We start from the raw sequence: 56295 nt of genomic DNA, 5'->3' as shown, positions 1-56295 counted from the left end.
GATCATGCTGAACGAAGAGTGCCGCGCCGTGAAAAGGCAGCGGACCAAGCGATTCGCTGCGCGCCTGCCAGAGCGTCCTGATTGCAGCGCGCAACGGCGCAGAATCGATGGAATCGGAAAGCGTCATGTGGAATCGGAATTCGTCGAGCACGTAGGGATAGCCCCATTCGTGCAGCAATGCGCGTTGCCGCGGGTTCAGAGTCGGCGCGAGCCGCCGCCCGGTGTCTTCGGACGATGGCCGGGCGCGCAGCGAGGCGAGGGCATGCAAGGCGTTTGCTGCGATGTCGCCGATGACTTCGTCGTGGTCCGGTTGCGCGGCTCGAAGTGCGACGAAACGGTCTAATTCCGCAGCCTGCATCGGGACATTGAATGGCGAAATTTTTTTCGCCCACGCTTTTGCAGCCGAGACGACATGTTCCCGCGTGCAACCCGCGGCGATATGAAACGGCGGTACCAGCGTGCCGTGCCACCCGTATCGGCGCGGTGCGACGGTCAGCGACGCGATTGGCTGTGCAAGCGCGGGAACAGGAGGTGGTTCCACGGACTCGCCAGATTCTGCGTCCCGGCCAAGCCATTCGCTGCCTGCCTGCCACCATGCGGACGACAAGGGCGGCGCATAGTAAAGCGCGATGCGCGCGTCGTGCGTCCACGCGCTCATACACCATCCTCCACCAGCAGTTGCACGCGGTCCGCCGCGAAATGGGTGATGCCGTATTTGATGGGCACGCCAGCTTCATCCACATCGACGCTTTCGACCCACATGACAGGCTGCTGACGATTGATCTGCAAACGCCGCGCGACCTCGGAGCTTGGCAAAACGCAGCCAATACGGCTCCATTTGCGCGTGTAATCGGTTACGCCGAATTCGGCTAGCGCCGCGCTAACGCCAGGCTTGCCCGCGAGCACCGCGGGAAAATCGGCGAAACGCATTGCGGGGTACCAGCTTCGCGCGTAGGTCAGCGGTACGTCATCGGAGTCATGGCGCGTCTCGATCTCGTAGACGAGTGTGCCCGCACGAATGCCGAGCGCCCTGGCGGCGACCGGATCGGCTTTGACCTTCCCGCTCGACAACACCACGCCCGCCGATGGCTGATTGTGGCGGCGCAGGTTTTCTGTAAAACGCGTGCGCCGTCCAATCTGGTAATCGATCGCGCCAGGCTGCACGAACGTGCCACGTCCTTGCTCTACGCTAACCAGCCCCGTCGCTGCAAGGCGCAGCATCGCGCGGCGCACGGTATGGCGGTTGACGTCGAAGCGCCGCGCGAGTTCTGCCTCGCTCGGCAACCGGCCTTCCTCGCCAAAGCTCTTCGCTGTAATTTCTGCCGAAAGGATCTGTTCGATTTGGCGCCATACGGCTACGCCCGCGCCGCGCTCCACTGCAAGCGCGGCCGCGCCCGTTTCGTTGGATGTCATGGTGGTGTCATTCCTGTCGGATTGAATATCGTCACTTGCATTGTAGTGTGCGGCCGATGATGGAAATGTGAAAGCGGGACACGAGGATACTGCTTGTGTCTACATGAACAGACGTCTAGACGACCAGACGACTAATTCAATGCGGCATGCAAATTACGGCACCATCAAAACACGAGGTTGACGATGAACATTTCTGCGCGGCCGTCCGAGTTGGCGCGGCAAGCCACCCGGCGCGAATGGCTCGCGATCCTGGCGCGTACGCCGCTCGCCCGAATGAACGAAGCAATGAACTCGGCGCTCGGCGCAGACGGTCCACCGCATTTCGACTGGCTGCGTGCGCCGGATATCGGCCTCGCGATGGTGCGCGGACGCGTCGGTGGCTCGGGCGACGCATTCAATCTCGGCGAAGCGACCGTCACGCGCGCAACGCTGCGCGTCCGGTCCGATGACGGGCGCGCAACGGTCGGCATGGCGGTTCATATGGGACGCGACAAGGAGCGGGCAACGCTTGCGGCGTTAGCTGATGCGCTGCTGCAAATGCCGGCGTTCGAAGCGCGCATGCAGCAGCACGTGATTGCACCGCTGGCTGCACGCATTGCCGAAACCCGACAGCAAAAACAGGCACGTGCGGCGGCTACGAAAGTTGAATTCTTCACGATGGTGAGAGGTGAATGATGCAAAGCAATAATCCATGGCCGGGCGCGCGGGACGCGAGCGCGGGCATCGACCTGTCGACGCTTACGCCCGGTTTCGCCGACACCGTCCATGATTCGCAGGGTGTATTTCGCTCGCTGCTGGATGCATTGTCCCGGCCCGGCAAGATTGTCTCCATTGACGCAGTGATGCCGACCCTTACGAACCAGAAGCAAGAGAAACATGTGCCGCTCGCGGCCTACGCCGCACTGCTCGCGCTCGCCGACTATTCGACGCCGGTGCTACTGCAGCATGAACATCGTTCATTGAGCGACGCGCTGCGCTTCCATACCGGCGCCCCGGTGACGCGTGAGTGTTCGGAAGCCGTATTCGCCTATCTCGACGACGCCTTTTCGATGCCATCAATCGATGACTTTTCGCTTGGCGAACCCGAGACGCCGGAAACGGCCGCGATGTTGTTCATCCGGGTGAACTCGCTGACAAGCGGCGCGCCGACGACGTGGCGCGGCCCCGGAATCCGTGAGTCGCAAACGGTTTGCGTGGAAGGCGTTCCGGCCTCGTTCTGGGACAAGCGGGCGCAACTTGCGAGCGACTTTCCTTGCGGTGTCGATTGCTACTTCGTGCATGGTGGCTCGGTGATCGGCCTGCCCCGCACAACACGCGTGGAGGTGGCCTGATGTACGTCGCAGTCAAAGGTGGCGAACGTGCGATCGAACGCTCATGGGATCTGCTCGCGGACAAACGCCGTGGCGATCAGGCGTTGCCAGAACTCAGCGTCAGCCAGATTCGCGAGCAACTCCGGCTTGCCGTCGCGCGTGTGATGACGGAGGGATCGGTCTACGACGAAGAACTCGCCGCCCTCGCGATCAAACAGGCGGCGGGCGATCTGGTCGAGGCGATTTTTTTGCTGCGCGCTTACCGGACGACGTTGCCGCGATTCGGCTATACGCTACCGATCGATACAGAAGAGATGTGCGTCGAGCGGCGGATCTCGGCGGCATTCAAGGACATCCCCGGTGGTCAGATCCTGGGTGGAACCTACGATTACACACAGCGACTTCTGAATTTCAAATTGCTTGCCGAAGGTGCCGCGTCCGATAACGAAAAGAACATCGATGAGCCGTCATGGAAGCAAGACCCTATGCCGCGCGTGCTGGCCATGCTCGACAAGGAAGGCCTGATTGAGCAGGAAAGGGCGCATGCTGATGCGCCCGAACCAGGCGATATCACTCGCGAACCGCTGACGTTTCCCGCCGATCGTACCGTTCGCCTGCAGAACCTCGCACGCGCCGACGAAGGTTTCCTGCTTGCGTTGGGCTATGCAACGCAGCGCGGCTATTCGCACACGCATCCGTTCGCGGGCGAGATTCGCAACGGCGAAGTCGCGGTCGAAATGGACATAGAAGAATTGGGATTCTCGATTGAGATCGGCGACATGGAAGTCACCGAATGTCAGATGATCAATCAGTTCGCCGGCAGCGGCGACGTGCCTCCGACTTTTACACAAGGTTACGGACTCGCGTTCGGACACTCGGAGCGCAAGGCGATGGCGATGGCACTCGTCGACCGCTCGCTGCGCGCGCCCGATATTGGAGAGACGGTTGCGTCGCCGACCCAGGACGCCGAGTTCGTCCTGTCCCACAGCGACAACGTGGAAGCATCGGGCTTCGTGCAACATCTGAAATTGCCGCACTACGTAGACTTTCAGTCGGAGCTCGAGTTGCTGCGGCGGCTGCGCGCGGGGCGGGAAAAAGAGCAGTTGGAGAACGCAGCATGAACGCGCGTACGCAGGAAAGCGCGATTGCGCAAGGCTACAACTTCGCTTACCTCGATGAGCAAACCAAGCGCATGATCCGTCGTGCGTTGCTGAAAGCCGTTGCAATTCCAGGTCATCAGGTACCGTTCGCATCGCGAGAAATGCCGTTGCCTTACGGTTGGGGAACGGGAGGGTTGCAGGTGACCTCGGCGATCATTGGGCGTAGCGATACGCTGAAGGTCATCGACCAGGGCTCCGACGAGACGACCAACGCCGTCAACATCCGGCGTTTTTTCGCGCGCACGGCCGCCATTGCAACCACCATGCGAACCGTGGACGCATCGATCATTCAGACGCGTCACCGGATTCCGGAAACGCCGCTGACGGATGCGCAGATCATCGTGTATCAGGTTCCGATGCCTGAGCCGCTATACCGGCTCGAACCGCGCGTGACCGAATGCCGCAAGCTTCACTCGCTGGCCGACTACGGGCTGATCAATGTGAAGTACTACGAGGACATCGTGCAGCATGGCAGCATCGCAACAACCTACGACTACCCTGTCTTGGTGAACGACCGCTATCTCTCGTCGCCTTCGCCAATCCCCAAGTTCGACAATCCAAAGATGCACATGAACCCCGCGTTGCAGCTATTCGGCGCGGGTCGCGAGCGGCGCATCTACGCCATTCCGCCTTACACAAAGGTCAAGAGCCTTGATTTCGAGGATCATCCGTTCAGCATCCAGCGATGGGAACACAAGTGTGCGCTGTGTGGATCGCGTGAAAGTTTCCTGGACGAGATGATCGTGGATGACGAAGGCAAACGCATGTTCGTCTGTTCGGATACTGACTACTGTCTGGAATACCGCGGCGCTAATGGTCGGGAGGACGTATGAATACTTCAACGTCAATGGTCCCGCTGCTCAGCGCGCGAGGACTCACCAAACGTTACAACGGAAGAGGCGGATGCACCGATGTGGACATTGACATCTACCCGGGCGAAGTGTTGTGCATTGTCGGAGAATCGGGATCGGGGAAATCGACCTTGCTGAACGCGCTCGCGTTGCGCACGCCCGCAGACGACGGCACGTTGACGTACCGTACGGCTGAACATGAAGTGCTGGACCTGTTCAGGCTGCCCATGCCGCGGCGGCGCATGCTTGCTCGTACCGACTGGGGCTTTGTGCATCAGAATGCCCGCGATGGTTTGCGTCATGGTGTGTCGGCGGGAGCGAACATTGGCGAACCTTTGATGGCGAACGGCGCGCGACATTACGGCAAGCTTCGCGATATAGCGTCCGACTGGATGAGCCAGGTCGAACTGGACGCCTCGCGTATCGACGAGTTGCCGTCCGCGTTCTCGGGCGGCATGCAGCAGCGGCTGCAAATTGCGCGCAATCTGGTAACGAAGCCACGCCTCGTGTTCATGGATGAACCAACGGCCGGGCTCGATGTATCCGTGCAGGCGCGCTTGCTGGATCTACTTCGCACATTGACGGGAAAACTGCACCTCGCAGCGCTGATCGTGACGCACGATCTTGGCGTGGCTCGTCTGCTTGCCCATCGCCTGATGGTGATGAAGGATGGGCGCGTGGTGGAGAGCGGACTGACGGACCAGGTGCTGGACGATCCGCAACATTTTTATACGCAGACGCTGGTTGCGTCCGTGCTGCCAGTCTGAGAGCCTGAAATGAATGCCAATATATTCAATGAACTTGCCGACGCCGCTGCCTTTGCCGAACGAAAAACGTTGATGCTGCGCGCACGCGGCGTAGAAAAGACCTTCACGTTGCACCAGCAGGGCGGGGTGAGCATTGCGGCGCTGAGCGGCGTATCGCTCGATGTGGAGCGCGGCGAATGCGTGGTGTTGTCGGGACCCTCGGGGGTCGGCAAGAGCACCTTGCTGCGTTGCATGTATGGCAACTATTTGCTGACACGCGGCGCGGTTACGGTTCGCGATGAGAGCAGCGCTTGCGGGTTTCTATCTCTTTCGGACGCGCACCCGCACGACGTGATCCGCCTGCGCCGCACGACCATGGGTTACGTCAGCCAGTTCCTGCGCGCCATTCCGCGAGTTTCATCAATCGATCTCGTCAGCGAACCGCTCGTGTCGCGTGGCATGAATGAAGATGAAGCGCGCGAACGCGCCGGTGTCTTGCTTGAGCGCCTGAATGTGGTGCGTCGATTGTGGACGCTCGCACCGGCCACGTTTTCGGGTGGTGAGCAACAACGTATCAACATCGCCCGTGGGCTGATCGCCGGGCAGCCTCTTTTGCTACTCGACGAACCAACGGCATCGCTCGATGCTGAGAACCGGCAAGTGGTTGCCGATCTCATCGTCGAAGCGCGCCAGCGTGGCGCGGCGATCGTCGGTATTTTCCACGACGACGATACGCGTGAACGCGTCGCTACTCGTTTGGTTCAACTCAATGCTCCCGCCTCGCAGGCGGCCACGACTACGAAGAACTTACAAAAATGCTGATCAAGAATGCGCGAATCGTCACTCGGGACGAAGAGTTCGTAGGGGTTGTACGCGTCGTCAATGGACGCATTTCAGACGTCGCGCCGGGTACGACTTCAGCCAGCGACGCAGAAGACTGGGGCGGCGATTACCTGCTGCCTGGTCTCGTGGAACTGCACACGGATAACATCGAAAAACATATCGCGCCGCGCCCCGGCGTGCTGTGGAATTCCGATGCTGCGATTGTGGTGCATGACGCGCAAGTGGCGAGCGCGGGGATTACGACTGTTTTCGATGCGTTGGGTATCGGCTCGCGCGGCGGCGTGGGTGTGCGCGGCAAGGAGCTCCAGACCAACAACGCGCACGCCATCGAACGCCTCGCGGGGCAGGGCGTGCTGCGCGTGGATCACTTCCTGCATCTGCGCTGCGAGATCGCGGCCGCCGACGTGCTCGAAGTTTTCGATGGCCTGGTTTCACACCGTCTGCTGCGGCTCGTTTCGGTGATGGACCATACGCCGGGCCAACGTCAATGGCACGACCCGGTGCAATGGCGCAAGTACCAGGAACGTCACGGCAAATGGACCGATGAGCAGGCGGACACCGTGCTGAACGAACTGACCGACGACCAGCAGCGTTACGCGCGGCTTCATCGAGCGGAGATTGTCGCCCGCTGCAAATCGCGTGGCCTGCCGCTCGCAAGTCACGACGATACATCTGTCGAACATGTTCTCGAAGCAGCGGAAAACGGCATTGTGCTCGCTGAATTCCCGACCACGCTCGTCGCGGCGAAGGCAGCGCGCGAGCGCGGAATTTCGACCATTATGGGTGCACCGAACATCGTGCGCGGCGGATCGCACTCGGGCAACGTCTCCGCGTTGGAGATGGCGAAGTCGGGGCTGCTCGACATTTTGTCTTCGGACTACGTACCGTCGAGTTTGCTGACGGCCACCTTCGATCTGGTCGACAAAGCAGGCTGGTCCCTGCCGCAAGCAATGCGCACGGTTTCATCGACGCCGGCCAATGCGGCGGGCATGACGGATCGTGGCGCCATCGCGGTCGGGTTGAGAGCCGACTTTGCACGAGTCGCAATGTCAGATCGGCTGCCTATTCCGCGCGCGACCTTCGTGGAGGGAAACCGCGTCGCGTAGTCAAGCAGGAACAAACCGTGGAAGGTGGTTCTTGACTTCCGTTCCCAAACCTTCTCCTCGGTGCAGACATCACAGACAGCGGTAGCGCGAAGAATTGTTGTCACCGGCCAATGCCCGCAGGGGCAGGCTGGAAGCTCCGAGTTGACGACCTTACTTCATTCGGCAGCGAAGTAAGGTCGTCAACTCGCACGTGCCAAGTAAATTGGTCAATTCGCGTTCGGCCTCGACCATGAAATCCTCGAGCGGGTGACGCCGCACTATTGACGGTCTGCGACGCTTCCACCTGTCTCAGCCAGAATCCCGTGGACTGACGAGTGGTTACGATCAAAAAGCTGGGCGATCTTCTGCAGAGAATGCCCTTGCGCCAACGCTCCCACATCAGTGCTTTCTGCTTCTCGCTGTAAATCCGGCGTCGCTGTTTCATCTGCGACACTCCCACTGCTTGCGCAGCTTCTAGATGCTATGGAAGGGCCGCGGAATTAAGCTCCTGGAGTAGAACGAGGATTCCGACACCCGTTTTTCGAAAGGAGTACGCAAATGGATGCGCCTGACACAGCCCTTCAGGGGCGGGATACGACGATCACCGCTTGCCTGTGTGTCGCCTTCGAATTAGGTGAGAAGAGGTTCCAGCGCTCTGCACATGTGGTATAGGGTGACCGGCCTGATGCCGACACGGATAGAAGTTAGAGGGGGCAAACGCCCGCAGATCAAACACTCCGACCTCGATCCTGTTGAAGTGCCGACTTATACAAAGGAGTCACAAATGAAATGTGGCATCCTCGCAGCACCCTTAAATGGAGACAACTGATCCACGGAAAACAGACCACCCACGGGCTTGACTTCCAATGTCCATAGAAGTGTGTTGCATCCACCGGTTGAATCCGCCGCTGAAAGCGGCCGTAGCGGGAGGCCGCCCCCTGAAGATTTAGCTTTTATGTCAATGATGCGCCGGCAGGGTGTGGCGGATGGCTGTCACCGGACCCATGGCGGCCATCCGGGTCGCCCCACCGGCAAAGATACGTTCTGAAGCGAACGTCTGCTCGCTCACATTGATTGGCACTCCTGGTCTCAAACGGTCTACGCCACGAACGTTGTTCAGGAGGTTATCGCTTTTTCATGCCGCCGCTGCGGGAGTTGCTCCGCTCTCACCGGCCTCTGATAAAGATACCCTTGTGCGAATGGCACTCCCGCTGCGAGCAACGCGGCGTGCTGGGATTCCGTCTCGACGCCCTCCGCAATGACCTGTAACCCGTAGTGCTTCGCAACAGAAACCATAGCCGCAATAAGATCGGCGCCGCCGGTGTCGACCTGGTTTACGAACTGCCGGTCAATCTTCACATAGTCGAACTCGAAGCGGCCGAGCAGATCCAGGTTGCTGTGCTGGGTGCCAAAATCGTCGATCGCAAACCTGACTCCTCTGGCCTTCAGTGCGTTGAAGATCGCTGCCATGCGCGTGCTACCCGCAAGCAGAAACCGTTCGGTCAGCTCGAGAACGAGACTGACGCCCGCTGGCAGCACGACGATCAAATCTTCGACCTGTGCGACGAAGCCCCTGCGTTCCAGGTCGCCCGGCGCGACATTGACCGCAATTCGTAGCGGGACTGCGGGTCGTCGCTGGCTCATCTCGGCAACTGCCATCCTCATCACGAACTGCGTCACCGGCCCCAGCATTTCGCTAGACTCCACTTCCTCCATAAATGAGGCCGGACTTATTGCGCCCCATTTGGGGTGTTGCCACCTCAGCAACGCCTCGACGCCAACCAGTTCGCGACTGGCAGTGTCGACAATCGGCTGGTAGACGACATGGAACTCGTTGCGACTAAGTGCCCGACGCACTGCGTTCAGCAACAGTCGCCGCGGTGCAAAAGTGAGCAGGTAGGCCGCTGCGATCAGGCAGTCAAGCAACAGTCCGGCCGCCAGGCCCGCGATTCTGTACTTCCAGTACATGCCCGAAATGACCCCCCCGGAGGACGACACCAGGATGGCAAACGGCCATTTATGCGACGCGACGCGGGTCGCATAAATGGCCTTGGGTCCGGGCGCTGGCACGAACGCCCCATGGGCATCAATTCGCCCCGTATCCATGACCGATATGGACGCAGTCTGCGCGCCATACCGGACACCGTGCGCGAGCGCATCCATGAGGTAATCCCCTTCAACGATCGACAACACCCCCGTGTGGGGGGCGGTCCGGTTGAATATCACGAGCACCGGCACACCCGGCTGGTACGGTGTCTCGGCGAGAAGACCGATGCTGTCGCCACGGCCCGCCGAGAGCGGATATTCCGACAGGGGAAGATCGATGGGTCCGAGCGCGGAAGAGCAGTAAAGCCGGTCGCCGGACACCAGCGCGACGGCGCGGACATACCGCAGATAGGTTTCCAGCTCGGCCAGCGACGCCCCGACCTGGCTGCAAGGTCTGCCAGCGAGCGCCGCAAGGTCATCCCGGCGTCGTGAACTGACGTCGTCCAGAATCCGGTCAACCGATTCAACCAGATCGTCACCGATCAGTTGCTCATGATCGGCTACCCTGATCTTCGCCTGATATTCGCTGAACAGGATCGCAACGAGCATGACCGCCGCGCCGCAGACGATGCACAGGAACAGCGGCAGGCGCGCTGAGCTTCGACGAAGCTGGTCAGGCATATGCCTCACCCGGCTTGTCGCCCAGCGCTATCTCGCCTGACTCCGCCAGCCGTCGCGCTACCTGCATGATTGCGCGCTGTTGCATTTCGACCTCGGAGAGGCGCACGGGTCCGCGCGTTTCCAGGTCTTCGGCAAACAGGGCCGCCGCGCGTTGTGACATGTTCAGCATGAATTTCTCAACCAGCTCCTGGGGGCCAATCTTCAGTGCGACGATGAGCGCCTGCAGGTCGATGTCGCTCAGCAGCCGCCGGACTGAGCTGTCATGTAGCGTGAGCAGCTTTTCGAAGTTGAACATCTCATCGACGATCTGTTGCGCCAGCTGGTCGTCGTAATCGCGGACGCTTCCAATCACCGAGTCTTCCTGCTGGCTCGACAGATCATTGATGATTTCGGCAGCGACCCGAGGCCCACCCAACCCGCGACGTTGGGCGGTGACGCCGCCCGCAAGGAGTTCGTTCAGTGATTCGTCGAGTTCCCGCAATGCGGCAGGATGGATGCCGTCCAGCGTGGCTATCCGCAGGAGCGCATCGTTGCGGGTGCGTTCAGCGAAGCAGGCCAGAACCCGGGAGGCGTGCTGGGGCTCGAGATGCACGAGCACTGTCGCAATAATCTGCGGGTGCTCGTTCCTGATCAGTTCCGCGACGGCGGGCGGGTCCATCCACTTCAGCCCTTCAATACCGCTAATATCGCCGCCCACTAAGATGCGGTCGAGAACCGCACCGGCCCTGTCTTCCCCCAGTGAGCGGTTGAGCACCGAACGGATGTACTGGTCCGCGTCCAGCGAGAGCGTGGTGTGAGTTTGCGCCTGTGCGATGAAGTCGCAGACCGCATCATCGACGTCACTGTGGGCGACGTTCTTCAGCGCTGCCATCGCCGAGCTGATCTTCCGTACCTCACGCGGGTCGAAATGGCGGAAGGCCTCGGCTGCCTCATCGGGACCGAGCGCCATCAGCAGCATGGCAGCCTTGACGACGCCGTTCCCGCTCATCGAGCGTGCCCCGTCCGCCGAAAGCGCAAGACAAAACTCCGGGCATGCAGCCGGGTCACGCCGATACCAAATCGGTCGTCTGCAAAGACGGGCTGGCTACCAGAACTGCATGTATCAGTCACTCAGTGACTCGCCCTGGCAGGTAACGCCCGCACAGACGTACGCGTAGGCATCGCGCCCGAGCCGCCCCACTTCACGCCAGATGGCTGGCGGGCACCGCTGCCCGGTCGTGTAGAGTTCGATGATGTCCTCACACATTGTGATCAACTGGCCGAGTGCGGCATGGCCGTCATTGGCCCCTGTGCCTTCATTTGTACCGACGGCGGTCCTCGCGGCCTGCGTTTGCTGAACCAGCGCCCGCCATTGCGAACTGGGCACCTCAAGCCCATAACCCCCGAGCTGCGCAGCGGCACTTGAGAGAATGTAGAGGTCCGCCAGCAGCCGCGCGTGGTCGGGCTGCATTGCGACGCGGGCGTCATCCTTGTCCGGCTGCGCGCGTTTCATTCCCGGGCCTCCATCAGCCTCGCCGCGAGCTACAAGGGGCGCGGTGCCCGCATTGGATGAAGCGGCTACGCACGGGGTTGCGGAAGGGAAGGCAGACAGGACATCTGTCGTCCGCATGCGGATCGTCATCTTTGGGTTACGCTCGGCCTCTGCTGCGTACGCGTCATCGCGATCGGCGCTCGCATCAGTGTTCAAACACTGATGCAGGCGGTTCAATTGAGATGAACACAGCCTTCCTCCATGACATGTCCAAGCAGGTCATGTAACGCGTGCAGTCGCAGCCGGTCCCGAGCTGTTATGTCGGTACGTCCCAGCAGACGCTCGACTTCCGATCTCCAGTATTCGCGGCGGATCAGTACCGGGCGGTGGACAAGCGTGTTGACCGCTCTTTCGAGTTCCCCGATGTCGCTCCGGCCGTAGTCCATTGGCTTTTTCTGCATGGCATGTGCCCCTGGTTTGCCTATCACGCGGGTGGTGACCTGACGCGGTCAGCCGCCTCCCACGTCCTCGCTATCGCGCCGTGCGTTGGGGAACGAAGCTACGACAAGGACGCCTGGGACCGACTTACCAGCCGTCCACAACAGCCCGCAAACGTTAGCGCTTTTGCGCGCTTAGCGCGATTAACGGAAGGCCGTCTACAACCTTGATAGGTGTTAACGCTTAATCCGTCCCAAACCGTGACGAGGAATTTCTTTAATCGTATACGGAAAAGCTGATGTGAACCTTAACAGCGCCGCCCTCGCGACGCACCCTCACGGGGCGGCCGTTGCGGAAGGTCAAACGGTTCGAGCGCTGTAACTTGTCCTTTTTTGTGTGGTTCACGTGCTTGGGATTGGGATTGGATGACTGCGTGCGCCGGCAAACTTGAGAGAGTATGAGGTAGCACAGATGTGACACATGAGAGGTCTCTATGTCTACCACCACCCTCCGCCTTCCGCCGGAACTCCGCGATCGGATCTGGACACTTGCAGAAGAATCGGGAAGTACAGGCCACAGCTTCATGCTGGAGGCGATTGCCGAGAGGGTCACCAGCGAAGAACTGCGTCGCGAATTCCTGACTGAAGGTAACGAGCGCCAGGCAACCATGCTGGAGAACGGCCTCGGGATTGAGTGGGCCGACATGCGCGACTATCTGGGCCAGCGGGCCGAAGGGCGAGATCCGGGAGCACCGAAGGCCAAGCGATGGCGCGAATAACTCTGGCGCCTGAATTACGCGATGATTTTGGCCGGATCTTTGACTTCCTGTTTGAACATAACCCGGCGAGCGCCGCAAAACACATTGACGATATCGTTCGCGCGTTAGACCTCCTTCAGACGAGCCCTCAAATTGGACGGCCTGTTAGTGGTCCCGGCGCAATGCGCGAGCTGGTCATTTCCAATGGAGCGCATGGCTATCTCGCGCTGTATTGTTTTGCGGCTGAGCTGGACGTTGTGCTGGTGGCCGCCATTTGCAGCCAGAAGGAGTTGCGGTATCGGCGTCGCAGCAATTGACCGACCGTTAGATGTGGCTGTCTGTTTGGGGTGGCCACCGGTTCGTTCAATTTGACATAATCGAATCAAAGTTTACTTCGCAACCCTATGCGTATTAAGACGAATAGGTTATCAAATTGTGCAGCAAGCTGCTGCACAAATTCCGCATTCGACCGCGCCTCCAAGTTGCGCGGTGACGATCTGCGCATGGCGGGGAAGGCTGATCGACAACGCAGCCCGTATCAGCTGCCTGTCGACGATGTTGCGGTCGATCTTCCAGTACAGCGCGATTAGTTTGTGAGTATCGGCACTGCCGGTTAGATACAATGGCCGGGCACAATGGGGCGGTCAAAGGTGAGAAGTGCGTGAAGGCTCCTCACGGGCCTGATGCCGTGCAGAGGCTGTCAAGGAGTCTCATCGTCGTTGCTCTCCAGCCAAGTCGGAATATCACGCTTGCCGTTGAGCACGCGCCAAACTTCCACATGAGCCTCGCGCTCAATATAGAAGATCAGGTGCGGATAGCGATCAAGCCGCCACGACCGCAGGCCTAGGATATCCAGCTCGTACGCGTAACGGGGAGACCCGATGTTCGGGCGCTTGGAGAGGCGCTCGTATGCCTTCTCGATCTCCGTGATGAATCCGAGCGCGGCCTGCTCCGACCCTTCGTCTACGACGTAGTGCGTCACCTCGTCCTCTACGTCCTGCCTGGCCAGCCTTGTCGGTATGACGGGCTTAGCCGTCATTTGCGAGAAGTACGCACGCGAGCGCGCAGCGATTCGAAGTAGTCGGCGTCAACAGTGGCGGCGAGGCCGGACGTCGCGCCCTGCACGATTATTGCGCGCAGACGCTTGCGACCCTGATCTTTTCGGATCAGTTCGCGAACGTACTCGCTACTCGTGCCGTAGCCGCCCTCGCCAACCTGTTCGTCGACGTAGTCCTTCAGCGAATCCGGTAGGGAAATGTTCATGGTGGTCATGAAACCACTCTAGCACGCTTTGGCAAATTTTGCCAAAGTGGTGCGGCGTTATGAGGCGGCCGGCGTGTCGGGACTGCTACGCTCGCTTTCCGGCGCATAGACTATGGATGGTGGTCGGAGTCAGGTGGACAAAGGGCCGGATATGCCGCCGTGCGTGCGGCGTTCGACCGCACGCTCCGGCACTTCATGACCTCTTTATTTGACATGAAAGAAATGAACAACAGTTATAAGCCGTACTTATTATTTTGCGCGAGTTTGCAAAATAAGGGAGGGCGTTTCCTAGCGTTGGCCCGCAGGGCACCCGGAGGGCTCGCACCCACGTTCCGGAAACGGCGTCCGGGCATCGGGCGCGGTCCCCGATACCTAGCGATTGAGAAAGTGTCTGGCATTTCGGCTAGCGCAATTGGCGGCACTTTCCAAGCTCGACGAGAGGGGCAGCATCTGACGGTCGTCGCATGCTGCCGATCATAATGTTTCCAGGTTCCCGCTCCGTCGTCTTCAAATCAAGGCGGTCGTTCGCGTTGAGCATCGAACCGGGACAAATCGAGACACAGAGCGAGGTCTGATATGCAATTGCTCACGGTAACAGTCGTCAACCCGGAGCGACAAACTTCATCCTGGGCCAAACTCGCTTCATCTAGTCTGTCGAGGATCCTCACGAGGCGACGGTCAGTAACGTCCAAGGTATCAAGTTTGGTTTGGCCTTTTGCAAGGCATCACGCAAGCGCCTCGTGCGCCGGTCCGGCACCGATTCCACCTATCGGGCTGGCGTGCGAGAAGGGCATGACCATCGCTGCCGGCCACAGCTCCGCGATTTTTCTGGGCGATGGTTTTTCCCCGGTCAATGTTCTCAACGCCATCAAGGCGGTGTCGGAGGTGTGCCGAATTTTTGCGCGACGGCGCATCCCACCCAGATCCTGATTGCGGAAACGCATCAGTGGCGCGATATCCTGGGAGTGGTGGAGGGTTCCCGCCGGTTGGCATGGAAAATGAGGAAAACGTTCAATGGCGCAAAGATCTGTTGCGCGCCATCGGTTACGATGGCTTAACAGGGCTGTATCCGCTCTGCACGCGTAAACGTCTTTTTGCATTCAGGTCACTTCTGATCGCCGCCGGAACGGCCGGCGTCGAGTGCTTCGAGCAATGGCCGCAGGGTATCCAGTTCTGCTCCGAAGCCGCTCCAGTCTCCTGCCTTCAGTCGCTCAATGGCGCGGTCATAATGTGCTAGCGCCTCGCGTGCGCGCGCGTTCGCTGTGCCCCTCGCTGGCGTTGCCGTTTGCGAGGTCTTCTTGAAAAGCGCCGCCAGAGCTTCACCCAGGCTGTCTTCCATCACCACACGGTCACCGTAGGCGGCGATCACCCGCTTCAATTCAGGTAACTGCCCGGACGCCGCGCGCAAATAGAGTGGAGAAACGTGGAGGATCGAGTTCTCGATTGGCACGACCACAAGATGACCGCGAATCACGCGTGAGCCCATCTGGTTCCACAGTGAGATCTGCTGCGAGATCTCGGTGTTTTGCTGAATACGCGCTTCGATCTGAAACGGCCCATAGACCAGCTTGTCCTTGGGGAACGTATAGACGATGAGTCTGCCATATCCGGACGGATCGCAGCGCGCCGCCAGCCATGCAATCATGTTCTCCCGCTGGCTCGGCACCATCGGCAGCATGAGGATAAACTCGGCGCGTGCGTCGCCGGGGAGTCGCATGATCGTGTAGTAAGGCGGCATGGTGCTGGCGGCGCTTCCGCCATCCATTCCGACCAGCTCCCGGGGAAACTGCCACAGATCCTCGCGATTGTAGAAGACCTCCGGCGCATCCATATGATAAGCGCGGTAGACCTGTGCCTGGATCAGGAACAGGTCTTCGGGGTAGCGGATATGCTGCCGAAGCTCCAGTGGCATCGCGTCCAAGGGCTTGAACAAGCCGGGGAAGATGCGCTCGTACGTGCGCAGGAGCGGATCGGCGGGATCGCTGACGTAGAAATCGACCGTGCCGTTGTACGCGTCGACCACGACCTTGACCGCGTTGCGGATGTAATTGGCGCCGTCGCCGAAACCTGGCCGGGAGTAAGGAAACCACTGGCTGACGGTGTAGGTGTCCTGTAGCCAGAAGAGGCGCCCATTGCTTGCGACAACATAGGGGTCGTGATCAAGACTCAGGAACGGCGCGATCGTACGCACGCGGTCCTGAATGTTGCGGTGAAGCAGGATCCGGCTCTGGTGTGTGATATAGCCGCTCAACAGGATGTTGGGGTCGTCGAGCTGCCAGGCGAAGAGACCACGGCGTGCCACGCTGCCGATGGTGACGCCGTCGCGCCCGTTATACGTGGTGTATGCATTGTCCGCCCCTTTTGGATAGTCGAATTCAGCTACATTGCCCGTCACGATGACGTAATACTGCCGGCCTGCACTGAAATAGAGACGTGGTTCGCGAAGGGTCGGGCCGCCCTGGGAGACGGGCGGAATATCCCGCAGATAAAAGGAGGGCAAGCCCTCAGTGGATTTCTCGGTGACCGGAGACATCACAACGCCGATGCCGTGAGTGAAGATAAGATGCTGGTTCACCCAGGTTTGGGCGTTCGGCGGAAGCATCGCCGGTTCCAGTTCGCGCGCCGACAGCATCACCTGCCTGTAACCGGTGTCAAGCTGGTAGCGGTCGATGTCCACCGAGAGAAATTTGTAGTAAGTCCTGATCTCCTGCAATTGTGCGTAGGTGTCCATCAGCGGCTGCACATCCCATAGCCGGATGTTGTCGATGGTCGCGCGATTGGTCTGCAGCGAGTCGAGAGTCAGTTCCTGCCCGGCCTCGAACGGTTGGACCGCAATCTGCGCGAGGCCGTAAGCCTGTCGCGTTAGCGCGATATTGTGCTCGATATAGGGAGTTTCCAGCCGCAGCTCGCTCGGTTTGACATAGAAGCGCTGAAACAGCGCCGGATAGATCACGGCGGACGCAAACGAACTGCCGAATACGAGCAGCGCAACAATGGCCGGCAGCCGGTAGCTCCGCCGGCGCATGTTGATCCAAAGGGCGACGGATGAGGTCGCGGCGAGGCCGACAAGCATCCACAGGACCGGCAACTCGACATGGACATCGGTATAACTGGCGCCGACTACGACACCGTTGTCGCCATAGAGCAGGAGAAAGCGGTCGAGCCACCATGACCAGGCCTTCACCGCAAAGAACAAGCCGAGCAGTGCCGAACCATGAGTGATGGCGGCGGGCGAGAGCGTCCGTGGCGGCCGCTCCAGTGCGATGTCGCCGCGCAATCCGTAGACAGCACCTGCTGCGATCGCGCTGCCGAAGGTTAGCCGCAGCAGCAAGTTCTTGAGCGCAACGTACGCGGGGAGCGAGAAGAGATAAAAGCTGATGTCCCGCTCAAAAATCGGATCGCGCTCGCCAACAGGCACCTGGTAAATAAAGCGAAGCGCGATGTCCCAGCACGAGATTTCGCTGGCGGCGATAACCAGCCCAGATACGACGGCGACGCAGGCAATACTGGAGCGCCAGGGAATACGCGGCGCAATCAGTTCGACCACATCGCCAGTGAGTTCCGTCGCACCCGACGGGCCGGCTGCTTCCGCTCGCGAGGTATCGAGGCCCCTCGCGTAACGATGCGCCAAAATCCCAGACAGCCATACCGCGCATGCCGAGACTGCGAACACGGCGGCAAAAATCAGCGCTCTCGCGGAAAGAATGGTCCAGAAGACGCCAACATACCCGATTGAAGAGAACCACAGCCAGTCGACCAGGCAGCCGGTGATGCGTCCGACGACAATCAGGCCGGCGATGAGGGCCATCGTCGTGATTGCATACCGTCTCAGTCGCCCGCCGGACTTCACTCCTGACCGCATGGTCTCCTCCTGCCCAGGGCGTCGCCTATGCCTGCTGCGATCGAATCAATCGCGCCCGGCCGATCTGCCGGGCGCCCGCCTGAACGGCGTCAACGCAGCCCGGAAAATCCGCGCATAGCCATCCATAACCAGCGCAACGCAAGCTCGAGTGAAGCGGGTTCAGACCGGTTAAATGATTGTAGTTCGGCATGCCTATTGACACCGGCACGGCGCGCAAACGGCGCCTTCGTCCCCCGGCGGGAGGCAAGGACGCCGCATGTCACGTCACAGCCGCAGACAGATAATGCCATTTTGGTATAACGTAGATGCCAAATGGCAGGAGGGTGCAATCATGAATCTTACCGGAAGGGTGTCAGCCGACTCACTGCTCGGCGGTCGCACTGTGTTCCCACGCGCGCCCCGGTCGGGTCTTGAGTGGGTGGACGTGGTCCGTCATGGGATTTCGTCCCAGGCGCTCGACGCGATGCTCAGATCGATCGGATTATCGCAAGCGGAATTGGCGCAGGCACTCGATATTCCTGAGCGGACTCTGGCACGTCGCAAGCGCGAAGGTGTCCTGAGTCGTGAAGAGTCAACAAAGCTGCTGCGGCTTGCGCGCGTGGTCGCGCGCGCCGCAGAGGTTTTCGAGGCTCTTGACCCGGCACTCGCCTGGCTTAAGACTCCGATCGCTGCGCTGGAGGGCGCGACGCCCCTCAGCCTCGTCGATACTGACATCGGCGCCGATAGTGTGATGGACACGCTCGGGCGCATCGAGCATGGCGTGTTTGCGTGATGCTCACCGTATGGCGGGTGGTCACCCAGCGGTATGCGGATACCGCTTTCTCGGGTGAGGGCGCACGACTCTACGGTGGCCGGTGGAATCCCAAAGGCGTCGCGATGGTGTACACGGCGCAAACGCAATCGCTGGCGCTTCTGGAGATGCTGGTCCAGGATTCGCCGTTGCGTGCGCATTATGTGATGATTCCAGCCAGATTCCCCGAAACAATCGTGGAACGGATCGATCCAGCCAGTTTGCCCGCCGACTGGCGGGACATCTCCGCGCGCGCTGAACTGCAGCAGGTCGGGACGACGTGGTCGCAAACGCGCGCTAGTGCCGTGCTGGCTGTTCCCAGTGCAGTCGTTCCTGCTGAAACCAACTATCTGCTCAACCCCGATCACACGGATTTTGTCCATGTTGAAATCGGAGCCCGTGAGGAGTGGCTGACTGATCCGTGGTTACTGCGGCGTGCCGCGGCGCCGCTATAACAAGCGGCGCGCCATTCGATAACCGTGGCCGGGTATCAGTTGGTTCGACAGGTGCCAGCATCACTGGAAACAAAGCTGCCGTAGATCGAGCGTCAGAGCCATTAGGCCGGGGCTCCGGCACATGGCCTCCGTGGCGATAGGTGAGTGTCTTCGGGAGGTCGCTTGTTGGATCTGGGCACAGGCGGCGAAAAGGCGGGCGGCATGAGCTAGTGGTGCAATACGGCCTGGCACCATTAAGCGCCGTGAGAGGGCGTGCCCGTGATCGCCGACACCGGGTTGAGCGACGGGACGCAACGCTCAGCGTCGCGCGGCTACGTGATGGCGCTATGGGGAAAGGCAGAGGGGGAGTCCGTTATCTTAACCGCAGCTCGGGCGCGTCACCGGGCGACAGGTGCCCTAACGTTGGGTGACCTGTCGAAGGAAGGAGTTCCGAGACTCGATGCATTGAATGCAGTTTTGGTAATAGCAGTTATCAAAACTGGACGGACGCGAATCGCTTGCTCGGTCTTCGATTTCCGTCGCGGGCGCCCTTGAGGATAGCTTGACGTGAGTTCGCCGGGTACGAGCGGCGTCGGCTGAAGGCGAGGCGAGCGCGACGGGCGGGCGCACAAACCCGCAGGGGATGGCGGTCGGCGGTTCGCCTCATCGGCGGCAAAGCGGGAAGCGAAGGGGCAAGGATATTCGCCGCTTCGCCGCACGACGTCGAATGCGTGCTGACCGATTCCGGCGCGGACCGTGTAATGGCTTCGCTGCGACATGGAAGGCGATAACCCATGCGCAGCTCGCGATCGAGACGGCCGGACGGCATCGCGGGCCCGTCAGGAAAACGGGCCACCGTACAAAAGGTGACCTTTGACGGCAGTGCCACGGTGGGCGACGTTGGCTGCATCAAGGACAGCTCGGTGGCGCCGCTCTGAAGCCAGTTGCGCACCGGTGAGGGGATCGGGTAGGGTGGCGGCATTCAAAACCAACCTTGAAGGACATCGCCATGAACAAGCAGGACCTCGTCGACGCCGTCGCCGCAAAAGCCGGCACCAGCAAGACCTTGGCCGCCGAAACGCTCGACGCGCTGCTCGGCACCATCACAGCGGCCCTCACGAAGGGCGACACCGTGCAGCTAATCGGCTTCGGGTCGTTTTCGACAGGCGCGCGCGCCGCGCGTGTTGGCCGCAACCCGGCGACCGGCGCCGAGATCCAGATCCCGGCCGCGAAGACGGTCAAGTTCACCGCGGGTAAGGCGTTCAAGGATGCGGTGAACGGCGCTTGAGCGTGGCTGCAAGTTTGTTTCGGCGCGTTCAACAGCGCTCGATCTCTGCGATTTCTCAACCGCGTGTCCCCGATTAGTAACCGCGGTCGGGGCAGGAGTCCCCGAGACATGCACATGGCTCGGATTGTCAGCGGCGCCGGCGATGCGGTACGGTGCCGGGTTGGTCCCGCATTTCAGGCGCTATAAATGAACAAACAGGATCTCATCGATGCGGTGGCCGCCGGCAGCGGCGACAGCAGAGCCGCCACAGCGGAGCTCGTCATCGCCGTACTGGACGTCATCGCGGGTGCGATCAGCCGTGGCGAGACGATGCAGCTTGTCGGCTTCGGGTCGTTCTCGGTGGGGCAGCGTGCCGACCGCATCTGCTGTAACCCGGCGACCGGCGCTGAGGTCCAAATCCCGGCGGCAAAAACGGTGGGTTTCACCGCCGGTAACACCTTCAGGGATGCGGCGAAAGGGGCATGATGAGAGACGGGATTGAGTCGTTCACGTACGCGGATCTCCAGCAGGACATTGCTGACGTCGTTGCGGCGACGCGCGCTGCCGCGGCGCGCAGTGTCAACTCGATCATGACCGCCAGCTACTGGGCGATCGGGCGCCGCATTGTCGAGTTCGAGCAGGGCGGAGCAGAGCGCGCCACCTACGGCGCGGCGTTAATCCGACGGCTGGGTACGGATCTTTCGAAGAGGCTCGGTCGTGGTTTCGGCAGCCGGAACCTTGCCCAGATGCGGGCTTTTTACTTGGCATGGCCCGTTGACCGGATTGTGCAGACACTGTCTGCACAATCCGCCGACGCTTCAATGGTGCAGACGCTGTCTGCATTCTGCAGGGCAATCGGTTTCCAGTCTGGCCGCGAGCAATGGACTCGAGTTCGGCGCAATCACACGGGCGTTTCCGCTACCGTGGTCTGCTTACGTTCGTCTCCTCTCTGTGAAAACCCCCGACGCTCGTACGTTCTATGAAACCGAGGCGCTGCGCGAAGGCTGGTCCGTGTGGCAGCTAGACCGTCAGATCGGCAGCCAGCTCTTTGAGCGGCTTGCGCTGTCGCGAAACAAGGCGGCCTTGCTCAGGAAGGCTGCTGATGCCCAGCAGGGCGGGGTACTGACGCCCGAGGAGGCGATCCGCGACCCGTTTGTCCTCGAGTTTCTTGGTCTCAAGGACGAGTACTCCGAGTCGGACCTCGAGGCGGCGTTGATCCAGCGCCTGACGGACTTCCTGCTTGAACTCGGCGACGACTTCGCGTTTGTCGGCCGGCAGCGGCGTCTAAGAATCGACGACACCTGGTTCCGCGTCGACCTGGTGTTCTTCCACCGGCGCCTGCGATGTCTGGTCATCATCGACCTGAAAGTGGGCAAATTCAGCTATGCAGATGCCGGCCAAATGCACCTCTATCTGAACTACGCGCGCGAGCATTGGGTCAAGCCTGACGAAAATCCGCCGGTCGGGCTGATCTTGTGCGCCGAGAAAGGTGCAGCCGAGGCACGCTATGCACTTGACAATCTGCCGAACAAGATTCTTGCGGCCGAGTACCAGACGGTGCTGCCCGATGAAACTCTGATTGTCGCCGAACTCGAGCGTACCCGCGCCGAACTCGAACAGCGACGGTCGGCCTCCGGCCCCGGAGCTGCATCAACCGAAGACTGATGAAGGGGGCCATCCACGGCACGTTCGCCAGTCGGCTCGATGCTGTGTATCGAGATAGAACCTGGTCCGCGCTGGATCTCGCGGTGTATCCGCCAAGCTGTTTGCAGACCCGACCACCGGGTGCAGGCTGCGGCCGCCATGATTGAGCACTTGTCTTTATAGTTTCGTTTCGCGACGTCTTTTTTTGCAAGAACGTGACACTCACGCAACTAAAGTCGTTTCTTAACTTCAACTAAAGTTGGTTCCACCTGCGCTCAGACGGTCGGAACCGTTAATTCAATGATGTGCGGCAATCGTCACGCGACTTTGCTCGACGAAGCTAATGTGTTTCCACGCCTCCTGAGTACCGCCGGAGCTGACGGGCCGGTCAATTCGTTCCATGTGTCAGGCCTCCCAATAGGTGCCTTTTGCCTACGCTGCTTGCATGGCGAGGATGTTCATCAGCGTAGGGCTGAGGCAGTCTTAGGGCAGCTGGCGCGTGCTCGGGACCCCATTGAGTCCGGCGACGCGACCGGTTGTGTACGACGCTGCTAACTCGTTGAGCGAACCGTAACCGGTTGATTTGCATGTCGGGCGGTGTCCATTCCAACTCGAACCGAAGTAGCCCCACCTCGTACCATGCCAGTCGGGTTGTACCGAATTTGACAGCCGCTACGCCGTCGGCGCGACAGACGCGCCGGCGATCCCATGCCGCGCCAGCGCGTCGGCCACGAACCCGGACGCCTTCATCTCTTCCACGAAGCTGCGCAACAAGGCCGCCGCTTCGCCGCGGCTCTTCGGCGTGCCCATTGCCTGTCGGATCACCATGAAGCGCTCGTCGAGGAGCCGCAGGCCGGTCGTTGCGCGCGCATCGGCTTCGAGCTGCTGCTTGACGCCGGCCGCCACTTCGAGACCCTGTTCGTGGAACGTCTGAACGACCGTCGGCGACGAGGGCGCGCGAACGATCTGCGCGGCGTTCAGCTCGCGCGTGAGAAAGAGGTCATACGCGCTGCCTTTACCGACGGCGACGCGGTTATGCGCCTGATCGACATCCTGGTTGGTCCTGACCGGCGAGTCGTCGCGTACGAGATAGAAGCCTTCGATCAGCACATACGGCGCGGTAAAGGCAATCGTCTCGCCGCGCAAGGGATCGACCGCGAAGAAGCCGAAGTCCGCGCGTTCCTCGGTGAGCCAGCGAAGGAAGCCGATCAAGAATACTACGACTTGCGGTCTCGACATGGCGAAAAATTGGCATTCACACAGGTTGGTCGGTACAGCGCGACTACATTGGCCGGCGGCGTCTGATGAACCTGATGTAGACGCCGCGCTTGGTTCAACGCACACTTAAAAGTCGCACTCCCGCTGCAATAGCACGCTGCTTCAGCCGGAATATGCGACGCCCCCTCTACTATATTGTGGTGAATTCGTAGCAGAGTCCGCCTTGAGCTGCGCGGCGTGCGACCTCGCTCCCCCGTCAGGTGGCGTACAGTGCCGCGCCCCACAATCCGGCCGCCCTGGGAGGCCTTGCGGAACGGCCAACTGCAGTAAAGACACGGATTCGCGCGTTCATAGCGCACGGTGCTCCGAAGCGGGAGGTGATGTATGGCGCTAGATCACGACAGAACAACCGGTGTGCCTGTGGGCAATGGTCAGTACATCAGCCCGGCCGAATTTCTGCTGATGGCAGGCTTTCTCGCATACCGGGCTCCCCTGGCGGCGGCCGATGCCCGAGCTGCCGCCCGACGTGTCGTGGATGCCATTCTCGGCGTTGCGGCAGCTCACGGCTTCGCTTATTCGGACACCCTCGCGTCGATGATGACGAGCGCCGAAACGTCTACGCGCGCGTGGAGGCTCGCGGAGCTGGCTACCGCGGCCGTCGGCGATACGGTTGCTTACCTGCAAGTGATTCGCAGTGCTGGCGTGACGCTGGAGGCGGACCTTTGAACGCAGCCGTCCGCGCATCAAGAAGGCAGTTTTCTCGCGTCTGGAGTTCGGCATCTGGCTTTGCGGTCCCCGTGTGAATAGGGACGGCCTGGTCGGTTCTACCAGTGACGATCTGGGCGTGAATGTATGCATCGCGAGTCCGGTCGGATGCCGGGAGAAGTTTAGCTATGGCGCAAGGGCTCAGAAACTCGATTCTGGAATCGGCCGCGGCCGCGCGGAATTCGGGTTGACGCGCCTCGACTGTCCACGATGCGATGCCCACGGAGGGCAGTCTCGCCCATTGCCTCCGAACGCGCTTTCATTTCGAACAGTTCTCCAACCCGCTATCCAGTCGGCGGCTTTGAAGTACACAGCGGCCGCCTGGACGTCCGTGGAGTCGCGAGGACGAATGCCTTTTCCTGGCCGAGAGCAGGAGGTCAGTGAACGTTCTACAAAGCTGACGTTGGAGTGGCCGATGGCACTTGCCGATGCCCAATGAATTGGCGGCTTGGCTTTCCCGGCGCCTTCGGCGATTTTGCCTTCGACGCCGCCAGCAACAACAATGATGCATGGAGGACAAATGTCGAGACGCGTGTTGTTTGCGGTTGTGCTGCTGACACTCAGCGTCATCGGGCATCGTGCGACCGCGCAGCCCACGATTGAACTCAGGATAGGCGGCAAGACCCAGTCGTTTAGCCAAGCGACGTTGCTGGCGCGTCGGGATGCCGCCGACGTTCACGTTCCGCGAGATGTCGCCTATGGTACGTCGACGACCTACCGCGCAGTGCCGCTGGCCGACCTGCTCAACGGTGCGGCGTTACCTGCGGATAGCGTCCTCGAAGCACGTGCGACCGACGGCTTCGCCGCCCAATTGCCGATGGACCTCGTGCGCAACCGTGATCCTGTGACGGCCGTCGCATGGCTCGCGGTCGAGGACCCTGCGCAGCCGTGGCCGAAGCTGCCGGGCAAGCCGGTCAGCGCAGGTCCGTTCTACCTGGTCTGGGTCGGCAGGGAAGCGGCATCAGTCCGCAGCGAGCAGTGGCCTTATCAGATCGCACAACTTGCCACGCAACCATCTCCATCCGCGCGTTGGCCCGTGCTTGGCGTCGATCCGGCGCTACCGGCAACCGCTCCGGTCCGTGCTGGCCAAAGTCTGTATATCACTCAGTGTCTCGCGTGTCATCGGCTCAACCACGCGGGCAGCGGAGACGCCGGCCCCGACCTCAACGTGCCGATGAATCCAGTCGAGTACTTCCAGCCGGCCGAATTGCGCCGCTACATTCGCGATCCGGCATCGGTTCGAGACTGGCGCGGCCGCACCATGCCCGCTTTCCCGAGGGGCCAACTGAGCGATCGCGAGATCGATCTGATCGTCGCTTACCCTTGCGTACATGGCCCAACGGAAGGTTGGACGGTAAGGCATGCGAAGTGAGATTCGATTCTTCGTCCACCTTCACGGGTGGGAGCGTTCCCCGTGAACTGCGCAATTTTCAGAAAAACCAGCGAATCGGCGCCGGGAGTCTCATCGTGGACTATGATTCGCGCGACAACATTTTCTATCCGACCTCAGGCAGGTTCGCCGAATTCGAGACCCAATTCGCGCGGCCAGGGTTCGGCGGCACCGAGAATTACGACGTATACGCTGCGCGCGGCTTCACGTGGATTCCACTCACGCATACGCTGATCCTTGGCCTGCGGCTGGACACAAAGTTTTCAACCGGTGACATCCCGTTCTATGCGCAACCGTATGTTGATCTGCGTGGCGTCCAGAAGGGTCAATATCAGGACCGAAACGCGGTTGCGGCTGAAGCGGAGCTGCGCTGGGACGTGACGCCCAGGTGGTCGCTGCTCGGCTTTACCGGCGTGGGTAAAGCCTTCGGACGGTGGCAGAGCTTTTCTCAAGCGCAGAACGTCCAAAGTGTCGGGGCGGGTTTCCGTTACTTGATCGCACGCAAGCTCGGCGTGTCGATAGGAATCGACGTCGCCCACAGCAAGGACCAGAACGCGTTCTATATCCAGCTTGGCAGCGCGTGGCGTTAAACTGAAACCGAAGCTTGGTTGCCGCGGCGCATACCCATTTCCCCGGATGCGAGCAGTGATGATACAAAGCGCCATCGCCCGTCCGATCAATTTGTCGAGCTCGCAGCCTAACTGTGACGGCGGCTGAATTGCGGAAATGCCACCAGTGATTTCAAGCTGGCGTCCCAGGACTGGTTTTGTACCGCCTTCAAGGCTGCGTCCCCCTTCACATTCACATGCGCTCTTCCGCGATCTGATTCCGCCCGTCGGCGCACAGGTGCGGGAGGCGTCCTAAAGAGCGCTTGACGAACTCAGGCGCATAGCGCTGCACCCAGCGCAGGATCGTCGTTCGGACCGGCGACATGCCGCCATCAGCTGGACGAGATTCCGCAGACTGAGCTTGTAGCAGGTACCGGCCACTGCAGAGATCGATCACTTCGCGGTCAAGGTGACGGCCTGCGAACAGTTCGTCCGGGCTCTTCAGCTTGCTCATCGTCGGCTCTCAATTCGTTCCGCCCGGCACTTTAACCCTTACGCCAGCGCTACTTTCATCAGACCCCACGGCCTGATGGAGGCGGCCATGTCCGTTATCAGAATGACCGGGAAAAGGGCCGCACAGGTCAGATGCGGCGCCGTCCACGGCGCCACCCCAGCGGGCTGTGAGAGACCGTACAGTGCTACGGATGTGCACCGAAACATCATCAGCGGCGGGGCCGGGCTTGCGTTGAGTGTACATTTCAAAAAACCACGCCCCTTCGGTTCTCTCGCGACGGGTTTTGCAAAGGATCTCCATGACCGCATTTTTGCAGTGTGAATCCAACCGTGCCATGATCTTCGCGGGACTGCCGGCTCGCGCTGCATTGCATGCGGGCGTGCGGCGCGCCATTGGGCGCGCCTGCTTATTGCTGGGCGTGACGAGCTTCCTCGTTCTGTCGACGGCGGCTATCAATCCGGCGGCAGCGGTGCCACTCCTCGCCGGGTTGCAGAACAGCATCGACAATGTAACGGGCGGTTCGGCGCCGCCAGCAGCATCGGCGGGGCAGGCTGCATCGGCACCCACGCCCGCCAGTCAGGCCGAAATGGCGCGCTCGCTCGACAACCTGATCGGCACGCTGGAGAGCGATACCCAGCGCACAGCGCTGGTGGCCCATCTGAAGGGGCTTCGTGAAGGTGCCCAAAGTGCCGCTCCCGCGTCGCCGGCATCGTCCGGACAGGGCAACAGCGATCTGCTCGGAGTGATTGCGTCAGGCATTGCGTCCGTCGAGACGGATCTGAGCGAAGGCCGCACACCCCTGCATTACTGGGCGGCCCGTGCGAGCGCGGCGGCCAACGACCTGTGGATCATTCTCAGAGGCGGGCGCGGGGAATCGTTCGGCCGGGTCCTGCTTGGCATGAGCGTGACGCTTGCGGGCTGGGGCGCGTGCGCCGGCTTGCTCATTTACCTGCGGAGGCGCATCGGTGTGCGTTATGGCTGGAAGCTCGCGCTCGAACCGAGTCCAACATCGTTCGGACTTTTAAGTTTTGCATTTTGGCGGACGGCGCCATGGATCGTCGCATTCGTGGCGGTGGCGTTGTTCATGCGGGGAATGCCTGACGCGCTCGGCAGCACGCTGGGGCTTGTGATCGTCTATGCCATAGTCGCGGGCTCGATCTTCTCGGCGATCTGCCTGATCGTGTTCTCGGCGTTCAACACGGCACACCGGCGTGTCGCAGTTCATCAGTTGCTCGCGCGAAGCCGCTGGCCGTTGTTCGCGATCGGTGCATGTGGAGCGCTCGGCGACGCAACGGCCAATCCGGACGTCACGGGCCTGCTCGGCGTGAATCTCGCCGGGCTCATCTCGGCATGCGCAAACGTGGCAGCGGCCGTCCTGATCGGTTATTTCGCACTTGCTTACCGGCGACCTGTCACGCATCTGATTCGCCTTCGCCCATATGTGCGAAGGCGTGACCACAAACTCGCCACAGAAGCGCTCGATATCCTCGCGTCGCTGTGGCACATCCCGATCCTTTTAATCGCGATCGCGTCGGTCGTTGCGATCATCGATGCGCGCGGTTCGGAAGGGAACGTATTACAGCCGTCGCTCCTCAGTGCGGTGTTGCTCGTATTCACGCTGTTCGCGTCGGCGCTGCTGATGCACCTGACGCGCCGAAGGGACACCCGCGCACACCGCCGCGCGCCGCACCTGATGCGACTCTTGCGCTTTGCGAGTACGCTGCTCGTCCTTCTGATGTGGCTCGCGTTCATCCAATTCGAGCTGGACCTGTGGAGCGGTCCGATTGCGCGGATGATCAGGCACGGTGCGATGACGCCCAGTTTCAAGCACGCGCTGGTTACAGTCATCGCTACGGTCTTCGGCGGCTGGTTCGTCTGGATACTTTGCGATACGGCGATTCTCAACGCGCTGGGCCCGAGCAGTTCGCGGAACAAGGCACTCGACCCCGGCGTGCGCGCACGCACGATGTTGCCGCTCGTGCGCAACGCCGTTTTCACGACGATTGCTACTCTCGCTGCCATCGTCGCCGCCGCCACTCTGGGCGTCAATCTGACACCTCTCCTTGCAGGTGCGGGCGTGATCGGTCTTGCGGTCGGCTTCGGTGCAAAGGCGCTCGTCACCGATCTGATCACGGGACTCTTCATCATTGTCGAGAAGACGATCTCTGCCGGCGACTGGATTGAGATTGACGGTAGCCATGCCGGCATCGTCATGGACCTGACGATCCGCACGGTCCGGTTACGGGACGGACAAGGCGCGGTTCACACCATTCCCTTTTCGCAGATCAAGATAGTGAAGAACCTGTCGCGTGATTTCGCCAACGCGCTATTTGAGGTACGGGTGCCGTTCTCCGTTGACCTCGATGAAATCACACGCATGATTGAGGAAGTGGGCACCAATCTGCAGGGAGACGTTCGCCTGCGCAACGAAATACTTGCGCCGGTCGAAGTGTGGGGGCTCGACCGCTTTGAGACTAACTGGATGGTTGTGAAAGGGCAGATCAAGACGCGTCCGATGCAGCAGTGGGCCGTGGCGCGCGCTTTTAACGCGCGGCTCAAACGCAAGATGGACGAGGCGGGTATCGAGATTCCGGTGCCGCATCTGCGGCTGCACACCCCACCGAACGGGAACCACGCCTGGTCGCAGCCGGACGATGGCGTCCAGGACGAGAGCGGGCAAGCGACCGATGCGAACGGTGATGCCCAGCGCAGGACGGCCACCACCGAGCCGTTCGAACCGTCGGGGCTCAAGGAGCCCCCCGCGACGCAGCCACCGGCGGGTCAGAAAGGCCCCGCATCGTCGACCACTTCCTTGGGTAGTGATAGCGACCGCCTCTAAGGGAAGGCCTGCAAAAGTCCCTGGTATTGAAACCACCTGCAAACCCGGCTATCGACAAATGGACGTTCGAAGGCTCCCCATGGAAACGACGGATGGTCGCGCGTCGGTCACATCAGTCGCGCCCATCGCCGAAGCTGTCGCCGATCGGCCTACACCGGTTGAGCGTAGGGCATGTCTTTCCAGCCACGAGCCACCAGTTCGGTGGCAAGGGTCTGCCAAACAGCCAACCCTGAGCATACTGGACACCAACCTCGTGCAAGTAGGTTACCTGCTCCTCGCTCTCGACTCCTTCGGCAATCAGCATGAGGTCGCAATCGTTCGCCATGGCGACGATGCGGTCAATGACAGGCCTTGTTACCGCGTCACTGCCGATTGCGGACACGAAGGATTTGTCGATCTTCAGATAAGCCGCTTCCAGCGCGCCCCGGTACGACAAACTGGAGTATCCAGTACCAAAGTCATCGATTGCGACAGAGATGTCGAGTTCGCGTAGCCGTTGGATGATGCGATTGGCCCGATTGACATTGAGAAGCCCCCCTTCAGTCGCCTCCACCATCAGGAACGGCAATCCAGGCTTCTCTCGCGCCTGCCGGAGTTGCTCAACAATTGCGGTATCCGATTTCGTGGGCGGCGGACTTGGCGGGACCAGGGTGAGCTGCAGGTTCAACGAGACGTACTACGGCGTGACGGCGTTTCCACAAAGAGCGGACTGCCGCAATTCACCCCTGGTGGCGGATTGAACCATGTGACAAGCTGGCTCGCCGCGATTTATCAGATCAGCCCGAGCTGGTACGCGGGGGCGATGGTCTACTACCTGCGCCTGATAAGCGACGCTTCGGACAGCCCGATTGGAACGCAACGCGGACCCGCAACCAGGTCACTTACGGAGGGGGCACTTACGCATTCCGCTGATAGCCCCCGTGCTACCCCGGCCACATATGGCGCCCAAGAGGACGCTTGCTTTATACGCGTCAGAAACTACGATAGAAAACCAAAGCTTCCGAACAGCTCCAGTTCCGGCAAACCAGCAGGACCGAACCGTCGACTCGGGACCAGACTTCGCGGGCGTCGAGCGGGCCGCGTTGCGACCACCTGTCATTTTTGCTTTCGTTTTGCTGGTATGTCTTTTACGCGACTGAGACCCGCATTCAGAGAATGGTTGCGGCTCTGAGAGGCGGCGTTCAAGATTGACTCTTCTCCCGTTATTTCATTGCCCGAATTAATACCACCACCATCCGGAACATTAGCCGCGCAAGCATCGCCAGGTAACATCACGATCGTAATGTTTTCCGCGCCAACAGCCTGCCAGAAGGAGTAGCCATGACCAACTGGAATCAACGGTGGAGGAGAGCGGTTCTTTTGGGGCTATTTCTGCTGGCCACAATGCCAGCCTACGCAGATCGTGGACCCGAGAACCCTGCGGGATACAAGCCAGCGGAGATCGAAGCGCTCGTCGCGCCAATCGCTCTTTACCCCGACTCTGTGTTAGCTCAGGTTTTTGATGGCATCGACGTATCCGCTGGAGATCGTACATGCGGCGCGCTGGGTAAAAGCGAATCCGAATGTGAAGGGCGACGCCGCCGTGAAGGCGGTACAAAACCAGCCCTGGGATGCGAGCGTGAAGTCGATGGTGGCGTTCCCGCAGATTCTCGAGCCGATGTACGACAAGCTCGACTGGACCCAAAAGCTGGGCGACGCTTTCCTTGCGCAGCAAAAGGACGTGTTCGCCGCCGTCCAGCGACTGCGCGCGCGTGCGCAGGAATCGGGCAACCTGAAGTCGAATGAGCAGCAGAAGGTGATCGTCGAGCCGCCGCCCGCAGGCGGCCAGACGACCGTGGTACGCATCGAACCGGCCAATCCGGAGGTAATCTATGTGCCCGCCTATAACCCGACGGTCGTCTATGGCACCTGGAGCTATCCGGCCTATCCGCCAACCTATTGGCCGCCATACCCGGCTTACTACCCTGGCTACTACCCAGGCGCGGCCCTCGCGACGGGATTCGCGTGGGGTATTGGTCTCGCTGCCGCCGGGGCGATCTTCAGCGACTGCAACTCGTGCTGGGGCGGTGGCGACGTCAACATCAACTCCGACAGGGCCAGGAATGTCGACCGCAACTTCGATAGCAGCAAGGTGCAGGGACAGGGAGGCCGCTGGCAGCATGATGCGAACCATCGCCAGGGCGTCGCCTATCGGGACAATGCGACGCGCGACAAATTTGCCGGTCAGGCGCCGGGTGCCGACAGGCGTTCGCAGTTCCGCGGGCGTGGTACCGACACGGGCACGCGCGCCAACGCAACTGACCGCACGACCGGGGGCAATCGCGCCACAACCGCAGACAGAAGCAGTGCAGGGAACAGGGCGTCGGTTGCGGACAGGTCAGCAGGCGGCAATCGCGCAACGACTGCAGATCGCTCTGCATCGAACCGCGCCGGCACCGGCGACCTGAACCGTGTCAACGGTGGCAATCGCGGCAGTTACAGCGGCGGGCGTGACGGCGCATTCTCGGGCGTGGGGGCCGGCGGTGCTACGCAGCGCAGCTATGACCGGGGCAGATCCAGCATCCAGGGCTCAGGCTTTAACCGACCCTCCGGTGGCGGAGGTGGTATGCGCGGTGGCGGCGGTGGCCGGCGATAAGGAGCGAGAACCATGAATCTCAATTCAGGCATTTTTCGGAAGTGGCTGACTGTCATTTTCGCTAACCTCGTGGCCGCAGCGATACTCGCGTTCGCAATCGCGCCTGCGGCTCATGCGCAAAAGAATTTCAGTTCTGCGGAGGCAGCAATGAATGCCTTTGGCGACGCAGTCGTGAAAGACCGGGAGGACGCATTGCGCACGATCTTCGGAAACGACTTCCGCGATCTGATTCCGCCCGTCGGCGCACAGGTGCGGGAGGCGTTTCTCACGCAGTGGGCCAAGTCACATGCGATCGAGCCGATCGATGCACAACACGCGCACATCGCCGTAGGCGACGACGGCTGGACATTCCCGATCCCACTCGTCAAGACCAATCAGGGATGGCACTTCGACACGCGCGCTGGCGCCGAGGTGATGCGGGTGCGTCGCATCGGCCGCAACGAGCTGGCCGTCATTCAGACGATGCTCGCAATCTACGATGCGCAACGCGAGTATGCCCAGACAAATCACGATGGCGAAGGTGTGCTTGCCTACGCTTCAAGGATGGTGAGCTCGCGAGGCAAGCACGACGGTCTGTACTGGCCGACGGGACCGGACGACTCACCGAGTCCGCTCGGCGACGCGTTCGTGGACGCGAGCGCACGTAATGCCAAAAATCCCGGCTACTTCGGGTATCACTACAAGTTGCTCGAATCACAAGGGCCGCACGCCCCGGGCGGCGCCTACGACTACGTTGTTGACGGCAAGCTGTTCGGCGGCTTTGCAGTCATCGCGTGGCCGGTCCGGTACGGGAACACAGGTATCAAGAGCTTCATGGTGAGCCACGCAGGACAGGTCTATGAGCGCGACCTCGGGCCTGAGGGTGCCGCAACAGCCGGAGCGATGACATCGTTCGACCCGGATCCTCGCTGGACGAAAGTCGCCGAACCCGATATTCAATAGCCGGTGTAATCCGAAGTCGCGCCACGCCAACGCATCGATAAGTGGTTGCTCGCGACACGATTTCACGACTTCGGGCCCATTGCCTTTCGAAAGGGTATCGCGGACGACAGCAGACATTGGAGGGTGCGCCATGTACCGGACTATCCTTGCTGCCATCGACGGGAGCAGTTCGTCGAGACTGGCACTCAGGGAAGCTGTGCGTCTTGCAGCGTCGACACAGGGCGTCGTGCACGCAATTCACGTCGTGGACGACGCTCCCCTGTTTTCAAACTCCGATCTTGATCCGGTTGAACTCGTGGACGCCATGCGCAGGAGCGGAAGATCAGCACTCGCTGAAGCGGAGCAGGCGTGTGCAAAGGCTGGTGTCAGGTGTCACGCTGAACTGGTTGAACCAGGCACCTCGTCGGGCGATGTCGCCTCTATTGTCCAGTGGCAATCGGAACGGGTTCACGCCGATCTCGTTGTGATGGGTACGCATGGGCGCAGCGGCGTGAGACGTCTGGTGCTGGGGAGTGTTGCGGAACGCTTCTTGCGGCTTTCGACGTGCGCCGTCTTACTGATGCGTGACGACAAAAGTCAGGAACGCGCAATGTGACGTTGAAGCGTTAGTTCGCAAGAGACGTTGACGAGTGTGGAACGCAACTCGACTTTGAAAATACTCAAGCCGGCCAAATAGGTGGGAAGACGAAGAAGCTTTGACGACAGAGTGTCGGCGCCCGGTGCAGCAGGATTCTTCAACGATAATGCTCGACGATTTGACCCCGCTTGCAATATTGCGCGCGACGCGCCGGCGCGCTCGTCGGGATGGGCGTCCTGTGGGGCAGCTTCTGCATTTGCGTACGCATCGCTGCGAACGTCAAAAAAATGCTGGGTCCGGTTGGCACCGAGTTCATCGACATTCCCCCGTCGGCAAATCAAGCATCACCTTTTCCGTCAGAGTCACCCGCGCCGGTCATTGACGATACACCGAAATTGTCATCGGGATGTGTAGGCTGAGGAGAATCCAGAACAGTCGCCCGATTCTGAACGGAGGACCGGAACAGAACGCCGCAGCAGCAGAAGGCTGGTAATCAGTAAAACAGAAAATGCGATGCCGGCGATTGCGGCAGCGAGGGGGGCTCTTTGACGCTTGCTTGTCCCGATCCTTGCCAACTTCATCCACCCCGTGGACTGCAAAGACGTTCTTCGGAAGATCGATTCCGGTGGTGACAATGGACATGACTTTCCCTCCTGCTGGTGTTGATGAAGGTTGAGACTTCATCTTGGCACTTTGATGCCGATTCGCGCATCCCGCCGCAGCTCGGGGCAGGCAAGTCTCTGTCATTCGACACCACCTTTCTTCTTGCGTCTCGTTCAATATGTCTTCACAGTGTTTGCTGCGCAGAGTCTTTGTACTATCTGCAACCACTCCGCTCCTGTAGTGCTGAAGGTTTCATAAAAGAGCGCCGGGAGAGCGGCGGCGTGCAACCCACGTACGCAGATTGCCATCACACGTCGTCCCGGCCAACGGGGGGTGCACCGCGCGCGCCAGCGGCGAACTTCGGCTGCGCAGGGACGTTATTCAGGTCGAACTTTGACCATGCAAGCGCCGCCGCGCGGATCTAAAAGTTTTTGGAAAGGCAGGAGGGAGCATCATGACTCGACGGTCAAAATGCATCGCCGCGTTGACGACGGCTGCAATAAGTGGCTGGGCGTTGGCGTCCGACTCCCCTCCGGGCGACTCCGGCGGCCAGTGGCAGATCGCAGTGGGGCCTTACTTGTGGTTGCCGACCGTAAGCGGGACGCTCCGGTTCACGGTGCCCGGCGGCGGCGTCGACGACGCGTCTAGTGGCAGATACAACCATCTGCAGGACCTCAGATTCGCCTTGATGCTGCAGGGGGAAGCGCGCAAGGGCGAGTGGGGTGTTTTCGCCGACACTATTTACCTTAACTTCGGCCGGCATGATAGCTCTGTCAATGCGACGAGCGGTGTGCTCGGCACGCGTGAAACACAACAGGACGCTCAGACGAGCTTCGCGGGAACGCTGGTGCAACTGGGCGGCAGTCGCACCGTCGTGCGTCAGGAGTGGGGACACGTCGACGCGATCGCGGGGTTGCGCTATCTCGGTGTGAAAGGAACACTCGACGCTGCAATCGGCACGACGGGTGGCTCGGGCCCAGGGGCTAGTTCGGACTTTCATGTTGCGCAGATGCAGAACATCTTCGACGGGTTTGCGGGCGTGCGCGGCCGTGCAAATATCACCGAGGACGGCGCCTGGTACATCCCGTTCTATCTCGACGTGGGGACGGGTAGCTCCAAGCTCACATGGCAGGCGCTGACAGGGCTCGCCTATGCGGCAAAGTGGGTCGATGTCGGCCTGCTGTATCGGTACCTCGCATTTTACGGCTCCGGTAATCAGCTCGTACAAACGCTGCGCTTTAGCGGACCAAGCTTGAATGTGACCTTCAAGTTCTGATCGACAAAGCGTGCCGGGCGGCGATGCTTGCTCCGCTGCAGCAAGACGGCATTCGACCGGCACTCTGTGTCAGTACTTGATGTCCCTTTTTTGCTGACGACCTTCCTGTTTCGTGCCGCGCTTGTCCTGCCTGCACTGGGAATTGCTCTTCTGGTTCGCGGCCCGGCAATCGACCTTGCCCGTGCGCGCTTCATGTTTGGCAGCCTGGTTGGCATTCCTGCCTTGTTGGCGCTGTTGCGACTGGGTAGTGGCGAGGGCCGCGCCCGATAACACCAGAAGCCCGGCGGCGGCCAGCATTGCGCCCTTCCGTCTCCACAGTTCGCTTCTTGAATCGATCATTCACACGCTCCTCCGTTCTTGGTTGAATCGACGGCCAGCTATCGTGCCAAGCCGCCTTCGCATGCTCGTACAGAGCCAGATCCAGGAAAGCCTTCGCCGATTGAGGGAGCATCCATTGCTGCAGTTCGTGATGACGCGGATCTGCGCCGCCGAGATCGGATTCCCATGCACGAGCCGCGGCCGATCACGTCTCGCCCAACGGCGCGCGGTCGGGGTCGCCACGATGCGCGTCGAGTGCACGACTGCCCAAGTGGTCATCGACCCCACTGCCTATCGTTGGAGGGAATTGCGCGTCCCCGAGATGTCCCTCATTACGAAACGTCTGAGCTTGTCACGCACAGGATCCTTCAGCTCGGCGAAGTGCAACTCGAGGCCAGGACCTCGCTGCTTGCGGAACAACTCGCGAAGCATATCGGCCGATGTCACGTCGACTCCTTTTGTGACACTCGGCTGGAACGTTTTGATCGGGTGGCGCAAGTCCGGTCTTCGCTGGCGCCGATTGACATAGGTTCAGGGGCCTAGCGATACAGAGGAAAAGCCTGAGCTTGCCAAGGCTATGCGCTGCAACGGACTTGCGTTGGCCTAGCTAGATCATAGGCAACGATTTTGTGATTCGCTAACCTATTGAAGGTGAATGGGGGTCGTCTTGTGAGTGCCGGGAATTGATCGAAGGAAGGCTGAGGCAGTTTCAACCGGCTCAATCGGAAATGGTCGCCAGTCGATCGCTGCGTGCACGGGATGGGGCGTGCCTGGAGCGTCTTTTTGAATGAGTCAGCGTTCGCGCGGCCGGCCTGGGTGGGCCATCGACGTCAGCTGCGAATTCAATCGCTGCGGAACTGCTACAAGCGCCGTACAGCCGTCAGGGCGGAGCATTCTGCTCATTGAAGGACATTACTGGGAGAAGCTCGACGTGGGTGACACCGAGCTGGCGGAGGTGCGGAATCTTCTCGATTAGACCGGCAAATTCCGGGATGCAACGCACCGCTCGAGCGATGGCGTGTGAAGCCGCCGACGTGCAACTCATAGCTGACCGCATCGTCCAGCCCGCGAACAACCCGAGTACCGCCCGTGGATTAAGGCTGCGTCACAATGGCGCGGATACCAGGTGAGCATTCTTGAACCTGGCTGCGGTTTCGCCTGCACCGCCCGGACGGAAATCGACTCTTGAATGGCGACGCGCGGGGAGGCCGTTCGTCCGGGGCGATCAGGTCTATGAAATGTTGATTCAACCAGGATCGCTTCCCTTCGTACACGGAACTAGCGGCGGCCGCCACCACGAGCACCGCCGCCGCCACGGGCTGCACCACCCGCATGGTTGAAGTTCGAGAACTGAGCACTCGATTGCCCACGATTGGAGTCGCGTTGCGTCGCGGCGCCTGCGCCGACGCCCTGGAATGCAGAGTCGCGTCCTGCCCCCGAGTAACCGCCGCCTGTGTTACCGGCTTGCGAGTGTGCTGCGCCGGCACGAGTTGACGCCTGGGCCCGATTGCTCGTTCCTGCACTCCGGTTGGACGCTTGCGCACGATCGCTGGCTGTGGCATTGCGGTTGGACGTTTGTGCCCGATTGCTGGTAGCGGCTGTGCGGTTTGAGGTCTGTGCCCGATTGCCAGTTGCTGCACCGCGGTTGGCCTGGTTGGACCGATCGCTTACCCCCGCAGTATTCGTTCGTCCTGCGCGGTTGGCAGCCCCCACATTGTTTTGGCGTCCCGTGCGATTTGCGGCTCCGGCCCGATTGGCTACGTTCGCGTTCCCGGCAGCGCCGTCGGTGCGTCCTCGATAGTCGCGTCGCGCGTCGCCACCCGGCGCACCCCGGGCGTACTTGTCACGCGTTGCGTTGTCACGGTACGCGACACCCTGACGGTGTCCCGAATCGTGCTTCCACTTGCCGCCCTCTACCGTGGTACGGTCGAAGTTGCGGTCGATGTTTGCGGCCTTATTGACATTAATGTTGACGTCATTGTTATTCCAGTTGCAATTGCCGAAGATTGCGCCGGCTGCGGCGATGCCAACTCCCCACGCGAACCCGGTCGCGAGTGCGGCGCCGGGATAATAGGCAGGGTAGGGCGGCCAGTAGGTTGGTGGATAAGCCGGAGCGCTCCAAGCTCCGTAGACGACGGTCGGGTTGTAAGACGGCACGTAGATGACCTGGGGATTAGAAGGTTCGATGCGCACGATGCTTTGCGGCGCCTGGCCTGACTGGCCGCCCGGACTTGAGGCGGGCGCCTCGACAATCACCTTCTGTTGCGCGTTAGATGTCAGATTTCCAGCCTTTTGCGCACGGGCCCTCAATCGCTGCACCGCGTCAAGCACATCCTTTTCATTTGCGAGGAACACGTCTCCCAGCTTCTGGGTCCAGTCGAGCTTGTCGTTCATCGGTTCCAGCACCTGCGGGAATGCCACCAATGACTTGACGCTAACGTCCCACGGCTGGTCCTGTACTGCTTTCACGGCCGCGTCGCCCTTCAGATCGCGGTGCGCCTTCACCCAGCGGGCAGCATGCACGACTTCGAGCGGATACGTCGAAGCCATCAGGACTTGCGATAACAGCGAATCGGGATAGAGCGCGATCGGCGCCACCAGAGCCTCGATTTCGTCAGGCGGAAATTGCTGGGCCTGAGAAAAGGGCGTCGAGGCCGGGGCCGGAGCCGATGCTGCGGCCGCTATAGATGCTGCCGCCGGAGCGGAAGTCGGGGCCGGCGCCGAAGCGGGTTGAGTCTGCGTCTGCTGCTCCTGTTGTTTCGCTGGACAGCCCGCGAACAGGACGACGAGGCCGGTGCCTATTATTCGTGCAACCCTCGTTGTCATGTTCACTTCCCGTGGGTTCGGTCGGCAGCCAGTTGCCGTGGGCAGTTGCGTAGCGAATCACGCTCTGCGCCCCAAGGAACAGCGGGGAGCGGCAGTTTTCGCCACCAGGCAGGTGTTCGTTCATCCCGTTTCGCCGGCGACGAGCGCCTTGGCCATAGTCAATCCTAGTACGAACCTGAGACCTATGCGTGCGCATTGGTGCACTAGAATGGATGTGTCACAGTACCGGGTAGTGCAGGTGAGCCGTATCGGGCCTGCCAAACGGAATCTTGTACGTGCAGTGCAAATGCAAAGGTACCAATATCGTTGCGAGAAGTTGGGCCATTTGTTCGAGCACACGGAACATCTCGCCGAACACGAAAGTGCCCATGCGCTTTGCCCGGAGTTCGGAAGCTAGACGTGTCAATCCGTCCCAGTGCCATTTATCGCCGAGGCGAAAAAAGAACTGGGATATTACTTCGCGTCAATTGTTCCACGGAACGGGTGATTAACCGTGGGCGCTTACCTCGGCGTCCGGACGGTGGATGTCACTTAAGTGCAACCGCACAAGGACCTCATGAGTCGTCTAGTCGTCGTTTCAAATCGCACGGCCGATCCTCGCAAGCCTGCAGCCGGCGGACTCGCCGTAGCGGTAAAGGACAGCCTGCAACAGACCGGTGGGCTCTGGTTTGGCTGGAGCGGCAAGATCCACGAAGCGGCGGATGGTGCAACAGTCGGCCGGGGCGAAGTTCATGTTCAAACGGCTGGCAACGTTACGCTCGCGACACTTGATCTGAGCCGGGAAGATCACGACACGTATTACCTGGGTTACGCCAACAATGTCTTGTGGCCGGTATTCCACTACCGGCTGGACCTGGCCAATTTCGACACACGATTCGCTGCAGGCTACCGGAGGGTCAACCAGTTATTCGCGTACAAGTTGCTGTCGTTGTTGAAGCCTGACGATCTGATCTGGGTTCATGACTATCAACTGATCCCGCTCGCGGCCGAGTTGCGAGCCATGGGATGTAACAACCGCATCGGCTTCTTCCTGCATATTCCGATGCCGCCGCCGCTAATCATGGCTGCGATTCCGGAACACGAATGGCTGATGCGCTCGCTCTTTGCGTACGATCTGGTGGGCTTCCAAAGCAAAGCCGACCTGACGCATTTCACTCACTACGTCGAATCGGAAGCGCAGGCACAACAGTTGAGCCCGGATCGTCTTCGGGCATTCAATCGAACGCTGCGCGTCGGCGCGTACCCCATCGGTATCGACGTCGACGACTTCATTCGTCTTGCGGACTCGAAGGAAGGGCGCGACATGTTCGTCCGGATGCGCGAGGAGTATTCGCGGCGGCGTTTGCTGGTGGGCGTCGACCGGTTGGACTACTCGAAGGGATTACCGCAACGCGTCCATGCTTTCCGCGAACTGCTGACCTTCTACCCGGAAAACCGTGATAGTGCGACGCTGATCCAGATCGCCTCCCCTAGCCGCGAGGACGTCGACGCCTACGACGATCTACGGCGTCAGATGGATAGCTTGTGCGGCGCAATCAATGGCGACTTCGGTGAACTGGACTGGATGCCGGTGCGCTACATTCATCGCAACGTGGCCCGAAAGCGTCTGCCGGGTCTCTATCGCGCGAGTCGAGTTGCGCTCGTTACGCCGTTGCGGGACGGCATGAATCTGGTCGCGAAAGAATTCATCGCCGCACAGGACTCTGCCGATCCGGGCATGCTCGTGCTCTCGCGCTTTGCCGGAGCCGCTGAGCAATTGAAGGAAGCGCTGCTGGTCAATCCCTACGACACGCAAGGCACGGCGCAGGCCATCCAGCGGGCGCTAACGATGTCGCTCGATGAGCGGATCAACCGGCATGAGGCTCTTCTTCAGCGAATTCGCAAGTTCGATGTGCACTGGTGGAGTTCGACGTTTCTCCAAGCGCTGGAAGATTGCGGACAGCAAGAAGAGGCGACGAGCGGTAGGGGCCATATATCTAGCTGAACAACGTTCATCTCCAGCCGTCGTGCCCGCGCCGATTCTTAACGCCGATCAGGCAAAGAGAACCCGCATGTCCATCTCACGGAGGCCCTGGTACCGGCGGCGCTCGCCTATGCGAGATCGCAGCTTGCTGTCATTTGTTATCGCCGCTGTACTCGCCACGCTCGATTACCTCATCTCGTGCTGGCATTCGCGGTGTCAAGCGCAACTCGCCCGCGCCTCCGCGCCGCGGTATCTCACTTGTGAAGCAGGCTGGACGAAGCCGCGCGGGCGGGAAAAGGCTGAAAGCCGCCTACCTTCCCATACGCCGGTCGTAGCTTCGCGAAATACGACTAAGCAGTGTGGGGTCGCGTGCCTCAGGCGAGTTGAACTGCACGACAACGCTACCGTCCGGCTGCTGACGGACACCAGCGGTCACGGTCATGCCATTGAGATAGCCGACGACGGTGCCACTTCCCGGATCCTGGACGGTGATCGCGAGACCTTCGTCATTCATCGCTCCCACCGCGGCGTTGAAGGACCGGTCGAAGCTGGCCGGCGTCATAACGACGTTTCCGGCTGGGACATAGTATGGACAACCTGTGAGAGGCAGTAGGGCGGCGAAGGCAATGGCGAGTCGCTTCACGGTGACACCCCGCTCGTAAATTTGGTGATGCCATCATATCCCAACGCATGATCAAGTCGGTGCTGCGGAGCCGCGCGGACAGGTAGGGACGTTCCAAGCAGATTTTAGATAATCGGCATAATTAATCTACGGTGCCTCCAATTTTTGCAACCGGATTTTCGATGTCGTTGTTGGCTTCCGTAGATCTATTCGGCGTCGTTGTCAGGATCACTCCTTGCGCCACGATGAGATTCGCGCCTGTTGGTCCTACTAGGTTGGCCGGCTTCTGAAGCCAATTGGCTACAACGGACCGTTTGTGCATAATCCGCCTCCTGCTAGCGGCGGAGGTGAGGTATGTAATTACAAGGCGATGGAGCATGGTGCGAGCAATTGTCTCTGCGTCGGCCTACGAACGTGGTTGCCGTCGCACTGGTTGTGAACGTCTTCCTCGTCCCTCGCCGACCCACTTTGGCTTTCTAACCGCATGTGCGCGCAACGGCAGCCTGCCATGCAAGAAGGTCGCGACAGACGAGCGGCGTTCGAATTCGGCTTCAGTCGACCATGGAGGCGCTGTAACCATGCTTACTTGGAGGACCGCTTTCCGGCCTTACGCAAAGCTTCTCGTCACGCCGAATTCCCGCCACGCTCGTCGCGACATGATCCCAGTGTGGGGGAACGACAACGATACGATCGAGCGACTTTTGACCCCGTTGGGTTGCCTGCTAAATTTTCGGATCGCGACATCCGGTCATCACTTTGCCGATGTATAGCGATCTGGACCGCGGGGTCATACGTCAGCATCGCGGAGTGCTCGTCACCCGGCTGGAGCGATTCTCCGCGAACTATCGAGGAGTTATCCGCCATGGTCATGGTGTTCTCCGCCGCTGCGATTGTGCTCGAAGCCGTGCTCATAGTGCTGCTTCTTGCACGCCAGGCGAGGCGCCAGCGCGCCGAGCAACAGTCGGTGATGAGCGAGCAATGCATGAGCCCCGCTACTGAGTCAGCAAACGCCGCAACGTCGAGTTGGTACCTCAAGCGAGGCAAGGTGCGCGAGACCGGGCGGCGCCCAACTGTCGGGAGACTCAAGTTCCTCAGCGGTTACCTCGCGGCTCGTGCCGATGGCAGCATGCGTGTGGTTTCAACGCGTGAGTCCCGACGTTACGGCCGCGAGCGGGAAGCTGGTGAGCCGGGCGGGTCAATCGACGTCATCGAGCGAAAGCTACATGATCAATCACAGCGGGAAAGCGAAGCGCGCTTCAACGCGATGGCGGATTCGGCCCCGGTAATGATCTGGATGTCGGATCCGGCAGGGCTATGTACGTTTTTCAACAAGCCATGGCTGGATTTTACGGGCCGCACGCTTGAGGAGGAAATCGGTAACGGCTGGTCAGAAGGCGTGCACCCCGACGATTTCGACCGGTGCCTGGAGATTTACGTGACATCATTTGAAGCCCGGCACGATTTCAGGATGGAATATCGTCTACGAAGGCGGGATGGTGGGTATCGCTGGATCGTCGATACGGGGATGCCACGGGTTGGCGCCGACGGTGGGTTTCTGGGCTATATCGGTTCTTGCATCGACATCACCGATCGCAGACAGGTGGAAGAAAAATTCCGGAGCGCCCTGGAATTCCTGCCGGTCGCAGTCCTAATGGTAGATCAACGAGGCCGCATCGCGCTGGCCAACCAGCAAACCGAAAAGCTCTTTGGGTATCGACTCGACGAGCTGAGCGGAAAACCCGCCACGATGCTCGTTCCACAACTGTTGGGCAGCAGCAACTCTGCGTTGCAAGTCCAGCTTTCCCGCATGGAGCAGTCTGGGGCAATGGAAGCACCCCGGGATCTGTCCGCGCGCCGCAAGGACGGAACCGAGCTCCTGATAGAAGCCGGACTCAGTACACTCCGGTTTGAAGATGAGGCGGCCATTCTCGCGGTCATCGTCGACAGAACCGAGCGGCTTGAACTTTACCGTAATCAGCGGGAACTGGCCCACCTGACACGCGTTTCGACGATGGGCGAACTCGCACCGTCGCTTGCACATGAACTGAACCAGCCGCTTACCGCGATCCGGAGCAACGCGGAAGCAGCGCAGCGGTTCATGGCAATCGATCCAGTTGATCTGGACGAGATGCGCGAAGCATTGAGAGACATTATTGAGGCGGGCGAACGCGCGAGCGAAGTGATCCGGCGGATTCGCGCGCTCGTCAAGAAAGGCGAGCGGGAAATTGGGTCTCTGGAGCCCGCCGCTGTCATTCGCGACGTCTTGGTGCTGCTGCGCAGCGACGCGATTGCGCGCGGCGTACGCATGTCACTCGACGTCGATGCAAACCTGCCCGAGGTGCGTGGCGACAGGGTGCAGCTGCAGCAGGTCATGCTCAATCTCCTGCTCAACGCATTCGACGCCATGAGCGATCTTCCGGTTACCAATCGCATGGTGGCCGTGTCCGTAACGCTCGAAAGCTCTCTGGTAGTTCGTGTCGCGGTGCGCGATTGCGGGCGCGGCCTGCCGAGCGGCGACCGGCTTAATATGATTTTCAAACCATTTTTTAGCTCCAAGCCCGATGGTCTTGGCCTCGGATTGTCCATCAGCCGTTCGATTATCGAGGTACACGGCGGGCGGCTATGGGCCGAAAACAACCCGGAGCAAGGCGCGACGTTTTATTTCACCTTGCCCGCGGCGGAGCCAGCTCGGCGAGTCCCTCCGCAACCGCAGCCGTGACCGATCGCCGGGAGGGGAGCGTTATCTCGAAGAAGAACTTCAAGCCAGTGCTCGCTGCATTGAGCGACACGGGCGACGTGCCGTGGTCGACGAGATGCAGTTGGTAACGCCACAGGTCTTCGACGGTGGCGGGGTCGGGCGGGCGCCTCAGAAACCGGGTGAATTCGCGCACGATGCGCAGATAATGGCCTGCGTCTTCGGCGCCAGCTGACGCATACGTATGCCGTTGATCTTGCGCTGACGCAGTGACTCTGCTCCCGTTGAACGACGAGGCGGATTGCCTCGCCATCAACATGAAAACAGAGTAGGTTTCCTCTCCATTGCTGCTAACGCTGGCCGGAGACGTAGATGCCAGTTGTTCGACGATTTGACGACGCCTCATGCGCGGGCGCCGGAATTACATCGGGCGCGCCGTGTCAGCACCAAACCGCTCAACTACAAACTCAATAAAACCACGAAGCTTCGGCGATCTCCGTCGTTCTTGCAGATAGAGAAGACTCATCGACCGTTCGGGCGCGGCAAAGTCTGGCAAGATCTCGATCAGACGCTTCTCTCGAATGTCCTCTGGTATCAACATGGAAGGGAGCAGCGCGATACCTAGTCCTCCCAGTGCTGCCCGGCGCAAGGCTTCGGCATTGTCGATTTTCAATCTGCCATCCACGGGGACGCTGACCGGCCCATCCGGTCCCTGCAGCGTCCATCCGGGGCGCGCCGCGTGCCATTCCGATCGCGGCGGGTATGCATAGGTAAGGCATTGATGGTCGCCAAGCGCTTGCGGCGTGGTCGGCGCTCCGTTTCCGTCGACATAGCCGGGCGACGCGCATAGCACAAGCCGATACGGAGCAAGAGGACGCGCCACCGCTTCCGGGTTTGCCAGAGCGCCGATGCGAATTGCAGCCTCGAAACCCTCGTCGAACAGATCCACGAGCGCGTCGGTGGCGACGATATCCAGCTTGATCTCGGGGTAGCGCTCGTAATAGTCCGCGAGCTCGGGAATCAGGCATTCGTTTGTGAACACCACAGGCGCAGTGACGCGTAAGCGTCCTCGTGGCCTTGTGATTACCCACATTTCAGCCACGAAACCTGGTAACCTGGCACGCGTTATAGTCATTGCGCGAGCGAGATGGCTAAAGAAGAGCGGGCAGACGAGCGAGCCTGGTTCGAGAAGGAGATCGAGGCGAGCAGGTTTCAGGATGCCAGATTGCGCAAACGCTTTGGCATGGTGCTGGAACGGTTGTGGTCCGGCATAGGCCAAACGATCCCTTTTGCATGTCAGGATTGGTCTTCAACGAAGGCCGCTTACCGATTCCTGTCTAATCAGCGGGTCAGCGAGCAGGAGATCTTGAGCGGTCACTTCCATGCGAGTGCAGAGCGCTTCAAGTCGACGCAGGGCCCCATTCTTATCCTTCAGGATACGACGACATTCTCGTATCAGCGGGAGCGCCCGGAGCTGATCGGCTATACAGGCAAGATGGCCATCAAGCGTGGAAAAAATGGCTCTCTAAGGCCGCTGACACAATGCGGCATCCTGATGCATTCGAGTCTGGTTGTTACTGCCGAGGGATTGCCGCTGGGTCTGGCCGCCGTAAAATTCTGGACCCGAAGCAGGTTCAAGGGTACTACCGCGCTGAAGCGGCACGTCAATCCTACACGCGTACCAATCGAAGAGAAGGAGAGTTACCGCTGGCTGGAGAACATGCGCCAGTCAACGGCGCTGCTCGGCGACCCGGTGCGTTGCATTCACGTCGGCGATCGGGAAAGTGACATCTACGAACTGTTTTGTACAGCGTACGATCTGAGCACTTACTTTCTCGTGCGGACCTGCGTTGACCGACTCGCCGGCGATGGAAATCACACCATCGCAGACAAGATGGAGCAGGTCAAGGTCAAAGGACTGCATCGTGTCGAGATTCGTGATGCGAAGGGGCATCCGATGACCGTAACCCTTGAGCTTCGATACCAACGCACGACGGTGCTGCCGCCCATCGGCAAGCAAGGCCGCTACCCGGCGCTGCAACTCACGGTGATCCACGCGAAAGAGCGCGATGTGCCGCCCGGGCGTCCTGGCATCGAGTGGAAGCTGCTGACCAATCTCCCGGTCCAATCGCGTGCAGAAGCAATCGAGAAGCTCGACTGGTACGCCATGCGCTGGAAGATCGAAACGTTCCACAAGATTCTCAAATCCGGATGCAAGGCCGAGGACTCGAAGCTACGCACCGCCGATCGACTTGCGAACCTTATCTCCGTATTCTGCATCCTGAGCTGGCGCATATTCTGGCTGACAATGATCAGCCGATGTGCGCCGCAAGCTCCAGCTGAGGCAGCCTTCACCTCAACGGAAATAGAATTGCTCGAGTGCATAGTCCCTGACTTGCCGCTTACCGCGCAGGCACCACCGCTCCTGCGAAACCTTATCAAGGTCGCCCGGCTTGGAGGCTATCTGGGCCGAGCCAGTGATGCGCCACCAGGTAATACCGTCGTGTGGCGTGGCATGCGGCGCCTCACCGATATTCAACTAGGTTATGAACTCGCCCTGAATCGAAGTGGGTAATTGCAAGCCTCGTGGCTTCGCGAGGTGGTCGAGCGCCAGCCGCTCTGTGTCGTCGATTAGGTCGAGTATCTCAACGCATCGTTCGTAATAAGCCTGTCCGAACGCGCTGATTTTCTGTCGGCGGGTCGTGCGGTGAATGAGCTGCGTGCCAAACCGATTTTCCAACGCCTGAAGATAGTTGCCGACCATGGTTGGCGACAGGTCGCATGTCTCCGCCGCGGCCGTCAGGCTGCCAGTTTCCACTACACGTGCGAAGACGGTCATCGCCTTGAGAAGGTCCATTGCTCAATGTTAGTGGATTCTGCTTCAAGACGTGGTGCGTTTATCGATCTGCGATCGAGGAATACATTGCTGTTACGTGAGCGAAAGGAGAGGCGAAATGCTGTATGAACTGGCGACGTTGTCGTGTCCGCTTGTGGAACAGGACGCGGTGTCCGATTGCGCCCATCGCTGGGTATCAGATGCCGACGCGGCAGGCAGGCTGCTCGGAGCATGGCGCACGGAAATCGGCGAACTGTCGCGCATTGTCGTGATGCGCAGCTTTGAGACGATGGATGAGCTGCACTATGATCGAAATCGCGCATTGACCGCCGAACAACCCTTCGGAATTGAAAGCGCGTGCGTTCAATTCATCATGGAAAGCTACGCTCTTTTTCCCTTCTTACCGGATATCGAGCCGGCGGCGACCTTTGGCAACTTCTACGAGATTCGCCGTTATTGGCTGAAGGCCGGAGGGATTGCACCAACCATTACCGCTTGGGAACGCGCGCTGGGTCCGGCCGAAGCGTACACATCGCATCTCATTGGCAACATGTACGCACTCGATGGACCACCGCGCATTACGCATATCTGGGGATTCTCGAGTCTTGAGGAGCGTATGACATTGCGAAGGCGGCATTACGCTGAAGGCCTTTGGCCGCCCAAAGGCGGTCCGGAACAGATTACAAACGCAACGTCGGCGATTTGCCTGCCGGAGGTGTGGTCGCCTCTGCGTTGAATGCTTGCTGGCGCAGCGCTCCCGAGCGGATGAACAGTTTCCTGACGCACCAAAACGTATTCTCATGCCTTCGGCTTGGCGTAAAAGCCACACGGCATGTCTCGGCCGTATAAGAGAGGCATAAATGTCCGCTCCAGAGGAAGGCGACCGACCGCTTCGGGTCGCGTGCCGCGGATCGCCATCAGGCACGAACCGGCCATGAAGCGTCATAGGACTAAACCGCTCGCGCGGTAAGGGGCTGCGGCCGGCGGTAGTGGCAATGGGGAGGAAACCGACTCTGTTTTCATGTTGATGGGCGAAGCAATCCGCCTCGCGGTTCAACGGGGGCAGAGTCATGACTCAAACTCACCAGACTGTCAGCCCGCTGCGCCAGCGCATGCTCGAGGACATGCGTATGCGCCAGTTGGCGCCGAAGACGCAGGCCAGCTATCTGCGCATTGTGCGCGAGTTCACCCGGTTTCTGGGGCGCCCGCCCGACACCGCCACCGTCGAGGACCTGCGGCGTTACCAGTTGCATCTGGTCGATCACGGCACGTCGCCGGTGTCGCTCAATGCGGCGATCACCGGTCTGAAGTTCTTCTTCGAGATCACGCTCCACGAGCCCGAACTGATGGGCCGGATGCAAGGTTTTGTCGCAGTAAGCGTCGGGTATCATGCGCCCTGACAATGCGAACGATCGGACGCTTGATGACGACTCTGAATCCAGCCTTGGCACGGGTGCTCAAGCGCTTGCACTATCCGCTCGATGTGATCCTGACGTGTGTGCGCTGGTATGTGGCGTATCCGTTGAGCCTTCGACATCTGGAAGAGATGATGGCCGAGCGCGGAATTTCGGTCGACCATTCAACCGTACATCGCTGGGCCACCAAGGTGTTGCCGGTTCTCGAGAAGGCGTTTCGCCGCCAAAAGCGAGCCGTCGGTCGGAGTTGGCGAATGGATGAAACGTATATCAAGGTCCGAGGCCAGTGGAAGTATTTGTATCGCGCAGTCGACAAGGAGGGCAACACGGTGGATTTTCTGCTGCGCGCCCATCGTGACAAGGCCGCGGCGCGGCGCTACTTCGAAAAGTCAATCGACCAAAATGGCGAACCCGAGACGGTGACAATCGATAAAAGCGGTGCGAACCGGGCCGCGCTGGATGCCCTCAACGCGGAGCGGGAGACACCGATCAAGATTCGCCAGAACAAGTATCTGAACAACGTTGTCGAACAAGATCATCGGGCGATCAAGCGACGCACGCGGCCCATGCTCGGCTTCAAGAACTTTCGTTGTGCCCGCATCCTGTTGAGCGGAATCGAACTCATGCACATGATCGCCAAGGGCCAAATGGAAGACAGTGGCATCGGATACACCCGTGCCGAGCAGTTTTACTCACTTGCAGCATAAGCAGTACTACTTATAATACCGTTTGTTCGCCGTCTTGCCCTTACCGCGACAAAACCCTTCGATCGCCTCCGGAAAGCCGCGCAGACCATCGACGACGGCGATCAGGATATCGTGCAGGCCACGGTTCTTCAGTTCGTTGAAGACCTTCAGCCAGAACTTGGCACCCTCGGTCTGCTCGATCCACAGGCCCAGCACTTCCTTGCGGCCGGCGGCCCGAATGCCCAGCGCAAGGTACACCGCCTTGTTCCTGACCGTGCCGTCGTCGCGGATCTTCAGCCGCAGCGCGTCGAAATACACGATCGGGTACATCGCCTCGAGCGGACGCTGTTGCCACTGTTCGACTTCGGCCAGCACTTCGTCAGTGACGGTGGAAATCAGATCGGGCGACACTTCGAGCCCATACAGCTCCAGCAAATGGCCTTGGATCTCGCGTACGCTCATGCCGCGCGGGTACATGCTGATGACGTGGTCGTCAAAGCCCGGTAGCCGGCGCTGGTATTTGCCGACCAGTTGCGGCTCGAACGTCGCCTGCCGATCGCGCGGAATATCCAGATTCAGTTCGCCGTTGGGCGTAAGGACCGTCTTGCGGCTCGTGCCATTGCGGTGATTGCTGGCCTTGCCTTGCTCCGCCTCGCTCTCCAGGTGATGCGTCAACTCCGCCGCCAGCATGCGCTCAGCCAGTTGCTTCTTCAGTTGCCCGGCCAGGCCCGACTCACCGAGAACCGACTCGGCATCCTTGTTCTGAATCTGCGCCAGCAGTTGGTCGATCAGCTCATCGGGGAACAGCTTCGGCGCCTTCGCGTTCTTGCTCTTCTTGATCACAGTTGCTTCGGTCATAGGACGTAGTTTCCGTTATCGTCTCATGACCTCGTCACACTAATATCTGACAGGCTCCTGCTAACCGGATATGGACTTCGATCGGAAGGGACCGTAGAGTCTGAACGCGACATTGCCTGCCCAGCCTTTGATTGCGTAGCCCGACGGAGCCCGGTGAAACAATTTCACACCTGCCTAATGGTAGTCGTCCTCTCGTTGATGCCGCACGGCGAGGACAGTCACTGTTGCTGCGTCTTCTATCTCGAATAGTACAACGTAGCCAGACGATCCGAACGGTACGACGAGTTCACGAAGAAAAGGACTCTCTGCGTTGGCCTTCCGACACGTGAATGGGAAGTCTTCAAGCACCAGTATCGATTTGCGCAAAGCTTCTAGTGCGCGCTCGGCTAATACCACGTCACGATCTAGGAGGAAGTCATAAAGGCGCAACAGATCGCGCCGGGCGCCACCGCTGAAGCGAACTCTGTACGTCACTGGTTGTCTCTCGCCCGCTTTGCTGTCTGCAGCATGTCCTCCAGCTCGGCAAATACATCGCCAACTGCATGATAATCACCCGTTTCGCGCGCTTCCCTTCCGGCGGCGAGCCCGCGAGTAACGAAATCCCGCTGAGACCTTCGCTGCGCAATGCTTGCGCGAAGCGACGCCTCCATGAAGGAGGAGAGACTTTCGTTGTCGTTCAGCACCTCTTCGGCCGCACGACGCAGTTCCGGTTCAACGCGCAGCGCCGGGATGGTTGCTGTTTTCATTGAGAGCTCCATGCATTGCATTTGCGATACATTCTATCAGCAGTCGCTTCGGAAGGGGCACGTCTAGAAATAAAGGGGCGGGTAGTTGTAGTTATTTGGAATTGTGATCGTGCTACGGTAGATGAATGTCGAGACTTAAGGCTCAGAGTGCGCGAGGTCGCGTAGGGTTATCCACGGGGCTGCCGCCCGCTTTTCTGTAGCGAGAGGCGAGCAGCCCGGTGGATAACCCGGACCGGAGGCGGTAGCGATTTCGCCCCGTTTTGCGCTGCAAGTTCCTGTCCGACTCTTTTTCCGGGAGAGCGTTCATGGCTGCAGACAGCGCTTTGGTCGAACCGGAGTGGCAACGTTATCCGTTGATCGCGTCAAACTGTTTCGCGCGCCGATGGATAACGAGCTGCTCATCACTCGGGTTGGCGAGGAACACGATCACAGCGTATATGAGCGCGATTGAAGGCTTTCTTCGCTTTGAGCAGGAGCAAGGTGTTGACCTTCGCGGGACATCGCGCGAATCCATTGCGCGATATGTGGGCGAGATGCTCTCACAGCCAAGACGATCGAGACCCGACGAGGTTCGCGCCGGCTCAGGCGGCTGCCTGTCGAATGCAACGTTGCAGCAGCGTCTTACCGCGGTCCGGTTACTCTTCGAGTTTCTGATTGACGAAGGGCTAGTCAGAACTAACCCCGTTGGCTGCGGCCGGTACACCTCATCAAGGCAATTCGGCGGGGGCGGCGATCGAGGACTCCTTCCGAGATTCCATAAGCTGCCGTGGATTCCAACAGAAGAGCAATGGAGGAGCTTGCTCGCTGTGGTTCGCGAAGAATCGAAGCGAAACAGATGCATGCTGGTATTTGCTTACGATGCAGCGCTTCGTCGCGAAGAGCTGTGTCAGCTTCATAGCGGTGATCTCGATCCGGCGCATCGGCTATTGCGCGTGCGTGCTGAGACGACAAAGGGGCGACGCGAGCGAGTCGTGCCGTATTCCGAGACGGCAGCAGAACTGCTGCGTGACTATCTGCGCCGCAGGCCCCCTGCGGGACGAGATCGGCACGCCGTATTCCTGTCTGAATCACCCCGCAATCATGGAGCAGCAATCACGTTGTGGACGTGGTCCAAGGTCGTCCGGTCCATAGCCCTCCGCGCCGACGTTCCGGCGTTTTCTACTCATACGCTTCGACATCTTTGTCTGACGGACCTTGCAAGGTCGGGCTGGCAGCTCCACGAGATCGCTCGATTTGCCGGCCATCAGAGTCTGGAGACGACGCGGCAATACATCCATCTTTCCGGCCAGGATCTGGCGGATCGATTCGCAAAGACAATGCGTCAGATTCATACGTGGCGTATCGAAGCGCTGGCGGGTATTGCGGACAAGTAGTAACGGTCATGAAAGCTCCCCGTCTCCAATCCTCGCAGCCGCCAGGCTCCGACGCCTGTCGGTGGGTCTGGCCTTTGCGAATCGAGGACTACGACCGCAGCATCAGGCTCACGGTTGCAGAGCAACGAACGTTGGCACGCGAGCTTTCAGAGACGATGGGAACCACGCGCAATGCAATGGCGGCGCCTGGTCACCTGGCAGGGCTCCAGCGGTTGGTGACGCCGATCAATGACGCGCTTGCCATGGTCGACGGCAAATGCGGATGTAGCGATCGTGTCAGGCTGATATTGCTTAATCACTGTGCACGACAAAATCGCACATTCTGGGGATGGGACAGCGCTGCATGGCGCGAGGTGATAGGGACGAGCCAACGCTCGCTTGTTTCGACCAACAGCATAGCAAGTGGCGGTGAGCGAGAGGCATTGATCGCCGTCGCGTATCTACTCCAGTGCATCAACGACACCTCCTGTTTCAAGGGGCTGAAACGGCTAGCCTTGGCGGAATTGGTGTTCGGCAAGGAACAAGTTGCTGCCACGTTGAAGCGCGTGACCGATACCGCGGAAACATGGGGTTATCGAGGCCACAACAAACAACTCATGAGCATGGTTGCAGAGCTTCTGCTCATGAATGGACGGCCGGACCTTGAATCCCTGACGGCGGGGCTTGTCAAGGAAGCTCGCAACCGCTGGTGCGACTCGGCCGCCCGCAGCGCGCTGTACTTTCAATTGACGCGTGTCCTGACGGCGTCGGGATTAGTTGTGGATGAGCCCAAAGTGCGCGATACGGTCGACAGGGAATTCATACATGCAGCGGGGATAGCGAATATCGCCTCCGAATGGGTTGCGATGGCAGAGCAATGGGACGCAACCAGTACCCTGACTGTACGTAGTCGCCGCCAGTTTCGAAGCATGATTCTGAAGGCGGGGCGTTGGATGAAAGACCGACATCCCGAAACCACCCGCGCCGATCAGTGGACCCGGGAGCTGGCAGCAGAATATGTCGGCGCGGTGGACCGCATGCGAGTCGGAGACTACGTCTGGAAAACTGCCGGTATGGGCGACAAGTTTGGCAAACCCATCAGTGCCCGCACCAAAACGGCCTTGCTTGGTTCGATAAGATGCTTCTTTGTCGATGCTCAGGAATGGGAATGGATACCGCGCCGCCTCGACCCGTCGCGCGCATTTGCCACGCCCCGTTCGGTGAAATCACTCATAGGACCGGCACCACGCGCCATCGCGGACGACCTATGGGCCAAGCTCCTCTGGGCTGGGCTCAACCTGACGTTGAGCGATCTTCCCCTGCACGGCAGCACGGCAGGCGACGATCTGCAAGAGATTCGTTGCAGCACCGGCGGTTACTATCCGCTCGAGATGATGCAAGCGTTGAGCATCGTGTGGCTCTTCGCCGGCTTACGTAGCGATGAGATCGTAAGACTGCGAACGGGCTGTGCGCGGAAGGAGCCGTTGGCAGGAGGCCCGGGTGAGCAGTGCTGGATGCTCGATGTGCCAGTGCACAAGACAGGAACCGCATTTACCAAACCTATCGATGCGGTCGTCGGCGAAGCAATGTTGGCTTGGGAAAGAGTGCGTCCGGTCCAGCCACTTGCGCTCGACATCAAGACCGGCGAACAGGTGGCCTTCCTGTTCTCATATCGTGCGAAGAGGATTCCGCATCACTATCTGAATCGGCGTCTCATTCCAATGCTCTGTCGGAAGGCCGGCATTCCAGCAGTCGACGCACGCGGCCAGATCAGCAGCCACCGGGCACGGTCGACCATCGCGAGCCAGCTGTTTAACGCCAAGGAACCGATGACGCTATTCGAGCTGCAGGCATGGCTCGGTCATCGTTCGCCGGTCACCACGCAGCACTATGTCGCCTTCACGCCCACGAAGCTGGCAAAAGCCTACTCGGAGGCGCAGTATTTCCAGCGGAACCTGAGAATGATGGAGGTGCTGATTGATCGGCAGGTGATAGATGAGCGAAGCATTGACCAGCCGTGGCGTTACTACGACTTGGGCCACGGATTATGCTCGTACGAATTCTTCGATCAATGTCCGCACCGCATGGCCTGTGCACGGTGTAACTTCTACGTCCCGAAAGAATCGACCCGGGCCGAACTGATCGCATCAAAGGCAGGCATGATTCGGATGTTGCAGGAAATCCCGCTCACGGATGACGAGCGCGATGCGGTAGATGGTGACCGGCAGGCTGTCGAGCGTCTTCTTCAGCGCCTGGAATCTACGCCCGCGCCAGATGGTTCAGTTCCGCGGAAGCGGTGAGGTATCTGCGCTAACACATAGATCCTCAAGGCAGTCGTGAAGCGCAAACTGACCAGACGCTCGCGTCAGCGAATATCTCCATGCTCACCTGAGGATTCGATCAGGTTCGGATGACCGATACGTTGCTTGCGCGGTTCGAACGCCGAGTGCAGGGAGAGGCCAATGGCTGCGCCGATCAGCTCGGCAATGACGAAGCCGGGTACGCTCGACGGCGCAATGCCTGCGAAGCTGTCGCTGAACATGCGGCCGAACGCAGCGGCCGGGTTCGCGAACGACGTTGACGCCGTGAACCAGTATGCTGCACCGATGTATGCGGCTACCAGGATCGATGCGCGCCCGGCCGGCGCGCGCAGGATGACGAGAAGCAGCCCGGCGGTGGCCACTGCTTCGGCAATCCATTGCCCGGTTCCCGTACGAACCTTGCCCGATAGCTCGACGATGGGCAGATCGAACATTGCATGCGCAAGCCACGCGCCGAGCAGTGCGCCGACCAGCTGCGCAGCGATATACGGCAGGAGCTCACGCACAGGCAGCTCACCACGCAGCGTCATGACGGCGCTGACGGCCGGATTGAAATGGGCTCCGCTCAATGGCCCGAAGACTTCGATCAGCACATACAGCCCCCCCACGGTTGCCAGCGTGTTGGCGAGCAGGGCGACCGCTACATTGCCGCCCGCAAGTCGTCCCGCCATGATGCCGGAGCCGATCACCACCGCGAGCAGCAGGGCTGTACCAAGCAGCTCGGCGAAGACCTTGCGCCTAAGCCCCATCACTGCGGTCATGATTTGGAAATCGCTGTGAGTGCACGCTGGAGGTCCTCGTTGCTCATCGCGTCCAGAGGCAGCGCGAGCAATTGCAGCATGCGATATCCGATCGCCTGACGGGTAAGTTCGAACGCTACCCGCTTTCCGTCGTCGTCGCCTGGTGCAACAGACGGATCGGCATAGGCCCAGTGAACCTTGACCGGACTGCCCGGCCAGTAGGGACATGTCTCGGCAGCCGCGCTGTCGCAGACGGTAATGACGATACGCATGGGAGGGGCATCGTCATCGGCAAACTCATCCCAGCTCTTGCTGCGATAACCACTCACGTCGATGCCCGCCTGCGTGAGTACCTTGATAGCGAACGGATTCAGACGGCCACCCGGTGCGCTGCCCGCGCTGAAAGCACGCACGCTCTTGCCCAGCCTGGAAGCGAGGTGATTCAGCATGGCCTCGCCGAGCACGCTGCGCGCTGAGTTGTGCGTGCACAGGATCAATACGTTGGTCGTCATACGTTTCTCGTTGAGTCGCGCGCTGGACTCAGCAGCACGACGAAGACCTGACCGGCATATCGACCGGTTTGCCCGATGACGGAGCGCCGCACGCCGCGACCTCGGGTGCGGGTGGACTGGCCTGTGCATTGCGTGACTCACCGAACACGGGAATGTTGTTCAGCGTGTGATACGACTCCCACGCGAGGCCCTGAGGGTCGACGGTCCAGTACTTGTTCGACTCCGCGTAGCAGCAGGCGGTGCCGATCTGCGCATCGACGGGCAACGCTGCGTTCTCAAGCCGACCGTGCATCTCGGCCAGTTCAGCTTCGGTCTCGACCTGCACACCCAGATGGTCCAGGCCTGGTGCGGCGCCACGTTGCGAGATCGCGAAATTGACACGCGGGTCATCAAGCATCCACTTTGCGTAGTCATCCTTGACAACGGTCGGCTCGGTCGCAAACAGCGCGGAGTAGAAGCGGATGCTCGCCGTGAGATCGGTGACGGCGACGTGAATGTGAAAGCGCTTCATGACTGCCTCTTCCTGGAAGGGGAACATGCCGCTACCGGTGAACAGGGGTTGCCACCACAGCAGTTCTCGGTGAGATAGGCCAGCAGGCCGTTCATCGTTGCGAAGTTCGCGCAGTAGAAGACGAACCGGCCTTCCTGGCGGCTGGTGACGAGCTGCGCATGGGCCAGTTCCTTCAGGTGGAAGGAGAGCGACGATGGTGGCACATCGAGCAGCACGGCGATCTGACCGGCGGGCAAACCTTCGGGGCCTGCCTGTACCAGGGCGCGAAAGATCGCGAGTCTGGACTCGTGCGCAAGTGCCGCAAGCGCTGCGACGGTATGAGTCGTTTCCATAATTCGACTATAGTCGAATTATGGAAAGAAAGCAAAACGTGAATGTAGCGGGCTCACCTCAAACCTCGATCAGCGTGGGCGAATGTCCGATGGAGCTCGACGCGGCGTTGCAGTTGCAGCGACATGGATCGCCGCTTCGGGGTGGCGGATTCAACCGGTCGATGCAATAGTTTGCTGGAACCGTTCGGCAGGCGTTTCGTAGCCCAGCGTCTTTCTCGGACGCTCGTTCAATCGTCTTGCCACGGCATTGAGCT

Annotated in this window: 46 protein-coding genes and 16 pseudogenes (1 of these 62 only partly in view); 32 read left to right on the top strand and 30 right to left on the bottom strand. The window is 60.2% G+C overall.

From position 1 onward, the window contains the following. Both JMY24_RS31230 and phnF read right to left on the bottom strand, forming a co-directional pair. A protein-coding gene (locus JMY24_RS31230) for a DUF1045 domain-containing protein (protein ID WP_128597554.1) crosses the window boundary here: on the bottom strand, window positions 1-658 show its 5' portion. It extends 62 nt beyond the left edge of the window; 658 of the gene's 720 nt are visible here — the first part of the coding sequence; its start codon is at window positions 656-658; its stop codon lies off the left edge, out of view. Beyond that, a complete protein-coding gene (gene phnF / locus JMY24_RS31225) occupies window positions 655-1413 on the bottom strand; it encodes a phosphonate metabolism transcriptional regulator PhnF (protein ID WP_128597555.1) in 759 nt (252 codons plus the stop codon). The genes JMY24_RS31230 and phnF overlap by 4 nt, the downstream gene beginning before the upstream one ends. Window positions 1414-1596: 183 nt before the next feature. Here phnF and phnG point away from each other — a divergent pair, with 183 nt between their 5' ends. From phnG to JMY24_RS31190, 7 genes are read left to right on the top strand one after another with little or no spacing between them, the layout of a single operon-like run. Continuing rightward, window positions 1597-2088: a phosphonate C-P lyase system protein PhnG gene (gene phnG / locus JMY24_RS31220; RefSeq protein ID WP_128597556.1), complete on the top strand. Its 492-nt coding sequence runs from the start codon at window positions 1597-1599 to the stop codon at window positions 2086-2088. Further along, window positions 2085-2744 carry a phosphonate C-P lyase system protein PhnH gene (gene phnH, locus JMY24_RS31215; protein ID WP_236597595.1) on the top strand — a complete coding sequence of 220 codons (660 nt, stop codon included), beginning with the start codon at window positions 2085-2087 and terminating at the stop codon, window positions 2742-2744. Before phnG ends, phnH begins: the two co-directional genes overlap by 4 nt. Beyond that, the gene (locus tag JMY24_RS31210) at window positions 2744-3844 is read left to right on the top strand and encodes a carbon-phosphorus lyase complex subunit (RefSeq protein ID WP_201703481.1); all 1101 of its coding nucleotides are present in this window, start codon (window positions 2744-2746) and stop codon (window positions 3842-3844) included. Before phnH ends, JMY24_RS31210 begins: the two co-directional genes overlap by 1 nt. Continuing rightward, window positions 3841-4716 (top strand): alpha-D-ribose 1-methylphosphonate 5-phosphate C-P-lyase PhnJ, encoded by an 876-nt coding sequence (locus JMY24_RS31205; RefSeq protein ID WP_128597557.1) that lies wholly within the window; start codon window positions 3841-3843, stop codon window positions 4714-4716. The genes JMY24_RS31210 and JMY24_RS31205 overlap by 4 nt, the downstream gene beginning before the upstream one ends. Before the next feature lie 14 nt (window positions 4717-4730). Next, window positions 4731-5501: a phosphonate C-P lyase system protein PhnK gene (gene phnK, locus JMY24_RS31200; RefSeq protein WP_128597581.1), complete on the top strand. Its 771-nt coding sequence runs from the start codon at window positions 4731-4733 to the stop codon at window positions 5499-5501. 9 nt (window positions 5502-5510) lie between these two features. Next, a complete protein-coding gene (phnL, locus tag JMY24_RS31195; RefSeq protein WP_128597558.1) occupies window positions 5511-6302 on the top strand; it encodes a phosphonate C-P lyase system protein PhnL in 792 nt (263 codons plus the stop codon). Next, window positions 6296-7429 (top strand): alpha-D-ribose 1-methylphosphonate 5-triphosphate diphosphatase, encoded by a 1134-nt coding sequence (locus JMY24_RS31190; RefSeq protein ID WP_128597559.1) that lies wholly within the window; start codon window positions 6296-6298, stop codon window positions 7427-7429. Before phnL ends, JMY24_RS31190 begins: the two co-directional genes overlap by 7 nt. Before the next feature lie 278 nt (window positions 7430-7707). On the opposite strand, the pseudogene JMY24_RS31185 reads toward JMY24_RS31190, so the two are convergent. The 5 genes and pseudogenes from JMY24_RS31185 to JMY24_RS31165 all read right to left on the bottom strand — a co-directional run. After that, a pseudogene (locus JMY24_RS31185) lies at window positions 7708-7853 on the bottom strand (IS30 family transposase); the annotation flags it as partial. Between the two features lie 671 nt (window positions 7854-8524). Then, window positions 8525-10075, bottom strand: coding sequence for an EAL domain-containing protein (locus tag JMY24_RS31180; RefSeq protein ID WP_201703479.1), 1551 nt, complete (start codon window positions 10073-10075; stop codon window positions 8525-8527). Beyond that, entirely contained in the window at window positions 10068-11063 is a 996-nt protein-coding gene (gene fliG / locus JMY24_RS31175; RefSeq protein WP_128597560.1) for a flagellar motor switch protein FliG, read from the bottom strand. Before fliG ends, JMY24_RS31180 begins: the two co-directional genes overlap by 8 nt. A gap of 114 nt (window positions 11064-11177) precedes the next feature. Beyond that, window positions 11178-11567: a hypothetical protein gene (locus tag JMY24_RS31170; protein ID WP_128597561.1), complete on the bottom strand. Its 390-nt coding sequence runs from the start codon at window positions 11565-11567 to the stop codon at window positions 11178-11180. A 212-nt stretch (window positions 11568-11779) separates the two neighbouring features. Then, window positions 11780-12007 (bottom strand): hypothetical protein, encoded by a 228-nt coding sequence (locus JMY24_RS31165; RefSeq protein ID WP_128597562.1) that lies wholly within the window; start codon window positions 12005-12007, stop codon window positions 11780-11782. A 470-nt stretch (window positions 12008-12477) separates the two neighbouring features. Between JMY24_RS31165 and JMY24_RS31160 the strand changes: the two genes are divergently transcribed. Together JMY24_RS31160 and JMY24_RS31155 are read left to right on the top strand one after the other, a co-directional pair. Next, complete coding sequence (locus tag JMY24_RS31160; protein WP_128597563.1) at window positions 12478-12762, top strand: CopG family ribbon-helix-helix protein; 285 nt, start codon at window positions 12478-12480, stop codon at window positions 12760-12762. Further along, window positions 12750-13058 carry a type II toxin-antitoxin system RelE/ParE family toxin gene (locus tag JMY24_RS31155; RefSeq protein ID WP_128597564.1) on the top strand — a complete coding sequence of 103 codons (309 nt, stop codon included), beginning with the start codon at window positions 12750-12752 and terminating at the stop codon, window positions 13056-13058. The genes JMY24_RS31160 and JMY24_RS31155 overlap by 13 nt, the downstream gene beginning before the upstream one ends. A 383-nt stretch (window positions 13059-13441) precedes the next feature. Here the strand turns inward: JMY24_RS31155 and JMY24_RS31150 are convergent, their stop codons facing one another. Together JMY24_RS31150 and JMY24_RS31145 are read right to left on the bottom strand one after the other, a co-directional pair. After that, entirely contained in the window at window positions 13442-13780 is a 339-nt protein-coding gene (locus tag JMY24_RS31150) for a type II toxin-antitoxin system RelE/ParE family toxin (RefSeq protein ID WP_128597565.1), read from the bottom strand. Beyond that, complete coding sequence (locus JMY24_RS31145) at window positions 13777-14013, bottom strand: type II toxin-antitoxin system ParD family antitoxin (RefSeq protein WP_128597566.1); 237 nt, start codon at window positions 14011-14013, stop codon at window positions 13777-13779. Before JMY24_RS31145 ends, JMY24_RS31150 begins: the two co-directional genes overlap by 4 nt. Before the next feature lie 567 nt (window positions 14014-14580). Here JMY24_RS31145 and JMY24_RS31140 point away from each other — a divergent pair. Further along, window positions 14581-15052 (top strand): annotated as a pseudogene (locus JMY24_RS31140) (adenosine-specific kinase); the annotation flags it as partial. Window positions 15053-15109: 57 nt separating this feature from the next. Here JMY24_RS31140 and JMY24_RS31135 read toward each other — a convergent pair. Beyond that, a complete protein-coding gene (locus JMY24_RS31135; protein WP_128597567.1) occupies window positions 15110-17866 on the bottom strand; it encodes a UPF0182 family membrane protein in 2757 nt (918 codons plus the stop codon). A 256-nt stretch (window positions 17867-18122) separates the two neighbouring features. Here JMY24_RS31135 and parS point away from each other — a divergent pair, with 256 nt between their 5' ends. The 5 genes and pseudogenes from parS to JMY24_RS39425 all read left to right on the top strand — a co-directional run bounded on the left by parS (window position 18123) and on the right by JMY24_RS39425 (window position 22022). Continuing rightward, entirely contained in the window at window positions 18123-18638 is a 516-nt protein-coding gene (parS, locus tag JMY24_RS31130) for a type II RES/Xre toxin-antitoxin system antitoxin (RefSeq protein WP_236597594.1), read from the top strand. Further along, a complete protein-coding gene (locus tag JMY24_RS31125; protein ID WP_128597583.1) occupies window positions 18638-19111 on the top strand; it encodes an RES family NAD+ phosphorylase in 474 nt (157 codons plus the stop codon). Before parS ends, JMY24_RS31125 begins: the two co-directional genes overlap by 1 nt. A gap of 988 nt (window positions 19112-20099) precedes the next feature. Next, window positions 20100-20378 (top strand): HU family DNA-binding protein, encoded by a 279-nt coding sequence (locus JMY24_RS31120; RefSeq protein WP_128597568.1) that lies wholly within the window; start codon window positions 20100-20102, stop codon window positions 20376-20378. Between the two features lie 186 nt (window positions 20379-20564). Then, the gene (locus tag JMY24_RS31115; protein WP_128597569.1) at window positions 20565-20843 is read left to right on the top strand and encodes an HU family DNA-binding protein; all 279 of its coding nucleotides are present in this window, start codon (window positions 20565-20567) and stop codon (window positions 20841-20843) included. A 104-nt stretch (window positions 20844-20947) separates the two neighbouring features. Then, window positions 20948-22022, top strand: a pseudogene (locus JMY24_RS39425) (PDDEXK nuclease domain-containing protein). Window positions 22023-22673: 651 nt separating this feature from the next. Here the strand turns inward: JMY24_RS39425 and JMY24_RS31105 are convergent. Then, window positions 22674-23192 (bottom strand): annotated as a pseudogene (locus tag JMY24_RS31105) (type 2 periplasmic-binding domain-containing protein); the annotation flags it as partial. 411 nt (window positions 23193-23603) lie between these two features. On the opposite strand from JMY24_RS31105, the gene JMY24_RS31100 reads away from it, so the two are divergent. From JMY24_RS31100 to JMY24_RS31090, 3 genes and pseudogenes are all read left to right on the top strand, one after another. Next, complete coding sequence (locus tag JMY24_RS31100) at window positions 23604-23945, top strand: hypothetical protein (RefSeq protein ID WP_128597570.1); 342 nt, start codon at window positions 23604-23606, stop codon at window positions 23943-23945. A gap of 559 nt (window positions 23946-24504) precedes the next feature. Next, window positions 24505-25342, top strand: a pseudogene (locus tag JMY24_RS31095) (cytochrome c). Between the two features lie 16 nt (window positions 25343-25358). Continuing rightward, window positions 25359-25964, top strand: a pseudogene (locus JMY24_RS31090) (BamA/TamA family outer membrane protein); the annotation flags it as partial. Window positions 25965-26092: 128 nt separating this feature from the next. Here JMY24_RS31090 and JMY24_RS39420 read toward each other — a convergent pair. Beyond that, a pseudogene (locus JMY24_RS39420) lies at window positions 26093-26188 on the bottom strand (DUF3300 domain-containing protein); the annotation flags it as partial. Between the two features lie 53 nt (window positions 26189-26241). After that, window positions 26242-26436: pseudogene (locus tag JMY24_RS31080) on the bottom strand (IS6 family transposase); the annotation flags it as partial. 298 nt (window positions 26437-26734) lie between these two features. On the opposite strand from JMY24_RS31080, the gene JMY24_RS31075 reads away from it, so the two are divergent. Beyond that, complete coding sequence (locus tag JMY24_RS31075; RefSeq protein WP_128597574.1) at window positions 26735-29275, top strand: mechanosensitive ion channel family protein; 2541 nt, start codon at window positions 26735-26737, stop codon at window positions 29273-29275. A gap of 112 nt (window positions 29276-29387) precedes the next feature. Here the strand turns inward: JMY24_RS31075 and JMY24_RS38620 are convergent, their stop codons facing one another. Further along, the gene (locus JMY24_RS38620) at window positions 29388-29942 is read right to left on the bottom strand and encodes an EAL domain-containing protein (protein ID WP_128597575.1); all 555 of its coding nucleotides are present in this window, start codon (window positions 29940-29942) and stop codon (window positions 29388-29390) included. Window positions 29943-30020: 78 nt separating this feature from the next. Here JMY24_RS38620 and JMY24_RS38615 point away from each other — a divergent pair, with 78 nt between their 5' ends. The 4 genes and pseudogenes from JMY24_RS38615 (at window position 30021) to JMY24_RS31055 (ending at window position 33447) form a co-directional block, all read left to right on the top strand. Continuing rightward, entirely contained in the window at window positions 30021-30446 is a 426-nt protein-coding gene (locus JMY24_RS38615) for a MipA/OmpV family protein (protein ID WP_236597600.1), read from the top strand. Window positions 30447-30595: 149 nt separating this feature from the next. Beyond that, window positions 30596-31910, top strand: a pseudogene (locus JMY24_RS31065) (DUF3300 domain-containing protein). Window positions 31911-31922: 12 nt separating this feature from the next. Continuing rightward, window positions 31923-32852 (top strand): DUF2950 domain-containing protein, encoded by a 930-nt coding sequence (locus JMY24_RS31060; protein ID WP_128597576.1) that lies wholly within the window; start codon window positions 31923-31925, stop codon window positions 32850-32852. Between the two features lie 130 nt (window positions 32853-32982). Then, window positions 32983-33447, top strand: coding sequence for a universal stress protein (locus tag JMY24_RS31055; protein WP_128597577.1), 465 nt, complete (start codon window positions 32983-32985; stop codon window positions 33445-33447). A 357-nt stretch (window positions 33448-33804) separates the two neighbouring features. Here the strand turns inward: JMY24_RS31055 and JMY24_RS31050 are convergent, their stop codons facing one another. Further along, entirely contained in the window at window positions 33805-34071 is a 267-nt protein-coding gene (locus tag JMY24_RS31050) for a hypothetical protein (protein ID WP_201703535.1), read from the bottom strand. Between the two features lie 415 nt (window positions 34072-34486). Between JMY24_RS31050 and JMY24_RS31045 the strand changes: the two genes are divergently transcribed. Next, complete coding sequence (locus JMY24_RS31045; RefSeq protein ID WP_128597578.1) at window positions 34487-35308, top strand: hypothetical protein; 822 nt, start codon at window positions 34487-34489, stop codon at window positions 35306-35308. A 69-nt stretch (window positions 35309-35377) separates the two neighbouring features. Here the strand turns inward: JMY24_RS31045 and JMY24_RS31040 are convergent, their stop codons facing one another. The 4 genes and pseudogenes from JMY24_RS31040 to JMY24_RS31035 form a co-directional block, all read right to left on the bottom strand. Further along, window positions 35378-35647, bottom strand: a complete 270-nt coding sequence (locus JMY24_RS31040; RefSeq protein ID WP_131321062.1) for a hypothetical protein — start codon at window positions 35645-35647, stop codon at window positions 35378-35380. A gap of 184 nt (window positions 35648-35831) precedes the next feature. Further along, a pseudogene (locus JMY24_RS38610) lies at window positions 35832-36079 on the bottom strand (hypothetical protein); the annotation flags it as partial. Window positions 36080-36512: 433 nt separating this feature from the next. After that, a pseudogene (locus JMY24_RS38605) lies at window positions 36513-36702 on the bottom strand (hypothetical protein); the annotation flags it as partial. 202 nt (window positions 36703-36904) lie between these two features. Further along, entirely contained in the window at window positions 36905-38311 is a 1407-nt protein-coding gene (locus tag JMY24_RS31035; protein ID WP_236597598.1) for a DUF3300 domain-containing protein, read from the bottom strand. A 697-nt stretch (window positions 38312-39008) separates the two neighbouring features. Between JMY24_RS31035 and otsA the strand changes: the two genes are divergently transcribed. Then, window positions 39009-40436, top strand: a complete 1428-nt coding sequence (gene otsA / locus JMY24_RS31030; protein ID WP_201703475.1) for an alpha,alpha-trehalose-phosphate synthase (UDP-forming) — start codon at window positions 39009-39011, stop codon at window positions 40434-40436. A 289-nt stretch (window positions 40437-40725) separates the two neighbouring features. Here otsA and JMY24_RS31025 read toward each other — a convergent pair whose 3' ends face one another. Further along, window positions 40726-40977, bottom strand: coding sequence for a hypothetical protein (locus tag JMY24_RS31025; protein WP_236597593.1), 252 nt, complete (start codon window positions 40975-40977; stop codon window positions 40726-40728). 922 nt (window positions 40978-41899) lie between these two features. Here JMY24_RS31025 and JMY24_RS31020 point away from each other — a divergent pair. Next, window positions 41900-43756 carry a PAS domain-containing sensor histidine kinase gene (locus JMY24_RS31020; RefSeq protein WP_201703471.1) on the top strand — a complete coding sequence of 619 codons (1857 nt, stop codon included), beginning with the start codon at window positions 41900-41902 and terminating at the stop codon, window positions 43754-43756. Window positions 43757-43772: 16 nt separating this feature from the next. On the opposite strand, the pseudogene JMY24_RS31015 reads toward JMY24_RS31020, so the two are convergent. Then, window positions 43773-43972 (bottom strand): annotated as a pseudogene (locus tag JMY24_RS31015) (phage integrase N-terminal SAM-like domain-containing protein); the annotation flags it as partial. Between the two features lie 181 nt (window positions 43973-44153). Then, window positions 44154-44816: pseudogene (locus tag JMY24_RS31010) on the bottom strand (LysR substrate-binding domain-containing protein); the annotation flags it as partial. Between the two features lie 63 nt (window positions 44817-44879). Between JMY24_RS31010 and JMY24_RS31005 the strand changes: the two are divergent. Then, window positions 44880-46307, top strand: a complete 1428-nt coding sequence (locus JMY24_RS31005) for an IS4 family transposase (protein ID WP_236597592.1) — start codon at window positions 44880-44882, stop codon at window positions 46305-46307. Between the two features lie 6 nt (window positions 46308-46313). Here JMY24_RS31005 and JMY24_RS31000 read toward each other — a convergent pair. Beyond that, window positions 46314-46589, bottom strand: a pseudogene (locus tag JMY24_RS31000) (LysR family transcriptional regulator); the annotation flags it as partial. Between the two features lie 97 nt (window positions 46590-46686). Between JMY24_RS31000 and JMY24_RS30995 the strand changes: the two are divergent. The 3 genes and pseudogenes from JMY24_RS30995 (at window position 46687) to JMY24_RS30985 (ending at window position 48690) form a co-directional block, all read left to right on the top strand. Next, window positions 46687-47304, top strand: coding sequence for an NIPSNAP family protein (locus JMY24_RS30995; RefSeq protein ID WP_128598281.1), 618 nt, complete (start codon window positions 46687-46689; stop codon window positions 47302-47304). 334 nt (window positions 47305-47638) lie between these two features. Then, a pseudogene (locus JMY24_RS30990) lies at window positions 47639-47929 on the top strand (site-specific integrase); the annotation flags it as partial. Between the two features lie 62 nt (window positions 47930-47991). Continuing rightward, window positions 47992-48690: an IS6 family transposase gene (locus tag JMY24_RS30985; RefSeq protein ID WP_128598279.1), complete on the top strand. Its 699-nt coding sequence runs from the start codon at window positions 47992-47994 to the stop codon at window positions 48688-48690. 60 nt (window positions 48691-48750) lie between these two features. On the opposite strand, the pseudogene JMY24_RS30980 reads toward JMY24_RS30985, so the two are convergent. The 3 genes and pseudogenes from JMY24_RS30980 to JMY24_RS30970 all read right to left on the bottom strand — a co-directional run. Next, window positions 48751-49527: pseudogene (locus tag JMY24_RS30980) on the bottom strand (IS256 family transposase); the annotation flags it as partial. 174 nt (window positions 49528-49701) lie between these two features. Next, window positions 49702-50001 (bottom strand): type II toxin-antitoxin system RelE/ParE family toxin, encoded by a 300-nt coding sequence (locus JMY24_RS30975; RefSeq protein WP_128598278.1) that lies wholly within the window; start codon window positions 49999-50001, stop codon window positions 49702-49704. Further along, entirely contained in the window at window positions 49998-50273 is a 276-nt protein-coding gene (locus JMY24_RS30970; RefSeq protein WP_128598277.1) for a YlcI/YnfO family protein, read from the bottom strand. The genes JMY24_RS30975 and JMY24_RS30970 overlap by 4 nt, the downstream gene beginning before the upstream one ends. Window positions 50274-50578: 305 nt before the next feature. Here JMY24_RS30970 and JMY24_RS30965 point away from each other — a divergent pair, with 305 nt between their 5' ends. Together JMY24_RS30965 and JMY24_RS30960 are read left to right on the top strand one after the other, a co-directional pair. Next, window positions 50579-51646, top strand: coding sequence for a tyrosine-type recombinase/integrase (locus JMY24_RS30965; RefSeq protein ID WP_201703470.1), 1068 nt, complete (start codon window positions 50579-50581; stop codon window positions 51644-51646). An 8-nt stretch (window positions 51647-51654) separates the two neighbouring features. Continuing rightward, window positions 51655-53925: a tyrosine-type recombinase/integrase gene (locus JMY24_RS30960; RefSeq protein WP_128598276.1), complete on the top strand. Its 2271-nt coding sequence runs from the start codon at window positions 51655-51657 to the stop codon at window positions 53923-53925. Between the two features lie 65 nt (window positions 53926-53990). On the opposite strand, the gene JMY24_RS30955 is transcribed toward JMY24_RS30960, so the two are convergent. From JMY24_RS30955 to JMY24_RS30940, 4 genes are read right to left on the bottom strand one after another with little or no spacing between them, the layout of a single operon-like run. After that, complete coding sequence (locus JMY24_RS30955) at window positions 53991-54707, bottom strand: aquaporin (RefSeq protein ID WP_413231281.1); 717 nt, start codon at window positions 54705-54707, stop codon at window positions 53991-53993. Further along, the gene (locus tag JMY24_RS30950) at window positions 54704-55198 is read right to left on the bottom strand and encodes an arsenate reductase ArsC (protein WP_128598275.1); all 495 of its coding nucleotides are present in this window, start codon (window positions 55196-55198) and stop codon (window positions 54704-54706) included. The genes JMY24_RS30955 and JMY24_RS30950 overlap by 4 nt, the downstream gene beginning before the upstream one ends. A gap of 28 nt (window positions 55199-55226) precedes the next feature. Next, window positions 55227-55709, bottom strand: a complete 483-nt coding sequence (locus tag JMY24_RS30945) for an ArsI/CadI family heavy metal resistance metalloenzyme (RefSeq protein WP_128598274.1) — start codon at window positions 55707-55709, stop codon at window positions 55227-55229. Continuing rightward, window positions 55706-56041, bottom strand: a complete 336-nt coding sequence (locus tag JMY24_RS30940) for an ArsR/SmtB family transcription factor (protein WP_128598273.1) — start codon at window positions 56039-56041, stop codon at window positions 55706-55708. The genes JMY24_RS30945 and JMY24_RS30940 overlap by 4 nt, the downstream gene beginning before the upstream one ends. Window positions 56042-56295: the final 254 nt, after the last annotated feature.

It is taken from the genome of Paraburkholderia kirstenboschensis (assembly GCF_904848585.1).
In the GTDB taxonomy this organism is placed as follows: domain Bacteria; phylum Pseudomonadota; class Gammaproteobacteria; order Burkholderiales; family Burkholderiaceae; genus Paraburkholderia; species Paraburkholderia kirstenboschensis.
Note: the sequence above shows the minus strand (reverse complement) of the source record. Positions and strands in the feature narration are given on the sequence as shown.

Coding starts and splice junctions, on each gene's coding strand:
- phnF (WP_128597555.1), bottom strand. CDS start 1,413: ATGACATCCAACGAAACGGGCGCGGCCGCGCTTGCAGTGGAGCGCGGC.
- phnG (WP_128597556.1), top strand. CDS start 1,597: ATGAACATTTCTGCGCGGCCGTCCGAGTTGGCGCGGCAAGCCACCCGG.
- phnH (WP_236597595.1), top strand. CDS start 2,085: ATGATGCAAAGCAATAATCCATGGCCGGGCGCGCGGGACGCGAGCGCG.
- JMY24_RS31210 (WP_201703481.1), top strand. CDS start 2,744: ATGTACGTCGCAGTCAAAGGTGGCGAACGTGCGATCGAACGCTCATGG.
- JMY24_RS31205 (WP_128597557.1), top strand. CDS start 3,841: ATGAACGCGCGTACGCAGGAAAGCGCGATTGCGCAAGGCTACAACTTC.
- phnK (WP_128597581.1), top strand. CDS start 4,731: ATGGTCCCGCTGCTCAGCGCGCGAGGACTCACCAAACGTTACAACGGA.
- phnL (WP_128597558.1), top strand. CDS start 5,511: ATGAATGCCAATATATTCAATGAACTTGCCGACGCCGCTGCCTTTGCC.
- JMY24_RS31190 (WP_128597559.1), top strand. CDS start 6,296: ATGCTGATCAAGAATGCGCGAATCGTCACTCGGGACGAAGAGTTCGTA.
- JMY24_RS31180 (WP_201703479.1), bottom strand. CDS start 10,075: ATGCCTGACCAGCTTCGTCGAAGCTCAGCGCGCCTGCCGCTGTTCCTG.
- fliG (WP_128597560.1), bottom strand. CDS start 11,063: ATGAGCGGGAACGGCGTCGTCAAGGCTGCCATGCTGCTGATGGCGCTC.
- JMY24_RS31170 (WP_128597561.1), bottom strand. CDS start 11,567: ATGAAACGCGCGCAGCCGGACAAGGATGACGCCCGCGTCGCAATGCAG.
- JMY24_RS31165 (WP_128597562.1), bottom strand. CDS start 12,007: ATGCAGAAAAAGCCAATGGACTACGGCCGGAGCGACATCGGGGAACTC.
- JMY24_RS31160 (WP_128597563.1), top strand. CDS start 12,478: ATGTCTACCACCACCCTCCGCCTTCCGCCGGAACTCCGCGATCGGATC.
- JMY24_RS31155 (WP_128597564.1), top strand. CDS start 12,750: ATGGCGCGAATAACTCTGGCGCCTGAATTACGCGATGATTTTGGCCGG.
- JMY24_RS31150 (WP_128597565.1), bottom strand. CDS start 13,780: ATGACGGCTAAGCCCGTCATACCGACAAGGCTGGCCAGGCAGGACGTA.
- JMY24_RS31145 (WP_128597566.1), bottom strand. CDS start 14,013: ATGACCACCATGAACATTTCCCTACCGGATTCGCTGAAGGACTACGTC.
- JMY24_RS31135 (WP_128597567.1), bottom strand. CDS start 17,866: ATGCGGTCAGGAGTGAAGTCCGGCGGGCGACTGAGACGGTATGCAATC.
- parS (WP_236597594.1), top strand. CDS start 18,123: ATGTCACGTCACAGCCGCAGACAGATAATGCCATTTTGGTATAACGTA.
- JMY24_RS31125 (WP_128597583.1), top strand. CDS start 18,638: ATGCTCACCGTATGGCGGGTGGTCACCCAGCGGTATGCGGATACCGCT.
- JMY24_RS31120 (WP_128597568.1), top strand. CDS start 20,100: ATGAACAAGCAGGACCTCGTCGACGCCGTCGCCGCAAAAGCCGGCACC.
- JMY24_RS31115 (WP_128597569.1), top strand. CDS start 20,565: ATGAACAAACAGGATCTCATCGATGCGGTGGCCGCCGGCAGCGGCGAC.
- JMY24_RS31100 (WP_128597570.1), top strand. CDS start 23,604: ATGGCGCTAGATCACGACAGAACAACCGGTGTGCCTGTGGGCAATGGT.
- JMY24_RS31075 (WP_128597574.1), top strand. CDS start 26,735: ATGACCGCATTTTTGCAGTGTGAATCCAACCGTGCCATGATCTTCGCG.
- JMY24_RS31060 (WP_128597576.1), top strand. CDS start 31,923: ATGAATCTCAATTCAGGCATTTTTCGGAAGTGGCTGACTGTCATTTTC.
- JMY24_RS31055 (WP_128597577.1), top strand. CDS start 32,983: ATGTACCGGACTATCCTTGCTGCCATCGACGGGAGCAGTTCGTCGAGA.
- JMY24_RS31050 (WP_201703535.1), bottom strand. CDS start 34,071: ATGTCCATTGTCACCACCGGAATCGATCTTCCGAAGAACGTCTTTGCA.
- JMY24_RS31045 (WP_128597578.1), top strand. CDS start 34,487: ATGACTCGACGGTCAAAATGCATCGCCGCGTTGACGACGGCTGCAATA.
- JMY24_RS31040 (WP_131321062.1), bottom strand. CDS start 35,647: ATGATCGATTCAAGAAGCGAACTGTGGAGACGGAAGGGCGCAATGCTG.
- otsA (WP_201703475.1), top strand. CDS start 39,009: ATGAGTCGTCTAGTCGTCGTTTCAAATCGCACGGCCGATCCTCGCAAG.
- JMY24_RS31025 (WP_236597593.1), bottom strand. CDS start 40,977: ATGACGCCGGCCAGCTTCGACCGGTCCTTCAACGCCGCGGTGGGAGCG.
- JMY24_RS31020 (WP_201703471.1), top strand. CDS start 41,900: ATGGTCATGGTGTTCTCCGCCGCTGCGATTGTGCTCGAAGCCGTGCTC.
- JMY24_RS31005 (WP_236597592.1), top strand. CDS start 44,880: ATGGCTAAAGAAGAGCGGGCAGACGAGCGAGCCTGGTTCGAGAAGGAG.
- JMY24_RS30995 (WP_128598281.1), top strand. CDS start 46,687: ATGCTGTATGAACTGGCGACGTTGTCGTGTCCGCTTGTGGAACAGGAC.
- JMY24_RS30985 (WP_128598279.1), top strand. CDS start 47,992: ATGACGACTCTGAATCCAGCCTTGGCACGGGTGCTCAAGCGCTTGCAC.
- JMY24_RS30970 (WP_128598277.1), bottom strand. CDS start 50,273: ATGAAAACAGCAACCATCCCGGCGCTGCGCGTTGAACCGGAACTGCGT.
- JMY24_RS30965 (WP_201703470.1), top strand. CDS start 50,579: ATGGCTGCAGACAGCGCTTTGGTCGAACCGGAGTGGCAACGTTATCCG.
- JMY24_RS30960 (WP_128598276.1), top strand. CDS start 51,655: ATGAAAGCTCCCCGTCTCCAATCCTCGCAGCCGCCAGGCTCCGACGCC.
- JMY24_RS30955 (WP_413231281.1), bottom strand. CDS start 54,707: ATGACCGCAGTGATGGGGCTTAGGCGCAAGGTCTTCGCCGAGCTGCTT.
- JMY24_RS30950 (WP_128598275.1), bottom strand. CDS start 55,198: ATGACGACCAACGTATTGATCCTGTGCACGCACAACTCAGCGCGCAGC.
- JMY24_RS30945 (WP_128598274.1), bottom strand. CDS start 55,709: ATGAAGCGCTTTCACATTCACGTCGCCGTCACCGATCTCACGGCGAGC.
- JMY24_RS30940 (WP_128598273.1), bottom strand. CDS start 56,041: ATGGAAACGACTCATACCGTCGCAGCGCTTGCGGCACTTGCGCACGAG.